Here is a 50,815-nt window from a genome sequence, read left to right as displayed (position 1 = left end):
CGCGACCGCCACCGGCCGGTGCGGCGGCGGGGGCCGGAGCCTCGGCGGCGGGAGCGGGCGCCTCGGGGGCGGCCTCGGCCGGAGCAGGGGCGGGCTCCGCGGGAGCGGCGGCCTCGGGGGCCGGTGCGGCGGCGGGCGCCTCGCCTGCCTCACCGATGCGGGCCAGGACCGCGCCCACCTCGGCCTCCTCGTCCTCCTGGATGAGGATCTCGAGGAGGGTGCCGGCGAACGGCGACGGGATCTCGGTGTCGACCTTGTCGGTGGACACCTCGAGCAGGGGCTCGTCGGCGGCGACGGTGTCGCCCACCTGCTTGAGCCAGCGGGTGACGGTGCCCTCGGTGACGGACTCGCCGAGCGCGGGAAGGGTGACGTCGTTGCTCATGGGTTCTTCTTCCTCAGTCGAGACGGATCAGTCGTGCGCGTGGAGGGGCTTGCCGGCGAGCGCGAGGTGCGCCTCGCCGAGCGCCTCGTTCTGCGTCGGGTGCGCGTGGATGAGGGGCGCGACGTCCTCGGGGTGCGCCTCCCAGTTGACGATGAGCGACGCCTCGCCGATCTGCTCGCCGACGCGGGCGCCGATCATGTGGATGCCGACCACGGGGCCGTCGACCACGCGGACCAGCTTGACGAAGCCGGTGGTGCCGAGGATCTGGCTCTTGCCGTTGCCGCCCAGGTTGTACTCGAGCGCCTGGACCTTGTCCGCGCCGTACTGCTCCTCGGCCTTCGCCTGCGTGAGGCCCACGGACGCGAGCTCGGGCTCGCAGTAGGTGACCTTGGGGATGTTGACGTCGGCGATGACCTGCGGGGCGAGGCCCGCGATCTCCTCGGCGACGAAGATGCCCTGCTGGAAGCCGCGGTGCGCGAGCTGGAGGCCGGGAACGATGTCGCCGACCGCGTAGATGTTCGCGACGCCGGTGTGGAGGCGCTCGTCGGTGAGCACGAAGCCGCGGTCGACGCGGATGCCCTGCTCCTCGTAGCCGAGGTCCGCCGTGCGGGGGCCACGACCCACGGCCACCAGGAGGATGTCGGCCTCGAGCGTGGTGCCGTCCTCGAGCGTCACGGTGACGCCCGCGTCGGACTGGGTCACGCCCTGGAAGCGGACGCCCACCTTGAAGTTGATGCCGCGCTTGCGGAACGCGCGCTCGAGACCCTTGGACAGCGCCTCGTCCTCGTTCGGGGCGAGGTGGGGGAGCGCCTCGACCACGGTGACGTCCGCCCCGAAGGACTTCCACACCGAGGCGAACTCGACGCCGATCACGCCGCCGCCGAGCACGATCGCGCGCTGCGGCACCCACTCCATGCCGAGCGCCTGGTCGGACGTGATCACACGGCCGCCGATCTCGAGGCCGGGGAGCGAGCGGGCGTACGAGCCCGTGCCGAGGATGATGTTCGTGCCGGTGTAGCGCTCGCCGTTCACCTCGATGGTGTCGGGGCCCACCAGGCGGCCGTGGCCCTCGATGACGGTCACCTTGCGCGACTTCACCAGGCCCTGGAGCCCGCGGTAGAGGCGGTCGATCACGCCCTGCTTGTAGGAGTTCACCTTGAGCATGTCGATGCCCTCGAGCGTGGTGTTGACGCCGTACTTCTCGCCCTCGCGGGCGTTGTCCGCGAGCTCGGCGGCGTGCAGCAGCGCCTTCGTCGGGATGCACCCGTTGTGAAGGCAGGTACCCCCCACCTTCGCCTCCTCGACCAGGCCGACCGTGAAGCCGAGCTGGGAGGCGCGCAGGGCGGCGGCATAGCCGCCCGACCCGCCGCCGAGGATGAGAACATCAAACGAGCGTGGGGTGGACTCGGACACTATGGGATCTCCTTGTAAGGGATGTCTGTACGGCCCATCTTGCCACGCGGCGGGTGACGCGCGAACCGCGCGACATGCCCGCCACCAGCCCACCCGGTGACTACGCTGGGGCCATGGGTCTGTTCTCCAGGAAGCCGAGGTCCAAGCAGGGTCCGGCCGCGCAGTCCGGCGGCCGCGACGCGAAGGCCGAGACCATCTCGCACCTCAGAGCGTTCGTGTCCTCCCACACCGGTTGCGAGGCCTTCGTGGAGCCGCCGACGCGCGTCACCCAGACCACCATGGTGATCGTCGCGGACACGGGGGAGTGGACCCGTCGTCGCGTCCCCGATGAGGCGACCGCGCGCAAGCTCGCGCAGCAGTTCTCCATCCCGGCCTTCGACGTCAACCTGTCGGGCTACCCGTCGCGCATGCGCGAGTGGAACGAGAAGCAGCGCAAGAACCACGGCTGACGCTCGCGCCAGCCAGCGCTGCAGGATCGGAACCACATCGATCCTGCATGCGGGTGGAGTCGACCCGTATGCAGGACTGTGCGCCGTGCGCGCCTGCATGCAGGACTCCCGGAAGGGGTCGCGGCACGCATGGGGACGATGCGGCACGCGCCCGGGCATGAGGAAGGCCCGGCCCCCGTGTGGGGACCGGGCCCCGCCCAGCGGTCAGCAGCGGATCACGCCGAGGCGCGCTCCTCGAGGAAGCGGAACAGCGTGCGCAGCGAGTGGCCGGTGGAGCCGGCGACGTTCTCGGCCCACGGCTTGCCCTCGTTGTAGGACGGGCGCGCGATGTCGAGGTGCGCCCACGGGGTGTCGCCCACGAACTCGCGCAGGAAGATGCCGGCCGAGAGCATGCCGCCGCCCTGCGGGTCGCCGATGTTCTGCAGATCCGCGATCTTCGAGTCGACCGACTCGCGCAGGTGCTCGGGCAGGGGCATCGCCCACATCGCCTCGTCGACCTCGTTCGCGCGGGCCACGACCTCGTCGCGGATCTCCGGGGTGCCCATGACGCCCGACGTGCGGGTGCCGAGCGCCACGCCCTGCGCGCCGGTGAGGGTCGCGACGTCGAGCAGCACGTCGGGGTTCTCCTCGCGCGCCTTCACCAGGCCGTCCGCCATGACCAGGCGGCCCTCGGCGTCGGTGTTGAGCACCTCGACGGTCTGGCCACCGTAGATGCGGATGACGTCGGACGGGCGCTGGGCGGTGCCGGACGGCATGTTCTCGGCGATGCACAGCCACGCGGTGACCGCGATGGGGAGCTCGGCGCGGGCCGCGGCGATGACGGCGTGCAGCACCGTGGCGGCGCCGGTCATGTCCGACTTCATGGTCTCCATCGACTTGGACGGCTTGAGCGAGATGCCGCCGGTGTCGAACGTGATGCCCTTGCCCACCAGCGCGACGTGCTGGGTCGCGTCGGACGGCTTGTACGCCACCTTCACGAGGCGCGGCAGGCGCGACGAGCCCATGCCGACGGCGAGGATGCCGCCGAAGCCCTCGTCGGCGAGGCGCTGCGCCTCCCACACCTCGACCTCGACGCCCGCCTGGGCGCCCAGCTGCTCGGCGACCTCGGCGAAGGACCCGGGATAGAGGTCGAGCGGCGGCGTGTTGACGAGGTCGCGGATGCCGGCGGCGGCCTGGACCAGGATCTCGGCGCGCGTGATCGCGGCGTCCGAGGCGCCGGCGACGATCCACGCGGTGTCGACCGCGGCGGAGACGTCGGACTTGTAGTCGGTGAACGTGTACGCGCCCAGCAGGGCGCCCTGCGCGACGGCGACCGCAGCATCGTCCCCCTCGACGGGAAGGGCCACGACGACGGTGGTGGGCTTCTTGCCCACCTGGCGCGAGGCCTCGCCGGCCGCGACGCGGAGGTCCGCGGGCGTGCCCGCTCCGATGCCGACGACCACGACGCGGCGCGCCTCGGTGCCGGCGCCCGGCACGACGGTGACCTTGCCGGCCTTCGACGACGCGTCGAGGAGCGAGGCGCCGGCGGCGATGGTCTCGCGGGCCTCGTCGGAGAGGAGCGGGTGGGCTGCGACGGTGTTGTCCGCGGTCCAGCCGACGATGATGGCGTCGGCCTCGAGGGACGCGACCTGGTCCTGGGTGGTGGTGAGTGAGGTCATGCCGTCGAGCCTAGCCCCGGTAACTTGGGTCCCGTGTACGCCCCGTTCTACCGCCACGTCCTGTCCCGCACCGACGCCGAATGGGCGCACCGGTTCGGCGTCGTCTCGATCGGCAGGGGCGCCTGGGCGTTCCGGGCGATGCGCCCGCTGGGCCTGGTGCCGAGGCCCGATCCGCGCGGCGCGGTGCGGGCGCTGGGCCTGACGTTCCCCGCTCCCGTCGGTCTCGCCGCCGGCATGGACAAGGACGCCGAGGCGGTCGCGGGTCTCGCGGCCGCGGGCTTCGGGTTCGTCGAGGTCGGCACCGTCACCCCGAAGGGGCAGCCGGGCAACGAGAAGCCCCGCTCGTGGCGCGAGAAGGACGTCCGGGGACTGCGCAACCGGATGGGCTTCAACAACTCGGGCGCGGACGCGATGGCGGAGAGGCTCGCGGCGCTCCGTTCCACCCAGGCCGGCCGGCGCATCGTGCTGGGCGTGAACCTGGGCAAGAACAAGGCGACCCCGCCGGAGGGCGCTGCCGACGACTACGCCTACTCGGCGCGCCTGCTCGCGCGCTACGCGGACTACCTGGTGGTCAACGTGTCCTCGCCCAACACGCCGGGCCTTCGCGACCTGCAGTCCGTCGAGACGCTGCGGCCGATCCTCGCCGCGACCCGTGCCGCCGCCGACGAGGCGGTGACCGACCGCCGCGTGCCGCTCCTCGTGAAGATCGCCCCGGACCTCGCCGACGCCGACGTCGACGCGGTCGCGGACCTCGCGCTCGAGCTGGGACTCGACGGGATCGTCGCGTCCAACACGACCATCTCCCACGACCGCGGCCCCGGCGGGCTGTCCGGCCCCGTGCTGCTGCCGCGCCTGGTCGAGGTGATGGCGCGCCTGCGCGGGCGGGTGGGCCCCGACATGTGCCTCATCGGCGTCGGCGGGATCTCCTCGGAGGAGGACGCTCGCGAGGTGCTCGCCGCGGGCGCGACCCTGCTGCAGGTCTACACGGCCTTCGTGTACCAGGGTCCCTGGTGGGTCGCGCGGCTCAACCGCGCGTTGACCGCGCGCTGAACCCGCCACCCCTGCCGTTCGGGACGCTCAGTCCTCAGGATCCGGCCATCGCGGGGCGGTTCGGGACGTCGAGCCCTCGGACGCGCCGGGCACGCATGTCGCGCACCGTGCCGGTCGCGGCGACCGCCCACCCGCCGAGCAGCAGCGCGAACATCCCGACGGCCAGCGCGGCCAGCGCCGCGGCGCCCGTGTGGGTCGCGAGGGACGATGCGCCGGTCACCAGGGTGCCGACCGGGAACGTGAACGCCCAGAAGGCCAGGGAGAAGGGCAGCCCCTCGCGCGCGGTGGTCGCCGTGACGGAACCCGCGATCGCGAGCCACAGCAGCGCGAAGCCCATGAGGGGCAGGCCGACGGCGACGGCGACGACGGTCAGGACGCCGCGATCGACGCCCAACGCGGGGCCGGCGTGGTCGGCCAGCAAGCCGGCGGCGGTCGCGCCCTGACCCAGCGGGCCGAGCACCATCCACAGCGTGGGCACCGCGACCGCCGCCCCGCGCCCGTGGTGGGCCAGCCGCGACCAGATCTGCGGCAGCAGCGCAAGCGTCGCGACGCCCGCGGCGCCGGCCATGAGGATGCATGCGTAGGCGAGAGCCTGGGCCGCACCGCCGTCCAGATAGGGAAGCAGGAGCGCGCCGCCCGCGGCGGAGACCATCGGCGGCACCACGGGCATGAGCCAGGCGCCGGACGCGGCGTCGGCGGCGACCGAGTGGCGCGTGAACGCGAGCACGGGGATGCCCACCGCGGTCGCGAGGCCCAGCGCGGTGCCGGTCACCCACAGCGCACCCGCGGTCGCCACCGCCGCGTCGCCCAGCAGCGGCGTCGCGACCACCAGGGTGGCGGTGCCGAAGGCGAGCAGCCCCATGGCGGTGGCGCCGTAGAACGGCGCGACCTGGGGGTCGAGCAGGTAGCCGCGCAGCGCGTCCCGATCCGTTGCCAGGTGGACCGCGGTCGCCGCGACCACCGCGACCAGGATGGCCCCCGCCGCCGCCCACGCGAGCCACGCGACCGCCTCCAACCCCGGCAGGCGCACCGGCAGCGCGTGCGCCGCGGTGGCGACGATCGACGTGCCCATGACGGCGGCGAACCAGTTCGGCGGGACGGGACGGACGCGTGCGCTGCTCATGGCATCACCCTTCCAAGCATCGCGGTGGTCCGGTAGTGCAAGAATCATGGGGAACCACAAGCAGAGATTGTGACGGAGGGTGCATGGCGGGGACATCGGTCGAGGAGCTGCGGATGCTGGTCGAGGTGGAGCGCAGCGGCAGCCTCACGGGCGCCGCGCGCGCGCTCGGCGTGAGCCAGCAGGCCGTCTCTCAGCGGATGCGCATCCTCGAGAGACGCTGGGGCGTGGCACTGTTCACCCGTGGCGCACGAGGCACCTCGCTCACGGATCGCGGCGTCATGGTGGCGGGCTGGGCAGCCGCGGTCCTCACCCAGGTGGACGGCTTCGAGACCGCCGTCGCCGCCCTCCGCGCGGACACCGCCGCGCACCTGCGCATCGCCGCGAGCCTCACGGTGGCGGAGCATCTGCTCCCCGGCTGGTTGGTCGCGTACTCGCGCACAGCGGACGCCGCGCAGGTCGAGCTCACGGCGGTGAACAGCGCGAGCGTCGCGGCGCGAGTACGGGACGGGGTCGACGACCTCGGCTTCGTGGAGACCCCCGACCCGCCGCCGGGGCTGGCGTCGCTGGTGGTCGCGCACGACGACGTGGTGATCGTGGTCGCCCCCGGCCACCCGTGGGCGCGGCGCACCTCGGTGAGCGCCGCGGAGGTCGCGCGAACCCCCCTCCTGAGCCGTGAGCCGGGGTCCGGTACCCGGCTCACGCTCGAGCGGGCGCTCGAGGCCGCTCTCGGTCCGGGCACGGTCGCGGCTCCAGCGGCGGAGCTGTCGACCACCGCGTCGATCCGAGCGACGGTGCTCGCGGGCGGGGGAGTGGCGGCCCTCAGCGAGCGCGCCGTCGACGACGACGTCTCGACCGGACGGCTCGTCCGGGTCCCGGTGCAAGGGCCGTCCCTGAGGCGCCCGCTCGCCGCCGTGTGGGACCCGCGGCGGCGCCTGTCACCCGCCGCCACTCGGGTCCTCGACATCGCCTCCGCGCACGCCGGCCGCGCCTGACGGGACGTCACCGCGCGGCGGCCTCCTCGAGCAGGCGCATCACCTCCGCCTCGGGAGTCTGGGAGAAGTTCAGGTACCACTGGCCCACCGCAGCCAGGCGGGTGGGGATGAGCGCCGCGAGCGCGAGGTCCGCGGACGCGTCCCTCATCAGCGCATGGAGCGACTCGGGCGCGGCGACCCCCGCGGCGATGATGACGCGCGACGCGCCCGCCGATCGCGCCACGTGCGCCGCCGCCCGCGCGGTGCCGCCGGTCGCGATGCCGTCGTCCACCACGATCGCGGTGCGGCCCGCGATCGGCACGCGCGTTCTCACGGCCCGGTACGCCGCGAGCCGCTCCTCGAGCACCGCCCGTTCGCGCGCCTCGATCCGCTCGACGTCCTCGTCGGTGATGCCCAGCACCGCCATCGCCTCGCGGTCGAGCACCCTCACCCCACCCTCGCCGACGGCCCCGAACCCGTACTCGGGGTTGCCGGGCGCCCCGAGCTTGCGCACCACGACCACGTCCAGCGGCAGGCCCAGGCCGCGAGCGATCGCCGCGCCGACGGGCACGCCGCCGCGCGGCAGGCCCAGGACCACGGCGCCGGTCGCGTCGCCCTGCGTCACCAGGGGTGACAGCAGCCACGTCAGCCGGGCCCCCGCATCGTCGCGATCCCGAAGGAGCTCCATCGCTCCAGTCTGCGCCCGCGGGAACACCACCGCCCACCCGCGCGTTCACCCCATGTACGCACCTGCCAGGCGTACGAGCATTGTTTTCTCCTTTGATGCAGCGAAGGCCCCGGGATGATCCCGGGGCCTTCGTGTGTCTGCGGCGTGCGCGGCGGTCGGTCAGCGCGAGGCCGGGCCCGCCTCCGTGGTGCGTGCGGGGTCCCGCTCGACGATGTCGCCCAGCACGTCGTCGATCCGCGTCATCAGCTCGGCGGGGATCTCGACGCCGGACGCCTTCGCGTTGTCGACGATCTGCTCGGGACGGGACGCGCCGATGATCGCCGCGGAGACGTTGTCGTTCTGCAGCACCCATGCGATCGCGAGCTGTGCCATGGTGAGGCCCAGCTCGTCGGCGATCGGCTGCAGCCCGGCGACGCGCGTGAGGATATCGTCCTTCATGAAGCGCTCGATGAAGCGCGCACCGGACTTCTCATCCGTGGCGCGCGAGCCCGCGGGGGCCGACTGTCCCGGCTTGTACTTGCCGGTGAGGATGCCCTGCGCGACCGGCGACCACACGATCTGCCCGACGCCCACCTCCTTCGACGCCGGCACCACTTCGTCCTCGATCACGCGCCACAGCATCGAGTACTGGGGCTGCGAGGACACGAACGGGATCCGGAGCTCCTTCGCGAGCGCCGCGCCCGCGCGGATCTGGTCGGCCGTCCACTCGCTCACGCCGATGTAGTGGGCCTTGCCCGCGTGCACGATGTCCGCGAACGCGCTCATGGTCTCCTCGAGCGGCGTGTCGTAGTCGAAGCGGTGTGCCTGGTAGAGATCGACATAGTCGGTCTGGAGGCGCGTGAGGGAGCCGTTGATCGACTCCATGATGTGCTTGCGCGACAGGCCCATGTCGTTCGCGCCGCCGGGCCCGGTGGGCCAGAACACCTTGGTGAAGATCTCGAGGCCCTCGCGGCGCTCGCCCTTGAGCGCGTCGCCGAGCACCGTCTCCGCAGCCGTGTTGGCGTAGACGTCCGCGGTGTCGAAGGACGTGATACCCACGTCGAGTGCGGCGCGCACGCAGGCCTTCGCCTGGTCGTTCTCGACCTGCGAGGCGTGGGTGATCCAGTTGCCGTAGGTGAGCTCGGTGATCTTGAGTCCGGAGTTGCCGAGGTAGCGATAGTTGACCATGCGTCGACCCTAGGGCGAGGGACGATGCCCCGCTCGCCATGGCAGGGCGGGTTCAGCGACGCGCGAACATGGGAATGCGGCAAGGACGACGAGAGTCCGGGCCGTGCGGCCCGGGCTCCCGTGAAGCGTGTTGCGGTCGGCTCAGACCGGGTACTCGCCGCGCTTGATGGCCGGCTTGGGGGCGCGGAAGCGACGGATGTTGAGGTGGCGCGCGATGACGTAGAACGTCCAGCCGCGGGGGATGCGCTTGACGCCGAACTTCTCGATGAAGCGCTTCTTGAGGCGGCGGATCATGAGCCAGGTGTCGATCGCCACGCCGAGGACGATCACGTAGAACAGCACGATCAGGCCGAGGCCGAACCACGACTCGGCGGGCACCATCAGCGACGCGATCACGAACACGATCGACAGGGGCAGCAGGAACTCGCCGGGCGAGGTGCGGGCGTCGACGGAGTCGCGCAGCCAGCGGCGCTCCGGGCCGCGGTGCTCGTACGGCATGTTGCGCTCGTCGCCCGCGCGCATCGCCTGGAACTCCTTCTCGCGCTGCACCCGCTGACGCTCGCGCTGCGCCTTCTTGTCCGCCTTGGTGTCGGCCACCACGGGACGGCGGCGCGCCGCCTCCTGATCCTTGCGCTTCGGGGTCGGGCGGCCCTTCTTGCCGGGAAGCTCGACGCCGGGGATCTCGGTCTCGGGGGTGTTGTTGTCGCTCATGAGTGGTGAGGGCCTGGGCCCGTGTCCGTCCTTCTGGTCAGTCCTTGGCGGGGTTGAGCGCGGGAAGCGCGAGCATGCGGTCGAGCGCGACCTTGGCGAGGCGCTGCGTCTCGTCGTCGACGACGATCCTGTTGGGCACCTCGCCCGCCACCAGCGTCTCGAGCGCCCACACGAGGTGCGGCAGGTCGATGCGGTTCATGGTGGAGCAGAAGCACACCGTGTCCTCGAGGAAATGGACCTCCTTGTCGGGGTGCGCGTTCGCGACCCGACGGACCAGGTTGAGCTCCGTGCCGATGACCCACCTCGAGCCGGGCTCGGCGGCGTTCAACGTGTTGATGATGTACTCGGTGGAGCCCACGTAGTCGGCGGCGGTCACGACCTCGTGCGCGCACTCCGGGTGCACCAGCACGTTGATGCCGGGCACCTGCTCGCGGAACTTGTCGACGTGGCTGCGGCGGAAGCGGCCGTGCACGGAGCAGTGGCCCTTCCACAGGATGACACGCGCGGCCTCGACCGCCTCGGGGGTGTTGCCGCCCAGAGGCTTGCGGGGGTCCCACACGATGCAGTCGTCGAGCGACAGACCCAGCTTGAGCACGGCGGTGTTCCGGCCCAGGTGCTGGTCGGGCAGGAACAGCACCTTGCCGTCGCCGTCGACGCCGCCCACCTGGTCGTACGCCCAGCGCATCGCGACCTCCGCATTGGAGGAGGTGCACACGACGCCGCCGTGCTCGCCGCAGAACGCCTTGATGGCGGCGGTCGAGTTCATGTACGTCACCGGCACCGTGCGCGAGGCGACGCCCGCCTCCTCCAGCTGCGCCCAGGCATCGTCCACCTGGTTGATGTTGGCCATGTCCGCCATCGAGCAGCCGGCCGCCATGTCGGGCAGCACCACGGCCTGCTGGTCGGATGTGAGGATGTCCGCGCTCTCGGCCATGAAGTGCACCCCGCAGAAGACGATGAACTCCGCCTCCGGGCGCGCGGCCGCGTCGCGAGCGAGCTTGAACGAGTCGCCCGTGACGTCCGCGAACTGGATGACCTCGTCGCGCTGGTAGTGGTGACCGAGGATGAACACGCGGTCGCCGAGCGCCTCCTTGGCCGCACGCGCGCGCTCGACCAGGTCGGGATCCGAGGGCGACGGCAGGGCGCCCGCGCAGTCGACCCCGCGCTCCGAGAGCGGGTCGCGACGCTCGCCCAGGAGCATCAGCGCAGACGGCGAGGGCTCATGGAAGGTCTGGGTCATCTGCTCATTGTCGCATGGCCGGCAGGGCACACTTGAGCCCATGCGTGCCGTCATCGCCGCCCAGAGCTGGCCCCGTCCCGAGGCCGGGGTCCTGCCCCTCGAGGCCACCGTCCGGATAGTCCGAGATGCCTGGTCAGCCGCCTCTTCGCGGGTCGCGCTGACGGTGATCGGGACGCCTGGCGGCGGCCCTCGCACGGCCGATGCGCTGGCTGGCGAGACGTGGCCCGTGGGCGGTGCGACGGCCCGTCGGGCCGGCGGCGTCGTGGTGCTCGCCCCTGTCGCGGGGCCCCGTTGGGAGCCGGGCGCCCTGAGCGCGGCGCTGCTGGGCCTCGCGGCAGCGGGGGAGACCGCCCGCGTCGTGGTGCCGCTGGGCGACGAGCCGCCCGCCGGCGACGCGGCCGACCTGTGGGGCGGCGGCCTCGAGGCGTCGCGCGCCGGAGTAGCGGCGCTCGACATCGTGGCGCTCGTCGGGTCCGACAGGCCCCTCCTCGGATTCACCGGGATGAGCGCGGCGGTGAGGGACGGGCGCGAGCACGATGCCGCGCTCGCCCAGGCGGCGCAGGCGCAGGAGGAGAGGTGGGCGGCGATCGCGCGCGAAGCCGACCCCGTCGCGTCGCGACGGGCGCTGCTCGGGCCCACGCGGCTGTCGGACGAGCCGGGCACCGGCGCCGCCGGCGGTCTCGCGTACACGCTCGCGGCGATGGGCGCGCGGCTCATGCCCGCCGCACCAGCGGTCGCCGAGCTCGTCGGGTTCGATGCGGCCGCCGTCGACGCGGACCTGGTGGTCGCGGTGGTGGACACGCTGGCCGCGCGCGACCTCGACCACGGCGTGACCTCGGCCGCCTCCGTGCTCGCCGCGCGGCGGGGCGTGCCCTGCGTGGTGGTCACCGCGCACCTCGCGGTCGGCAGGCGTGACCTCATGGTGGCGGGCGTCGCGGCGGCGCACGAGGCGGCGCCGGGGGAGGCCTCGCTCGCCGATCAGATCCGCCGGGTCGCCCAGACCTGGACCCCGGATCGCTGACGCGTCCACCAATATTCCGACGGGGGTTCGGAATACCGGGCGGGCGGCGTACGCTTGACAAGGAAACCCGAGAGAGAGGAGGCGTCAATGACTGATCTTGCTACCGAGACCACGTCGCACGGCGTCGTCATCACCGATGCTGCGGCGGCGAAGGTCAGGAGCCTTCTTGAGCAGGAGGGCCGCGATGACCTTCGACTGCGCCTCGCGGTGCAGCCGGGCGGTTGCTCGGGCCTGATCTACCAGCTCTACTTTGACGAGCGCTCGCTGGACGGAGACGCGGTTCGCGACTTCGACGGCGTGGAGGTCGTGGTCGACAAGATGTCGGTCCCGTACCTGGACGGCGCGACGATCGACTTCGCGGACACCATCGAGAAGCAGGGTTTCACCATCGACAACCCGAACGCTTCGAGCTCCTGCGCGTGCGGAGACTCCTTCAGCTGACCGGAAGCGGACTCAGCGGAGACGGACGGTGAGGGCTATGCCCGCACCGTCCGTCTTCTTTTCCCCCAGGTAATCGTGACCCGTCATGCGGGCCCACGCGGGCACGTCGACGCGCGCCGCGACGTCCGTGCACAGCACCGTGACCTCGGTGCCGGGCTCCAGTCCTCGCGCGGCCTTCGCGAGCTCGATGATCGGCAGCGGGCACACCAGGCCCGTCGCGTCGACGGTGACGCGCCCGTCGCCCGCGCCCGCCGCATCGTCCCCGGTCATGTCAGGCCACCTCGGGCGCGCCTGCCTCGGCGCGCAGGTCCGAGATCACGCGCGGCATGAGCGCGAGCAGTCGGTCGATGTCGGCGTCCGTGACTCCGGGGTGCAGGCCCAGGCGCACGTTGCCGTGGCTCAGGGCGCCCACCGCCGCCAGCACGCGGCTGGGCTCCAGGGTGCTGGTGGTGCATGCGGAGCCCGAGCCGACCGCGATGCCCTCCCGGTCGAGCCGCGTCAGCAGCGCCTCGCCGTCGACATAGAGGCAGGAGAACGTGACCACGTGGGGGAGGCGCTCGTCGGGGTCGCCGACCACGTCGACCCCGGGCCACGCCGCGGCGGCGTCCCGCACGCGCCCGACCATGCGGTGCAGGCGAAGGGACGTGGCGTCGAGCTGCTCGCGGCGCTCCTGGAGCGCCACGGCGGCGGCGAGGACTGCGGGCACCAGGACTCCGCCGGGCGCCCAGTCGTCGCCCTCGGGCCAGGCGGGCAGCCATCGGGTCTGGGGTCGGAGCGCCACGATGCCGAGGCCGGCGGGTCCGCCCCAGTCGGCGGGGTTCGCCACCAGCGCGTCCCAGTGCGCCGGGGAGGGGCCGTGGCCGATGCTCGCGGTCGCGTCCACCAGCAGCGGGACCTGGGCCGCGACGGTCAGCGCCGCGACGTCCGCGAGACGTTGCACCGTGCCGATCTCGTGGTTGGCGTGCTGGATCGCGGCGAGCGCGACATCGGGGACGGCGAGCTCCCGCGCGAGCGCCTCGAGGTCGACGTGGCCCCGAGGGTCGACGGGGACGCTTGAGACGTGGCCGGCCGCCACGTGGGTCGCGGCGTGCAGCGTCGCGTCGCGCTCCACCGCGGAGGCGACTATCCGGTCGCGGCCGCGGCGCGCCGTGAAGATGCCGGCGATCACCCGCTCGAGCGCCGCGTGAGGGGAGTGGGCGAGGTGCGTGTGCTCGGGTCGCGAGCCCAGCGCCTCGGCGAACGCCTCGCGTGACGCGTCCAGGAGCTGCCTGGCACGACGTGACTCGGTGTGCAGCCGGGTGGGATCGGCCCAACCATCGGCGAGGCCGGCCTGGAACGCCTCGAGCGTCCTGTTCGTCATAGGAGCGGAACCACTGGCGTCCAGGAACATGCGCGCGACCTGCATGGCATCACGGTACAGCGCGCTAGACTGCCAGCGTGTCCCACCTTTCACGTCCCCGCGTGCCCGGAAAAGCCCTGGCAGGCATCGCTGTCCTGGGACTGACGTCCCTCCTGGCAGGATGCGCCAACGGCATCGAGAACGGCGCACTTCCCAGCTCGCCCGAAGTCACCAACCAGACCGGTCGGATCATCACCCTCTGGAACGGTTCCTGGATCGCCGCGCTCACCGTCGGCGTCATCACCTGGGGCCTGATCCTGTGGGCGGTCGCCGTCTACCGCAAGCGCAAGGGGGACAACAAACTCCCCGTGCAGACGCGCGCGAACGTGCCGCTCGAGCTGATGTACACCATCGTCCCGCTGCTGATGATCGGCGTGCTCTTCAAGTACACCGCCGAGGACATCGCCGCCATCAAGGACACCTCCGAGACCCCCGACATCCACATCAACGTGGTGGGCAAGCAGTGGAGCTGGGACTTCAACTACGTCGACGACGACGTCTACGACCCGGGCGTGCAGGCCACCCTCACCGGCGAGGAGGGCGTCGAGGCGACGCTCCCGACCCTCTACCTGCCTGTCGACGAGCGCGTCGAGTTCACGCTCGACTCACGCGATGTCATCCACTCGTTCTGGGTTCCCGCGTTCCTCTACAAGGAGGACGTGATCCCGGGCAAGACCAACACCTTCCAGGTGATCCCCACGCAGGAGGGCCTGTACCAGGGCAAGTGCGCCGAGCTCTGCGGCGAGTACCACGCCTCGATGCTCTTCAACGTGGCCGTGGTGTCACGCGAGGAGTACGACGCCCACATGGAGGAGCTCCGCAACGAGGGCTACTCCGGTCAGATCGGCGTCGACGAGTACAGCCGCGACCAGGTGGTCCAGTTGACCGAGCAGCACGAGGAGTCTGAGTCCTGATGGCCACCGTCCCCTTCGAGGCCTCCGGCGACGACCGCCGGTCCGCCGTCATCCCCGCGGCTCCCACGCGTCGCGGCTCGCTGGTCATCAAGTGGATCACCTCCACCGACCACAAGACCATCGGGTACATGTACCTGATCACGTCGTTCTTCTTCTTCATCGTGGGCGGTCTGCTCGCGCTGCTGATCCGCGCCGAGCTGTTCGAGCCCGGCATCCAGGTGGTGCAGTCGGCCGAGCAGTACAACCAGCTGTTCACCATGCACGGCACGATCATGCTGCTGCTGTTCGCGACCCCGCTGTTCGCGGGCTTCGCCAACTTCATCATGCCGCTGCAGATCGGCGCGCCCGACGTGGCGTTCCCGCGCCTCAACATGCTCGCCTACTGGCTGTACCTGTTCGGCGGTGTCATCGCGATGGCGGGCTTCTTCACCCCGCAGGGCGCGGCCTCCTTCGGCTGGTTCGCGTACGCGCCGCTGTCGAACTCCGTGTACTCGCCCGGCGTCGGCGGCGACCTCTGGGTCTTCGGACTCGCGCTCGGCGGCTTCGGCACCATCCTCGGCTCGGTGAACTTCATCACCACCATCGTCACCATGCGTGCGCCGGGCATGACCATGTTCCGCATGCCGATCTTCACCTGGAACATCCTGGTGACCTCGATGCTCGTGCTGCTGGCGTTCCCGCCGCTCGCCTCGGCGCTGTTCGCGCTCGGCTCGGACCGCGTGCTCCACTCGCAGGTGTTCAACCCGGACAACGGCGGCGCCATCCTGTGGCAGCACCTGTTCTGGTTCTTCGGCCATCCCGAGGTGTACATCATCGCGCTGCCGTTCTTCGGCATCGTCTCCGAGATCTTCCCGGTGTTCTCGCGCAAGCCGATCTTCGGCTATCACGGCCTCATCTACGCGACCATCGCGATCGCGGCGCTGTCCGTCACCGTGTGGGCGCACCACATGTACGTCACCGGCGCGGTCCTGCTCCCGTTCTTCTCGTTCATGACGATGCTCATCGCGGTTCCGACCGGCGTGAAGTTCTTCAACTGGATCGGCACCATGTGGAGAGGCAAGCTCACGTTCGAGACGCCGATGCTGTGGTCGGTGGGCTTCCTCATCACCTTCCTCTTCGGCGGCCTCACCGGCATCATCCTGAGCTCGCCGGTGCTCGACTTCCCGCTGTCCGACTCGTACTTCGTCGTCGCGCACTTCCACTACGTCGTGTTCGGCACCGTGGTGTTCGCGATGTTCGCGGGCTTCTACTTCTGGTGGCCCAAGTTCACCGGCAAGATGCTCAACGAGACGCTCGGCAAGGTGCACTTCTGGCTGCTGTTCATCGGCTTCCATACCACCTTCCTGGTCCAGCACTGGCTGGGCGCCCACGGCATGGCGCGACGCTACGTCGACTACATGCCGGAGGACGGCTTCACCTGGATGAACCAGCTGTCGACCGTCGGCGCGGTGGTGCTCGCGCTGTCGACGCTGCCGTTCTTCTGGAACGTGTACATCACGTCGAAGCGCGCGCCCACGGTGACGGTCGACGACCCGTGGGGCTTCGGCAACTCGCTCGAATGGGCGACCTCCTGCCCGCCGCCCCGTCACAACTTCACGTCCATCCCGCGCATCCGTTCGGAGCGTCCCGCGTTCGACCTGCACCACCCGGGTGCCGCGGCGCGCGACCACTACCAGGCCGAGCGTGACGCCAGCGATCACGCGCCCGTCGCGTAAGGAGAACGACCGTTGCGTACCGAAGCCAACGTCTTCATCGTCCCCGCCCTGTTCTTCTTCCTGGCGGGCACGGCGTACGGCATCTTCACCCACTGGTCCGAGTGGGTCGGGTTCCTCGCGATCTACCTCACCGGCGGCATGTTCGGCATGGTCGCCATCTACTTCAAGATGCTCGAGCGGCGTCACGGCCAGCGCGCCGAGGACCGTCTTGACGCGGAGATCTCCGAGGACGCCGGCGAGCAGGGCGTGTTCGCCCCGTGGAGCTGGTGGCCGCTGGTGTGCGGCGCCGGCGCCGCCCTGGTGTTCGTCGCCGCGGCGGTCGACTGGTGGATCATGGCCCCGGCCGGCGTGCTCGCCGTGATCGGCCTGGTCGGCTGGGTCATGGAGTACTCGCGCGGCCAGCACGCGCACTGACCTCCGGGTTCTCGCAGCGGCCCGTCCCCGACAGGGGGCGGGCCGCTGCCGCGTTCCCGGCACGGCTCCCGGCGCCGTGTCGGTGCCATGCGCAACAATGACGCCATGGAGTCCCCCCACGCCGCGGACGCGCACGACCTCATCAGGGTCGAGGGAGCGCGCGAGAACAACCTCAAGGACATCAGCGTCACCCTCCCGAAGCGCCGGCTGACGGTCTTCACGGGCGTCTCGGGCTCGGGCAAGAGCTCGCTGGTGTTCGAGACCATCGCCGCGGAGTCGCGGCGCATGATCAACGAGACCTACAGCTCGTTCATCCAGGGCTTCATGCCCAGCCAGTCGCGCCCCGACGTGGACGTGCTCGAGGGGCTCACCACCGCGATCATCGTGGACCAGGAGCCCATGGGGGCCAACGTGCGCTCGACCGTCGGCACCGCCACCGACGTGCACGCGATGCTCCGCATCCTGTTCTCGCGGCTCGGCGACCCGTACGTGGGTCCGCCGCAGGCGTTCAGCTTCAACGTGGCCTCGTCGTCGGGCTCCGGCTCGGCGACCGTCACGCGCAAGGACGGGTCCACGGTGCGCGAGCACCGCGAGTACTCCGTGACCGGCGGCATGTGCGTGCGCTGCGAGGGGACGGGACGCATCAGCGAGCTCGACCTGAGCCAGATCGTCGACCAGTCGAGGTCGCTCGCGGAGGGCGCCATCACCATCCCCGGCTACACGGCGGACGGGTGGGCGGTGCGCATGTACACCGAGTCGGGCTTCCTCGACGGCGACAAGCCGGTCAAGGACTACTCCGCGAAGGAGCGCGACTCGCTCCTGTACAAGGAGCCGACCAAGGTCAAGATCGCGGGCATCAACATGACCTACGAGGGCCTCATCCCCAAGATCCAGAAGTCGATGCTCTCGAAGGACCCCGACGCGATGCAGCCGCACATCCGCGCCTTCGTGGACCGCGCCGTCACGTTCGCCGCGTGCCCCGACTGCGGCGGCACCCGCCTGAGCGAGCTCGCGCGCTCCTCGAAGGTTCGAGGGGCGTCCATCGCGGACCTCTCCGCGATGCAGATCTCCGACCTCGCGGCATGGATGGCGGAGCTGGACGAGCCGTCCGTCGGGCCCCTCGTCGCGGGGCTGCGGGACACCCTGGACTCGTTCGTGGAGATCGGGCTGGGCTATCTCTCGCTCGACCGTGCCGCGAGCACGCTGTCCGGTGGGGAGGCGCAGCGCACCAAGATGATCCGCCACCTCGGCTCCGCGCTCACGGACATCACGTACGTGTTCGACGAGCCCACGGTGGGCCTCCACCCGCACGACATCGCGCGCATGAACGTGCTGCTGCAGCGCCTGCGCGACAAGGGCAACACGGTGCTGGTGGTCGAGCACAAGCCCGAGGCCATCGCCATCGCGGACCATGTGGTGGACCTGGGTCCGGGCGCGGGAGGCGCCGGCGGCGAGATCTGCTTCGAGGGCACGGTCGAGGAGCTGCGCGCCTCGGACACCCTCACGGGACGCCACCTGGGCTACCGCGCCGCGCTCAAGGAGGCGGTGCGGGAGGCGACCGGGGCGATCGAGGTGCGGGGCGCATCGTCCCACAACCTCCAGGACGTGGACGTGGACATCCCGCTCGGCGTGCTCACCGTGGTGACGGGCGTCGCCGGGTCGGGCAAGAGCTCGCTCATCCACGGCGGCATCCCCGCCTCGGCGGGCGTGGTGACCGTGGACCAGCAGACCATCCGCGGCTCGCGGCGATCCAACCCCGCCACCTATACGGGAGTTCTCGAGCCCATCCGCAAGGCGTTCGCGAAGGCCAACGGCGTCAAGCCGGCGCTGTTCAGCGCCAATTCCGAGGGTGCGTGCCCCGTGTGCAAGGGCGCCGGCATGATCTACACGGAGCTCGGCGTGATGGAGACCGTCGCGAGCGTATGCGAGGCGTGCGAGGGACGCCGCTTCAGCGACGACGTCCTCAGGTACCACCTCGCCGGCAGCTCCATCGCGGACGTGCTCGAGATGCCCGTCGAGAGCGCGCACGCGTTCTTCGCCGACGGCGGGGCGAAGAACCCTGCCGCCGCGAAGACCCTGGGCCACCTGGTCGACGTGGGTCTGGGCTACCTGTCGCTCGGGCAGCCGCTCACCACGCTGTCCGGCGGCGAGCGTCAGCGGCTCAAGCTCGCGATGCACATGGGCGACAAGGGCGGCGTCTACGTGCTCGACGAGCCCACCACGGGTCTGCACCTCGCGGACGTCGCCCACCTGCTGTCGCTGCTCGACCGGCTGGTGGAGGCGGGCAAGACGGTGATCGTCATCGAGCACCATCAGGCCGTGATGGCGCACGCGGACTGGATCATCGACCTGGGGCCCGGAGCGGGCCACGCCGGTGGTCGCGTGGTGTTCGAGGGGACGCCCGCGGACCTGGTGGCGGCGCGCTCCACGCTCACGGGCGAGCACCTCGCCGCGTACGTGGGGGAGTGACGCGTCAGTCGTCGTCGCGGGGACGTGTGTCGCGCGCCGCGAGCCCCGCGACCCCGACCAGGCGTGAGATCACGACCGCCACGAACAGCGTCCCCACCACCGCTTCGAAGGACCAGAGGGACCGCGCCCACGGCGCGACCGGCACGATGTCCCCGAACCCCAGCGTCGCCAGCGTCACATAGCTGCCGTACAGGAGCGCCTGCCACGTGAGGGCGCCGCCGTTGGGGTCGAGGAAGCTTCCGGCATCCGCGTGCTCGAGCAGGGCGGACAGGGCGCCGAACACGCCTCCCAGGAGGAGGTAGGCGCAGATCGCGACCAGCAGCAGGTCGACGGTGCGGGCGCGTGCCGGAGGCCGCATGAGGGAGCCGAAGAGCGTCACGACGAGGCACAGCTGCAGCAGGCCGACCCCGGCGAGCATGGCGGCCGCCGCCCGCGCGTCGTCCTGCTGTGCGGCGAACCAGCTCGCGCCGCCCACGAGCGAGAGCGACGCGACGAACAGCGGCCACCTGCGCCGCCTGTCCTCGTTGGCGCGGCTGATGCTGAAGGCGACCACCCCGATGTAGATGAGCAGATAGATCAGCGTCCACCCGCGGCCGGCGAACGTGATGGGGTAGCCGAACTGCAGCGCCACGAGCGTCGCGAGGAGCATCCACAGCATGGGCCGGTGCCGCGCGGCGTCGGTAGACATGCTCTCACCGTAGCGTCGCGCCTGGTGTGGGCGCGAGAGCGGACCGGGCACGGCGAAGGGGCGGCCTCCCGGGAGGGAGGCCGCCCCTGAGGACGATGCGCGGGTCGCCTTAGAGGGTGATGAGACCCTGCGCGGCGGTCGCGTTGGCGAATCGCTGGCCGACGTTGCCCCAGTCGACCACGTTCCACCAGGCGCTGACGTAGTCCGCCTTGACGTTCTTGTACTGCAGGTAGAACGCGTGCTCCCACATGTCGAGCATGAGCAGCGGGACCAGGCCCACGGGCACGTTGCCCTGCTGGTCGTACAGCTGGACGATCACGAGCTTCTTGCCGAGCGCGTCCCACGCGAGGATCGACCAGCCGGAGCCCATGATGGTCATCGCGTTGTTGGTGAAGTGCGCGCGGAAGCCGTCGAACGAACCGAAGTGCTCGTCGATCGCCGCCGCGAGCTCGCCCTCGGGCTTGTCGCCGCCCTCGGGGGACAGGTTGGTCCAGAAGATCGAGTGGTTGATGTGGCCGCCGAGGTTGAAGGCCAGCGCCTTCTCGAGCCCCGCGATGGCGCCGAAGTCGCCGCTGTCGCGCGCGCCCGCCATCTTCTCGAGCGCGGTGTTCGCGCCGGCCACGTACGCGGCGTGGTGCTTGCTGTGGTGGAGCTCCATGATCTGGCCCGCGATGTGCGGGTCGAGGGCGCCGTAGTCGTACGAGAGGTCCGGCAGCGTGTAGTCGGCCATTCTTCCTCCAAGGTCGGGCCGCGGCGTGGATGCACGGCGCGGCCGGGTTTCCGGGAACGCTCCGAGCCTAGCGACAGGCGCGGGTCGGAGCGAGGTGGGACACGGGTGACAACCTCGGCGGCTGCCAGGGAATTCCGGCGTCCGGTGCGGAGGTTGCGCCGGGGGGAGATCCGGCGGCCGCATCGTCCCCCTGCCGGACCCCGGCAACGCCGAAGGGGCGCCCGGCGGATGCCGGACGCCCCTCGCGGACGGTGCTGCTAGTGGTGCTCGTGCTGCGCGGCCTCGAGCTCCTCGGGGGTGACCGGGGAGATGCGCTTCTCGAAGTACAGGTGCGACAGCCACTTCTTGAAGCGGTCCCACCGGTAGCCCTTGCGGCGCACTCCGCGGTCGTTGTACTCGTCCTCGATCTCGAGCGGGGCGATGTCGTCGTAGGAGACGAGCAGCCAGCGCTCCTGGTCGGTGAGCGGCTCGTGGACCTCGACGTACTCGCCGTGCTCGTGACGCACGATCCGGCCGGTCTCCTTGCCGTGGAGCACCAGCTCGCGGTCCTTGCGCTGGAGGCCGAAGCAGATGCGGCGGGTGATCCAGAACGCGATCACCGGGAGCACGAAGATGCCGATCCGGAAGAAGTAGGTGAGGTCGTTGAGCGACAGGTGGAACAGGTTCGCGATGATGTCGTTCGAACCCTCCATCACCAGCACCACGTAGAACGTGATGAGGGCGACGCCGATGCCGGTGCGGACCGGAGCGTTGCGCGGGCGGTCGAGCACGTGCTTCTCGCCGCGGTCGCCCGTGGCCCACGCCTCGATCCACGGGTACAGCGCCACGAACCCGAAGAACAGCCCCGGCATGATCAGCGCGGGGATGAGGAGGTTCAGCGACAGCGTGTAGCCCCAGAACTCCCACTCCATCGGGATGACGTCGAACAGCCAGCCCGGCATCAGGCGCAGGGCGCCGTCGACGAAGAGGATGTACCAGTCGGGCTGTGTGCCGGCCGAGACCGGGGACGGGTCGTAGGGGCCGTAGTTCCACACCGGGTTGATGGTGAAGAGGGCCGCGACGAGCGCGACGATGCCGAAGACGACGAAGAAGAAGCCGCCGGCCTTCGCGGTGTACACGGGGAAGAGGGGCAGGCCCACGACGTTGGTGTGCTTGCGGCCGCCGCCCGGGTACTGCGTGTGCTTGTGCAGGAACACCAGGAACAGGTGCAGCGCGATCAGCACGAGGATCAGGCCCGGCACGAGCAGGATGTGCATGGTGAACAGGCGGGGGATGAGGATCTCACCGGGGAACTCGCCGCCGAAGATCCAGTACGAGATGTACTCGCCGACGATCGGGATCGAGCGGGTGACGCCCTCGATGATGCGCAGGCCGTTGCCGGAGAGCACGTCGTCGGGGAGCGAGTAGCCCGAGAAGCCCGCCGCGAGCGACAGGATCATCAGCGTGAAGCCGACGAGCCAGTTGAGCTCGCGCGGCTTGCGGAACGCGCCGGTGAAGAACACGCGAGCCATGTGGGTGACGATCGCCGCGGTGAACAGCAGCGCCGACCAGTGGTGGATCTGGCGCATGAGTAGGCCGCCGGGGACCTCGAACGACATGTGCAGCGTCGAGGCGAAGGCCTCCGACATCTCCACGCCCTGCATGGTCGCGAGCGGGCCGTCGTAGGTGACGATCGTCATCGACGGGACGAAGAACGCCGTGAGGAACACGCCCGACAGCAGCAGGACGATGAACGAGTACAGCGCGATCTCGCCCAGCATGAACGACCAGTGGTCGGGGAAGAGCTTGCGGGCGAAGAACTTGACGAAGCCGCCGATCGAGGTGCGCTCGTCGACCCAGTTGGCCGTGCCGGAGGCGGCGGCGTTGACGCGAGCGCCCATCAGTGGCTGCTCCCCTCGGTCTCATCGGCGTGCAGGCCGTCGGAGGTGTCCTTGAGGCGCGTCCAGTAGGACGGGCCGATCGGCTCGTGGAAGTCGCTCTGCGCGATGATGTAGCCCTCGTCGTCGACCGTGATCGGCAGCTGCGGGAGCGGACGCTTCGCGGGACCGAAGACCACCTTCGCGCCGTTGGCAACGTCGAACGTCGACTGGTGGCACGGGCACAGCAGGTGGTGGGTCTGCTGCTCGTACAGCGCCACGGGGCAGCCGACGTGCGTGCAGATCTTCGAGAAGGCGATGATGCCGTCGAAGGACCAGTCCTCGCGGCCCGGCTGCAGGTTGAGGTCGCGCGGGTCGAGACGGAGCAGGAGGACGACGGCCTTGGCCTTCTCCTCGATCTTGCCGTGCTCGAGCTCGTTGAGGCCCTCGGGGATCACGTGGAACGCGGAGCCGATGGTGACGTCCGACGCCTTGATGGGTGTGCCGTCGGGGTCGCGCGTCAGCTTCATGCCCTTGCGCCACATGGTGTGGCCGAAGTTCGACGTGTTCCAGTCGGCGCCCATGTTGCCGATCTGCGGCCACAGGATCGCCAGGGGAGCGGCGAGGAGCGCGGTCAGCATCGAGCCGACCAGCACGGGGCGGCGCTTGACGCCGCCCAGGCCGGAGTCCTCGGCGCCGTCCTTGAGGTTCTGGATCGCACCCTCGCGGGACTCGTCGGACGAGCGGAGGGCGTGGCGCTCCTCGACCATCTCGTGGTCGCGCATGAGGGTCTTGGCCCAGTGGATCGCGCCGAGGCCGATGCCCATCATGGCGAGGAAGATGCCGAGGCCGATCGCCATGTTGACGAACCGGATCGAGTCGATCTCGTCCGTCATGTCGAGCGCCATGTACGAGCCGATGGCGACGACGGTGCCGATGATCGACACGCCGAAGAGCGCGGCCACCTGGCGCTCGGCCTTCTTGTCGGCCTTGGGGTCCACGTCCGCGCGGCGCGGACGGTGGTAGGGCATGCCCGGGTTCTCGAAGCCGTTGGTGGTCTCCGAGCCCTCGGGGCCGTGCCCGGTCGAGTTCTCAGTGGTGCTCATGAAGAACGGCTTCCAATCCACACGGTGCTGGCGATGATGAGTCCGAGGGCGACGAGCCACCCCCACATGCCCTCGGCGACGGGGCCGATGGTGCCGAGGCGGAGACCGCCCGGCGAGCCCTCGTCCTGCGCCTTGAGGTAGGCGATGATGTCGCGCTTGCCCTCCGGGTCGATGTTGGCGTCGTTGAACACCGGCATGGACTGCGGGCCGGTGAGCATCGCCTCGTAGATGTGGGTGGGCGTGGTCTCCCAGAGGTTCGGCGCGTACTTGCCCTGCGTGAGGGCGCCGCCGCCGCCGACCGAGCCGTGGCACATGGCGCAGTTGGTGCGGAACAGCTCCATGCCGTTCGCCGGGTCGCCGAGCGCGGGATCGACCTGCTCCTCGGTCGGGATGGCGGGGCCGGCGCCGAGCGACGCGACGTACGCGGCGAGCTGCGAGATCTCCTCCTGGGAGAACTGCGGGGCCTTGGCGCGGGCCTGCGGGCCGGACTGCTGCATGGGCATGCGGCCCGTGCCGACCTGGAAGTCGACGGCGGCGGCGCCCACGCCCACGAGCGAGGGGGCGACGCCGTCCGTGCCCTGGGCGTCCATGCCGTGGCAGGTCGCGCAGTTGGCGGCGAAGAGCTTCTGACCCTCGGTCACGTCGTCGGCGGTGGCCGTGGTGGCCTGGGCCGACGATGCGGTGGACACCGCGGCGGCGACGCCGGCGATGAGCGCGAGGAGAAGGAGGACGAGGACCACCGGCGCGGCGCGGTGGTAGCGGTGACGTGCGAGTGCGTTCACTGTGATCAGCCCTTACTGGATCAGGTAGATCACGGCGAACAGCGCGATCCACACCACGTCGACGAAGTGCCAGTAGTACGAGACCACGATGGTGGTGGTCGCCTCGTGCGTGCCGAACTTCTTCGCCGCGAACGAGCGCGCGAGGACGAACAGCATGGCGATGAGGCCGCCGAGCACGTGGAGGCCGTGGAAGCCGGTGGTCAGGTAGAACACGGAGCCGTAGGGGCTGGACGAGATCGTCAGGCCCTCCGAGATGAGCATCGCGTACTCGTACACCTGGCCGGCGATGAACACCGAGCCCATGATGTAGGTGAGCACGAACCACTCATGCATGCCCCAGCCCTTCACCTGGTACAGCTTGCCGGTGCGGCGGCGCTGGTAGCGCTCGGCCGCCCACACGCCCGCCTGGGCGGTGAAGGAGGACAGCACCAGGACGGTGGTGTTGGCGAGGGCGAAGGGGATGTTCAGCAGCTCGGTCTTGTCGGCCCAGACCTCGGGAACCTGAGCCCTGAGGGTGAAGTACATCGCGAAAAGACCCGCGAAGAACATCAGCTCGGAGCTCAGCCACACGATGGTGCCGACGGCTACCTGATTGGGCCGGGTCGCGTGGATGGGCGACGGCGCAGTCGTGGCGTGGGACATAGGTCCCATTAAAGCGTACGGAGCACCCGGGACTCACCATCCAACGGCCGAAGGTCGCCGTGTGTTCCCGTCGGCGAGCGGGGTCGGCAGGCACCGGGTGCCCGGGGCGCGTCCGGAGGGGCGACGCGGGGCGGACCGGGCCTGGTCTCGTGCCAGAATGGGCGCCATGAGCGACGTGGTCAAGCACGAGTCCGGGGACGTGGTCGTCCGCAAGGCTCGCATCCTCCTGTACAGCGACGATCGCAACGTGCGCGAGAAGGTGCGCTTCGCGGTGGGCCCCACCACCCATGGTCGACCGATCGAGTGGACGGAGACCGCGACGCACGCGGCCGTCATCGACGCCGTGGACTCCTCGGAGTTCGACCTGGTGATCCTCGACGGTGAGGCCGCGAAGGTCGGCGGCATGGCAATCGCGCGCCAGATGCGGCACGAGCTGTACGTGCTGCCGCCGATCCTGCTGCTCGTCGGGCGCCCCGGCGATGCGTGGCTCGCCACGTGGTCCGAGGCCGACGCCGCGGTGTCGCACCCGCTCGACCCGTTCGTGGTGCGCGACGCGGTCGACGCGTTCTTCGCGCCCGCAACCGCCTAGGAGCCCGGCGATGCCGACGCTGCAGGACCTGCTGGCGCGCCTCGTCGAGCACGAGGACCTCACGGCCGAGGAGACCGGCGCGGTGATGGACCTGGTCCTCACGGACTCGGCCTCGCCTGTGGTGATGGGTGCCTTCCTCGCCGCGCTCCGCGTCAAGCGCGAGACGCCCGAGGAGGTGGCCGGCCTTGCCGCCGCGATGCTTGCGCACGCGGTGCGCTTCGAGGTGCCCGGTCGCACGGTCGACATCGTCGGGACCGGCGGCGACGGCGCGCACACGGTCAACATCTCGACCATGGCGTCGATCGTGATCGCGGGTGCCGGCCCCACCGTGGTGAAGCACGGCAACCGCGCCGCCACGTCGAAGTCGGGCTCGGCGGACGTCCTGGGCGCGCTCGGCGTGCGTCTCGACCTCCCCGTCGAACGGGTGAAGGAGCTCGCGACCGAGGTGGGCATCACCTTCTGCTTCGCGCAGGTGTTCCACCCCGCGATGCGATTCGCGATGCCTATCCGTAAGGAGCTCGGCATTCCCACGACGCTCAACATCCTCGGGCCGCTCACGAACCCCGCCCAGCCCGAGGCGACGGCGATCGGGTCGTCGTCGCTGCGGGTCTCGCCCGTGCTCGCGGGCGTCATCGCCGCCCAGGGGCGCGAGGCGCTGGTGTTCCACGGTGACGACGGTCTCGACGAGCTCGCCCCGACGGGCGCCGCCACCGTCTGGGAGGTCCGCGGCGGTGGCGTCACGGAGCTCCGGCTCGATCCGGTCGCCGACCTGGGGCTCGATCGCATCACGATCGACGACCTGAGGGGTGGCGAGGCCGAGGAGAACGCCGCGGTGGTGCGCCACGTGCTGGCAGGGTCCACCGGGCCGGTGCGCGACACGGTGCTGCTCAACGCCGCGTCGGGCCTGGTCGCGGACGCGACGTTGCCCGGCACGTCGAGCGGCACGCTGGTCGAGCGCTTCGAGGCGGGCCTCGAGCACGCCGCACGGGCGGTCGACTCCGGCGCCGCGGCGAACGTGCTCGACCGATGGGTCGCGGCGACGCAGTCCTGACCCGCCGGGGGCTCCGGGACTAGTGGTCCTCGCGGCCTCGCGTGAGCGGTCGTGCCGTGCGGTCCGCGAGGCGGGCCTCCACCCACCGGGCGTGGCGTCCCGCGCCTGCGACCGGGTTGGACCACTCGCCGTCGACGTAGAGCAGTCGGGTGCCGGGCGTCTCGATCCAGCGGGACACGAGCTCCCGCTCCTCGATGAGCACCTCGCGGTCCATGCCGAGGTCGCCGGTGAGGGTGTGGAGGCGGTCGGCCGCGTCCCACACCCCGTCCTTGACGCGCTCCGAGCCCACCAGCGCGCCGCCGTGGAAGGCCGCCACGTCCCACCCGTCGCCGACGCGCCGGACGGCGACGATCGCGCATCGGGCGAGCGCCGCCAGCCGTTGCGCCCGCATCGCGCCGTCGATCACGGCGCTGACCCCGTCGCGCAACTCCGCCGCACGCTCGTAGTCGAGCGCCTCCGCGCGCTCCGAGATCTGGCGCGCGACGGACTCCACGACCGCGGTGGGGTCGCGGTGAAGGGCCGTGCGTGCTCCGTCCGCCGTAGCGTCGTAGCCGGACTCGGCGCCGCGCACGCAGGGCGCCGCGCACGCCCCCAGGTCTTTCAGCAGGCACGCGCGGGCGCCCGCCCGCGGCACGATGGGGAGGCGTGTGGTGCAGGTGCGGACGCCGAGCGCGCCCTGCAGCACCTCGATGGCGAGCCGCGCGTCGCCGCCCGACCGCATGGGCCCCAGCGCGCCCTCGGGGCCCGAGACCGCGCGCGACACCACGAGCCGGGGGTAGCGCTCGTCGGTGAGCCGCACCCAAGCCGTCCGCTCCGGACGTGCCGACCGGCGGTTGTAGCGGGGCTTGTACTGCGCGATCAGCCGCACCTCGCGGACGTTCGCCTCCAGCTCGGTGGCGCACACGATGGTGTCGACCCCGACCGCGAGCTCGAGCATGTCGCGTATCGAGCGGCGCTGCTCCGCCGTGGTGAAGTACGACTTCACGCGGGAGCGTAGGTTCTTCGACGTGCCGACATAGAGCCGCTCGCCGCGGGGTCCGCGGAAGATGTACACACCAGGCTTGGGCGGCACGCCCTCGGCCATGGCCGACTTCTTCCTGATCGACTCCGGCATGGGGTTGCGGAGCGCGTCGAGATCCTCGCGGTGCGTGATGCCGAACGCCGCGATGCGTTCCAGCATGCGATGGAGGATCTCCGAGGTCGCTCGAGCATCCTCGAGGGCACGGTGGTTCGGTTCCACGGTGGTGCCGAACACCCGTGCGAGCGTCGAGAGCTTCTTGTTCGGTGCCTCCTCCTTGGTGGTGGCGCGGCGCGCGAGCGTCACGGTGTCGACCACCTGGTTGCCCGGCCAGCGGTAGCCGTGCTCCTTGCAGGCCGCGCGCAGGAACCCCGTGTCGAACGGTGCGTTGTGCGCGACGAGCACCGCGTCCCCGAGGAACTCGAGGAACGCGGGGAGGACCGCCTCGATGCGCGGTGCGGCCACGAGCATCGCGTCGGTGATGCCGGTGAGCGCCACGATCATCGGCGGGATCGGCATGCCCGGGTCCACCAAGGTCTGGAACTCGCCGACCACCTCTCCGCCACGCGTCTTGACCGCGCCGATCTCGGTGATCCGCGCGGTGGTGGGGGACGTGCCGGTGGTCTCGAGGTCGACCACCACGAAGGTGGTGCGGTGGAGCGGCTCGCCGACGTCCTCGAACGAGCGCTGCTGATGGAGCAGCTGCTCGACGGTGGAGGAGGGGCCTGTCATGCGAACGACGGTACGTCAGGCCTCCGACAGTCCCGCCGGCCATGCGTCGAACCGCCCAGACACCAGGCATCACGTCGCAATGTCAGACCCCCTCTTTAGCGTGAGGAGCATGTTGATCGATTGCGATTCATGCGAGATGCGTGGCAGGAGCTGCGGCGACTGCGTGGTGTCGTTCCTCACCATCGAGGTGCGACCGTCCGACCGCTCGACGGTCGAGCTCGACGATGACCAGGCGAGCGCGGTCTCGGCACTGTCCGAGGCGGGCCTGGTGCCCCCGCTGCGCCTGGTGAGACCGCCGCGCGCGTCGTGACACGTCGCGACGCGCCGGTGGGAGCGATCTCCCACCGGCGCGTCGCGGTGGCGCGGTCAGTCCGTCGGGCCGTGACGTCGGACCACGGTGCCGTCGGGGTCGTACGTCATGCGCACCGTGTCGAGACGGTCGACGGCGACGCCCACCAGTGCGCGCTCCGAGGTGGGCCGCTCGACGAAGTTCGCGTACTGCTGGTCTCCGATCCACGGCCCGAGCGAGGCGAGCGCGACGTCGACCATCGCCGCGGCGGTGGCGAGGGAGGTCTCCGGCGTCGCGGGGGCGACCGCCACGGCCGCCACCGCGCCGTCGATGCCCGTGAGCGCCGCATCGTCCACCGAACCGGGCGCGAGTGCGCCGCCCAGGTGACGGAACTCCGCTGCGACCACGCCGGAGCAGTCGTCGCTGTCGAGGGCGGCGAGCCACGACTCGATCGCGGCGTCGTCGAGCGAGGACAGGATCACGCCCTCCGCGACGCCCGCGGACGGGTCCGGCGGGTCCATGGCCAGCTGGCCGAGAGCGTCGGGTGACACGGGCGCGACGTCGTCCATGGCCGGTCCGAGAGCCCGCAGGGGCGCGAGCAGCCGGTCCGCCAACCACGGGGACCCCGCCACCGCGGCCTGCACCAGGATGAACTCTCCTCCGCGGATGGCGGGCGGGAGCGCGTCGATGTCCGGGAAGCGCAGCACGCGCGCGGTCGAGGTGATCTCGCGGGGGAGGCTGGGCAGCAGGCGCGACCAGGCCTTGAGCACCTCGTCGGCGCGCTCGCGCGGCCACCAGAGGCTGCCCGCGGTGAGGCGAGGCACGTCGTAGAGGCGGACGGTGAGCTCGGTGACGACACCGGCGCCGCCGCCGCCCCGGAGCGCCCACCACAGGTCGGCGTGCTCGGAGGCGGAGGCGACCACCACCGCGCCGCCCGGGAGGGCGACGCGCGCGGACAGCACCGAGTGCGCGCCGAGCCCGTGGAGCCTGCCGAGCCAGCCGAGGCCGCCTCCGAGGCAGTACCCCACGACCCCGACCGTGCCGGAGGAGCCCGACAGGCCGGACAGGCCGTGCGGTGCCGCGGCCGCGAGCACGTCGCCCCAGGTGGCGCCGGCGCCCACGGTGGCGGTGCGCTGGACTGCGTCGACCACGACGTAGGACAGGGCAGCGGTGCGCAGCAGGATCGCATCGGAGAGGTCACCGACGGCTGCCGCCCCGTGACCGGTGCCCTGGGGTGCGACGCGGATTCCCATGCGGGCGGCAAGGCGCAGGGTGCGGGCGATGTCGGCCTCGGAGCGGGCGAGCACCACGGCGACGGGCCGCTGGTCGACGCCCAGCTGCCACGCGGCGCGGGCGGCGTCCCAGTCAGGGTCCGCGGGGCGGATCACCGCGCCGTCGAGCAGGGCTGCGAGGTCGTCGACAGCGGCGTCGAGGGTGACGCCGGAGAGGGTGGTGCGGGAGGGGTTGGAGACGGTGGAACGGGCGGTCGAGGCGGTTTCGAGCGCGGCGGTGGGCAGGGACATGGTGGGAACCTCCGGGTTGGATTCGCCACCATGGTGTGCAGGTCGGGCACGCCGGACCAGCCCCGACTTGCGGTGCCACCCGGATGGGTGCCCCCCGTGCGCGGGGCATCCGGCATGGCATGCCGCGGCAGCCCGAGAAGCCCCGATGAGGGGGCGGGAGGGTCACCGTGCCGCGGGAGCGTACAGCCTCTCGACGTCGTCAGCGAAGTCGCGCAGGACCTGCGCGCGCTTGAGCTTGAGCGAGGGGGTGAGGTAGCCGTTCTCGACCGTGAAGTCGTCGGTGAGGACGTCCCACTTGCGGATCGACTCCGCCCGTGACACCGCCCCGTTGGCGCGCTCGACCGCCTTGTCGAGGTGTGCGCGCACCTGCGGATCCGCCGCGGCCTCCGCAACGGTGAGCTCGGGGAGCCCGTGCGCCTTCAGCCAGCCGGGCAACGCCTCGGCGTCGAGCGTGAGCAGCGCTCCGATGAACGGCTTCGCGTCGCCCACGACCACGCACTGGCTCACGAGCGCGTAGCCGCGCAGCCTGTCCTCGAGCACCGCGGGCGCGACGTTCTTGCCGCCGGCGGTGACGATGATCTCCTTCTTGCGCCCGGTGATGTAGAGGTAGCCCTGGTCGTCCTCGTGGCCGATGTCGCCGGTGTGGAACCAACCGTCCGCCATCGCGGCGGCCGTGGCCTCCGCGTTGCGGTGGTAGCCCGCGAAGAGCATGTCGCCGCGCATGAGGATCTCGCCGTCGTCCGCGATGCGCACCTCGAACCCGGGCAGGGCCGTCCCGACGGAGCCGATCTTCGACAGCCGGGTCCGGTTGACGTGCGACGCGGCCGTCACCTCGGTGAGGCCGTAGCCCTCGAGCACCTGCAGGCCGAGGCCCTTGTAGAAGTGCCCGAGCCGCTCGCCGAGCGGCGCGGAACCGGAGATGGCGTGACGTGCACGCCCGCCGAGCACCTCGCGGATCTTCGACAGCACCAGCCGGTCGGCGATCGCGTGGCGGACCTTGAGGGGGAGCGACGCCCCGCCGGGCGAGGCGAGCGCACGCGAGTAGTCGATCGACTGCTTCGCCGCCCAACGGAAGATCTTCACCTTGCCGCCTGCCGCGGCCTTCTGCTCGGCGGAGTTGTAGACCTTCTCGAACACGCGGGGCACCGCGAGGATGAGAGTCGGCTGGAAGCTCGCGAAGTACGGCACCAGCTTGCGAGAGTCCGGGCAGTAGCCGATCACGGTGCCCGAGGCGAGGAGCACCACCTCGACCAGGCGCGCGAGCGAGTGCGCGAGCGTGAGGAACAGCACGGTGCTCGCGCCGTCGAACAGGAGCACGTCGTCGAGCTCCTCCTGGATCCCGTAGGTGTGGCGCACGAAGTTGAGGTGGGTGAGCACCGCGCCCTTGGGGCGACCCGTGGTGCCGGACGTGTACACGATGGTGGCGGGGGAGTCGAGGGTCGCGAGCGCGGCCCGCTCGGCGATCACGGAGTCGGGGATGCCCGCGCCCGCGGCGCGCAGATCGTCCATGCATCCCTCGTCGATCACGAGGATCTCCCGCAGCGGGCTCTCCGAGTCCTGCGCGACAGAGCGGGCGAGCTGGGCGTGCTCGGCCGTCTCCACCACCAGGAAGGCGATGTCGGCGTCGGAGGTGATCCAGTCGATCTGGGAGGCCGACGAGGTGTCGTAGATGGGGACCGGCAGCGCGCCGACGCTCCAGATGGCGACGTCGAGGATCGACCACTCGATGCGGGTGCGCGCCATGATCCCGACGCTCTGGCCCGGCTCCACGCCGCGCGCGACGAGCCCCTTGGCGGTGGCGTCGACCATGGCCTGCGCCTCGGCGCCGGTGACGTCGATCCAGCGGTCGTCCTCGTCGGCGTAGCGCATCACCACGGCGTCGGCGTGATCGCGCCATCGCGCAGAGATGAGCGCGACGATGTTGGGGGCGTAATCCTCGCGTGAGGGCTGGCTCGTCATTGGGACTCCCGTGGCAGTAGAGGCGACGTCACAGACGATAGCCTTGACGCAGTCCCCAGCGGAGTATTCGGAAGGCACCTCAGCATGCATGCAATCGGCGTGGACATCGGCGGCACGAAGATCGCGGTCGGTGTGGTCGACGAGCACGGCACCATCATCGCGAAGACCAAGCGCAAGACCCAGCCGCAGGACCCCGCCAGCATCGATGCGGCGATCGCCGATGCCGTGGCCGAGCTCGCGACGGATCACGAGTTCCACGCGGTGGGTCTCGCGGCGGCCGGTTTCGTGTCCTCGGACCAGGAGCACGTCCTTTTCGCCCCGAACATCGCGTGGCGCGACTACCCGCTCGCGGAGAACGTGGGCCGCCTTCTGGGCCGCGACGACGTCGCGGTGGTGGTGGAGAACGATGCCAACGCGGCCGGGTGGGCGGAGTTCGCCTTCGGCGCGGCGCGAGAGGTGCAGCACATGGTGCTGCTCACGATCGGCACCGGTCTGGGTGCCGCGATGGTGGTGGACGGCAAGCTGGTGCGCGGGGCCTACGGCTTCGCCGCGGAGCTCGGCCACCTGCGCGTGGTGCCCGGCGGGCACTCGTGCGGCTGCGGACTGCGGGGCTGCTGGGAGCAGTACGCGTCGGGCTCCGCGCTCACCCGCGAGGCCCGCCGCGCCGCGGTCGACCGTCCCGTGCGCGCCGCGCATCTGCTCGAGCTCGCCGGCGGCGACGCGGCGTCGATCAAGGGCCCGCACGTCACCGAGGCCGCGGTCGAGGGCGACGATCTCGGCGTGGAGCTGCTGGCCGAGCTGGGCCGGTGGATCGGCGAGGGCTCCGCGTCGCTCGCCGCCGCGCTCGACCCTGAGCTGTTCGTGATCGGCGGTGGCGTCGTCGCCGCCGGCGACCTCCTCCTCCACCCCGCCCGCAAGGCGTTCGAGGACAACCTGCCCGCGCGCGGCCACCGGCCCATCGTGCCGATCGTTCCCGCGCAGATGGGCAACGACGCGGGGATCGTCGGCGCGGCCGACCTCGCCCGCATCGCCGCAGCCGACCGCTAGGAAGCCATGAGCGATACCTACTACCGCCTCTTCAAGCATGTGCTCGTGGGCCCCGCGCTCAAGGGCGTCTACAAGCCCTCCGTCGAGGGCGAGGAGCACATCCCCGAGACCGGCGGCGCCATCCTCGCCTCGAATCACCTGTCCTTCTCGGACTCCGTGTTCCTGCCCGTGGTGATCAAGCGCAAGGTGGTGTTCCTCGGCAAGGAGGAGTACTTCACCGGCAAGGGCGTGAAGGGATACGCGACCAAGGCCTTCATGGAGGGCGTCGGCACCATCCCCGTGCACCGCGGCGGGGGGCGCGCGTCCGAGGCGGCGCTGCGCACCGGGCTCCAGGTGGTGCAGGGTGGAGAGCTGCTCGGCATCTATCCCGAGGGCACCCGCAGCCCCGACGGCCGACTGTACCGCGGCAAGACGGGCGTGGCGCGCCTCGCGATCGAGTCGGGTGCGCCCGTGATCCCTGTCGCGATGATCGACACCCACATCGCGCAGCCCATCGGCCAGAAGGTGCCCAAGCGGCACCCGATCGGTGTGCGGATCGGCCCGGCGATCGACCTGTCGGACTTCGACGGCCGCCAGGACGACCGCACCGCGCTGCGCGAGGCGACGGACCGCATCATGACCGCCATCGCGGCGCTGTCGGGCCAGGAGTACGTCGAGCGCGACGCCGCCTCGGTCAAGCGCGAGCTGGCCAAGGAGAAGGATTCCGGCGCGGGGGAGTAGGTCACCCGTCCCGCCCACCGGCGCATCGTCACGCGCCTAGAATGACCACGAAATCCGCAAGACACAGAACGAAAGGTCCGTCATGTCGGTTCGCCGCGTTGCACTCCTGACCGCCGGTGGGTTCGCCCCCTGCCTCTCCTCCGCGGTGGGAGGCCTGATCGAGCGCTACACCGAGATCGCCCCCGAGGTGGAGATCATCGCCTATGAGCACGGCTACTGGGGTCTGCTGCTCGGCAAGAAGATCGTGATCGATGACGAGGTGCGCAAGCACGCCGGCCTGCTGCACGAGTTCGGCGGCTCGCCCATCGGCAACTCGCGCGTCAAGCTCACCAACGTCGCGGACTGCGTCAAGCGCGGGCTGGTCCAGGAGGGTCAGGACCCGCTGGCCGTCGCGGCGGAGCAGCTCAAGGCCGACGGCGTGGACGTGCTCCACACGATCGGCGGCGACGACACCAACACCACGGCTGCCGACCTCGCCGCGTACCTCGCGGACAACGACTACGGCCTCACCGTCGTGGGCCTGCCCAAGACCATCGACAACGACGTGGTGCCCATCCGCCAGTCGCTCGGCGCCTGGACCGCGGCCGAGGAGGCGGCGAAGTTCGGCCGCAACATCATCGGCGAGCACCGTTCGGGCCCGCGCATGCTCATCATCCACGAGGTCATGGGCCGTGCCTGCGGCTGGCTCACCGCCGCCGCCGCGATGAAGTACCGCGAGGACCTGGAGACCCGCACGTTCCTGCCGGGCATCGGGCTCACCAAGGAGCGCTGGGACATCCACGCCGTCTACGTGCCCGAGCAGAAGCTCGACATCGACGCCGAGGCCGCGCGCCTGCGCACCGTCATGGACGAGGTCGGCAACGTCAACATCTTCCTCTCGGAGGGCGCCGGCGTGCCCGAGATCATCGCGGAGATGGAGGCCACCGGCCAGGAGGTCAAGCGCGACCCGTTCGGCCACGTGCGCCTCGACGAGATCAACCCCGGACAGTGGTTCGCGAAGCAGTTCGCGGAGAAGCTGGGCGCGGAGAAGGTCATGGTCCAGAAGTCGGGCTACTTCTCCCGCGCCGCGGCCGCGAACGCCGAGGACCTGCGCCTCATCAAGTCGATGACGGACTACGCGGTCGAGTGCGCGCTGCGCGGCGAGCCCGGCGTGATCGGCCACGACGAGGAGGACGGCGACCGGCTCAAGGCGATCCCGTTCCCGCGCATCGCGGGCCACAAGCCGTTCGACACCACGACCCCGTGGTACGTCGAGACCCTCGAGGCGATCGGGCAGGCGTAATCACATGACCGAGGCTGCCCTGGCGGCGGCGGGCGTCGACTCGTTCCTCTCCAAGGAGGCGAGGCAGCAGCCGCAGTGGCCCGATGCCGCTGCGCTGCGACGCGCGACCGACCGTCTCTCGCAGGTCCCCCCTCTGGTGTTCGCGGGCGAGGCGGACCGGCTGCGTGCGCAGCTGGCCGCCGCGTCACGCGGCGAGGCGTTCGTCCTCCAGGGCGGTGACTGCGCGGAGATCTTCGCGGAGGCCACCGCGGACCGCATCCGCAACAAGATCAAGACCATCCTCCAGATGGCCGTCATCCTCACGTACGGCGCGTCGACGCCGGTGGTGAAGATCGGCCGCATGGCGGGTCAGTACGCCAAGCCGCGCTCGTCCGACACGGAGACGCGTGACGGCGTGACGCTGCCCGTGTACCGCGGCGACATCGTCAACTCGTCGGGCTTCACGGCCGAGGAGCGCCTCCCCAACCCCGAGCGGCTGGTCGACGCGTACCACGTGTCGGCTGCGACGCTGAACCTCATCCGAGCGTTCACCCAGGGCGGCTTCGCGGACCTGCGCCGCGTGCACCAGTGGAACAAGGGCTTCGCGGCGAACCCCGCGTACGCGAAGTACGAGCAGTTCGCCGCGGAGATCGACCGCGCGGTGCGCTTCATGGGCGCCGCCGGCGGCGACTTCGAGGCCCTCAAGACGGTCGAGCTGTTCTCGAGCCACGAGGCGCTGCTGCTCGACTACGAGCGTGCGCTCACCCGCATCGACTCGCGGTCGGGCCTCGCGTACGACTGCTCCGCCCACTTCCTGTGGATCGGCGAGCGCACCCGTCAGCTCGACGGCGCGCACGTCGAGTTCCTGTCGAAGGTGCACAACCCGCTCGCGGTGAAGCTGGGGCCCACGGCCACGTCGCAGGACGCGGTGCGGCTCGCGGAGATCCTCAACCCCGAGAACGTGCCAGGCCGCCTGACCTTCGTGGCGCGCATGGGTGCGGACAAGGTGCGGGACGCGTTGCCGTCGATCGTCGAAGGCGTGCGGGACTCCGGCGTCGCGGTGACGTGGCTCACCGACCCGATGCACGGCAACACGTTCACGTCCGACTCGGGCTACAAGACCCGCAAGTTCGACACCATCCTCGACGAGGTCACCGGGTTCTTCGAGGTGCACGAGGCGCTCGGCACCATTCCCGGCGGCCTCCACGTCGAGCTCACGGGCGACGACGTCACCGAGGTGATGGGCGGCACCGAGAAGATCGATGACGAGGGCCTGGCACGCCGCTACGAGACCAAGGTCGACCCGCGCCTCAACCACCAGCAGTCGCTGGAGATGGCGTTCCTGGTCGCCGACCTCTTGGCCCGGCACAAGGCACGGCTGCCGCAGCCCGAGGAGATCGCCTAACCCGCGCATCGTCCCCACGCCCCGTCCCGGTCATCCGGGGCGGGGCGTTCGGCGTTCCGGCCCGGGACGGCGGGGGAGCGGCGGGGACGATGCCGCGGATCAGTTGTACTTGAACGTGATGGTGGTGCCGCGCTCGACCTGGTTGCCCGGGACGATCGACTGGTCGACCACGCCGCCTTTCGAGCTCCACGGCCAGAACGGGTAGAGCTGCACCTCGAGGCCGTCGGCCTCGGCTGCCTTCTCCGCCTGCTGCACCTTCATGCCGACGTAGTCGTCGACGGTCACCAGCGGTGGTCCGTCGGAGACGGTGATCGTGATCGAGTCGAGCCGGTGACCGGCGGCCCCGGCCTCGGGGCTCTGCAGGAACACCTCGCCCTTGGCTGCGTCCTCGGTGCGGGCGTGCTCGACGATGACGGTGAGCGCGTAGTCGCCCTCGAGCAGGGCGCGTGCCTCGTCCTCGGTCATGCCGGACACGTCCGGGAAGTCGATGGGGGCCGGTCCGTCGGACACCTTGAGGTCCACCGGGGTGTCGTGGCGGACGCTCTGGCCGGCCTTGGGTGAGATCGACATCACCTGTCCCGCGGGCACCGTGTCCGAATGCGCGGCGGTGACCTCTCCGAGGGGAAGCTCGAGCTCCGCGAGCTGCGACTCGGCCTCGTCCTGCGAGGTGCCCACGAGCTTGGGCACCGTGGTCATGCGGGGGCCCTTCGACACGGTGACCCCGACGGTGCCGCCCTCGAGGATGCGCGCCTGCGCCGTCGGATCGGTGCCGATCACGATGCCCTCGGCGATGTCGTCGTCGAACACCTTCGTGATGTCGGGGACCAGGCCGGCGCCCTCGAGCAGCCGGACGGCATCCGCCTGCGTCTCCGCGGTCACGGACGGCACGGTCGTGTACGCGCCGGGGCCGATCGAGTTGTACCACCACAGCCCGCCGCCGCCGAGCACGACCACCGCGACCACGATCGCGGCGATCCACCAGCCGGCGCGCCGGTCGGTGCGCACGGGGGACTTCGCCTCCGGGTCGTCGTCGGGCAGCGCCGCGAGCTCGGTGCCGACCGCGGGGAACGGGTGGCCGAGCCCGATCGGCAGCGCCACGGTGGCGCCAGCCGGCGTGGCCGCGAGCACCGTGGTGGCGTCGGAGTCGCGCACCGCGACGGTCGACCCCGACGGCGGGTCGGCGCGGCGGTCGAGCGTCGGATCGTCGAGCAGGCCCGCGGTGCGGCGCACCGCCTGCAGCGCATCGCCGGCGTCGGCGGGCCGGGCGTCGGGTTCGCGTGCGGTGAGCGAGGCGACGAGCTCGTCGATCTCGGGCGGCAGCCACGCGACCACGGTCGACGGCGCCGGGATGTCCTCGTGGACGTGCTTGGTGGCGACCTGGATGGCGGTGGTGCCGGTGTGGGGCTGGCGGCCGGTGATCATCTCGTACAGCAGCACGCCGCTGGCGTACACGTCGGTGCGCGCGTCGGAGACGCCGCTCGTGATGAGCTCGGGGCCCAGGTATGCGACGGTGCCCAGGATGGTGCCCGACGTGGACGACGTGACCTCGGTGACGGCGCGCGCGAGCCCGAAGTCCGCGACGCGTGGACGACCGTCCTCGCCGATCAGCACGTTCTCCGGCTTCACGTCCTGGTGGACCAGGCCCAGGCGGTGCGCCGACGCGAGCGCGTCGAGGACGTGCTCGACCGTGGTGAGGGACTCGCGCAGCGACAGCGGTCCGGTGTGGGCCATGCGTTCGCGCAGGTTCTCGCCCTCGACGTACTCCATGGTGAGGTACGAGACGTCCTCGTCGATGCCCTGGTCGTAGACGCGGACCACGCCGGGGTGCGTGAGCCGTGCCGCGGCCTTCGCCTCGCGGCGGAACCGGGCGACGAACTCGCGCGAGTTGGGGTCCACCTCGAGGTGGCGGTGCATCACCTTGAGGGCGACGTCGCGCTCGAGGCGCCGGTCGAAAGCGAGGTAGACGGTCGCCATGCCACCCGCCGCGACCCGCTCGCGCACCTCGTAGCGGCCGTCGATGACGCGGCCGAGGAGCGGGTCGGTGAGGGTGTCTGACACGGTGAACATTCTAGGCTGACCGCGGAACCGGTCCCGCGGCGCCCCGACGGCGCGCCGCGACCAGGGGGGACGATGCTGCGGGTGCGCGGGGCGGTCGGGTCACCGGAACCGGGTCATGAGGGCCTTCACGCTGGCCACGTAGCCGACCGTGTCCGCGTGGTAGCCGTGATCCCGCACCGCGGCGGCGCCCTGGTAGTAGCCGGCGATCGCATCGTCCACCTTGCTGAACGAGCGGGTGAGGTATCGCAGGATCAGCACGCCCGCCGTGACGTTGTCCTCGGCGTCGAGCAGGTCCAGGCGGCGCCCCGCCATGTCGGAGGCCCAGTCGCCGGACGTGGGGATGACCTGCATGACGCCCACGGCGTTGGCGGGGGAGACGGCACGCATGTCGAAGCCCGACTCCTGGTAGGAGATGGCCTGCGCGAGCGCGGGGTCGACCCCGTGGCGGCGGGCGGTGGCGATCACCAGCGCCTGCATGCTCTCGCGCGATGGCACCGAGCGCGCGAGGAGGGTCGCCTTGTTGACGTTCGCGGCCGACACGATGTCGCGCGCGTAGGTGCGTCCCGCGAACGTGTCGCCCACCAGGCCGGAGGTGGGCTTCGCGCCGCTGATGCGCAGGCGCTGGCCCACGTAGATGGTCGACGCGTTCGCGAGCGTGTTGGTGCGCGCGAGGGCGGCGACGGTGGTTCCGTGGCGTTGCGCGATCGCGGACAGGGTGTCGCCGGAGCGGACGGTGTAGACCGTGGCGGCGCTGGTGGTCGCGGAGGTCGACGGCTTCGACGAGGTCGCCGACGACGAGGTGCCCGAGCCGGGGATGGTGAGCCGCTGCCCGACCGCGATGTACGACGCGTTCGGCAGGTGGTTGGCGCGGGCGATGGCGGCCACCGTGGTGCCGTGGCGCTGCGCGAGCTCCGAGAGCGTGTCGCCCGGCTCGACCGTGTGCGTCGCGCCGGTGGGACGGGAGGGCGCCTTCGACACCGTGGACCGCGCGCCCGAGCCGCCGATCGTGAGGCGCTGCCCGGGGTAGATGAGCGCCGCGTTCGCGAGCGAGTTGTCGCGCGCGAGGGCGGCGACGGTGGTGCCGTGGCGCTGCGCGATCGCGGACAGCGTGTCGCCCGCCTTCACCGTGTAGGTGGCGGAGAGCGTCGTGGTGGTCCGGGAGGCGGTGCCGCCCTTGGTCGGCACCGTGACGGTGGTCCCCACGTAGATGGTGGCGCGCGCGTCCAGGTCGTTGGCCGCGACGATCGCAGGGATGGTGCTGCCGTAGCGCTGCGCGAGGTCGGAGACCGTGTCACCCTCCCTGACGCGGTGGCGCTCGTCCGCGACCGCCGGTGCGGCGGTGGTGAACCCGAGCGCGGTGACGATCGCGGCCGTGGTGAGGGCCCGGCCCGCGGGGATCGAGGTGCTCGACGCTGCCATGGGTGCCTCCGATGTGAGGGATGGGGATGATGTGACACATGTGACAAATGTGACCGTAACCCGCGGTCCGCCCCGGTCGCAAGGGTGGTCGCGGTTCTCAGTACCCTGGAGCCATGACCGACGACGCCGCCTGGCTCACCGTGCCCGACTTCGCCGACCGCCTCGCCACCACGGCGAGCAAGGTGAGGGAGATGCTCCGCGAGGGGCAGCTCCTCGCCGTGCGCCGCGGCGAGCGGCAGACCCTGCAGATCCCGGCCGGCGTGATCGTCGACGGCGAGCGGGGACCCGAGATCGTCCACACCCTTCACGGCACGCTCACGCTGCTGCGGGACGCGGGCATGGACGACGCGGAGTGCGCCGACTGGCTGATGACCGACGAGCCCGAGCTGGGCATGAGCCCGCTCGACGCGTTGCGCGAGGGCCGTCGGGCGCACGTGCGCCGGATCGCGCAGACCCTGCTGTAGCCGCGCGGGCGGTCCCGGCGGCGGTCAGGCGCTGCGGTGCACGGCCGCGTCGATCAGGCCGAGCACCGGATCCGCGTCCGCCAGCGCCTCGGTGAGGGCGCTGCGCGCGGTGGCCGCGTGGGCCGTGATCTGCCGCTCGACCGCCTCGAGCGAGCCGGAAGCGGCGATCGCCTCGACCGCGACGTCGATCTGCGCCGCGGTGGCGTCCGCCCTGCCGAGCACCGCGAGCACCGCGTCGCGCTGCGCGGCGGAACCGTGCGCCACGGCGTGCCAGACGAGCAGCGTGCGCTTCCCCTCGCGCAGGTCGTCGCCCACGGGCTTGCCGGTGACCTCCGACGCGCCCGTGAGGCCCAGGACGTCGTCGCGGAGCTGGAACGCGAGTCCCAGAGGGATGCCCGCGGCGCGCAGCCTGGCCACGGTGGCGGGGCTCGCCCCCGCCGCAGCGGCGCCGAGCGCGAGCGGGAACTCGGCGGTGTAGGAGGCGGTCTTGGCGCGCATGATCGTGCGGATGTCCGACTCGAGCGCCCCGAGATCGTCCATCGGCGACACCGCGACCCGCATGTCGAGATGCTGGCCCGCGGTCACCAGGGCCGCCATCTCGTCGAAGAGGTCGGAGACGAGGTCGCCGACGCGCCGCGCGGCCAGCGTCGCGCCGCGCTGCGCCGCGATGAGCGCGACGTCCCCGGAAAGGATCGCGCCCGCTCGCCCGTACGCCTCCGGGTCGCCGTGCCAGCCCGCGGCACGGTGCTGGTGCTCGAACACGCGGTGCGCGGCGGGCCGCCCGCGACGGGTGTCCGAGCCGTCGAGCACGTCGTCGTGCAGGAGCGCCGCGGTCTGGAACAGCTCGAGCGAGGCGGCGAGGCCCAGGGCGGCGTCGCTGTCGGTCCCGGAGCATGCGTCGAACGTCGCGAGCAGCAGGCGCCCACGGAAGGCCTTCCCGCCCTCCGACGAGACGGCGAGCCGTTCGGCGATATCACGCGCCGCCTCCCGCGCGGGCGCCATCGATGCGGCGGCCCACGCGAGCAGGCGGGCGGTGTGATCGGCGATCGCGGCGCGGGGATCCTCGACGGTCGGGTGCATGCGATCAGCGTAGGGGTCGGGGCGGATGTCCCCAGTGCCCTCCCGTGCGCGGGTCGTCCACAGATGTGGGGCCGGCCGGTGCCGCGCCGGCACCGCGCGCTGACGCTGGAGCCATGACAGTGATCACCGGACCCGGCGAGCTCGCCTCCCTGCTGCCCACCCTGCTCGGCTTCGAACCGCGCGAGAGCGTGGTGACGGTGCTGCTCCGCGAACGCGGGGAGGTGGGTGCGATCCTCCGCCTCGACGTGTGGGACCTGGTCAACGACGAGGCTTCGCTGGCCGCTCACGACCTCGGATGGGCCGCCATGCGCGAGGGTGCCCGCCGCGCGGTCGTGCTCGCGTACACGGAGGACGAGGACCGGGGGTGCCTCGCGCTCGCGACCGCGGTCGACGCGCTGGAGGACACCGTCGCGGCCGTCGAGGCATGGATGGTGAGCGGCGGCCGCTACTACAACCCGGGCTGCGAGGACCCGCGGTGCTGCCCGCCCGGCGGCCGCGCCGTGCCCGCCGCGACCTCGGGGCCGCCGCGGGCGTCCGGCGACGCCGTGGACCCGGGTGCCTCACGCGCGCCGGCCGCGGAGCGCCGGCTCGTCGGTCGAGCCGCGCGACGGTGGGAGGCTCGCCGCGATCAGGGAGAGGCGGCGTGGCGCGAGGCGAGCGCCGCGCACTGGCGTGACGCGCTCGCGCACGGGGCGGACGGGCCCGCTCCGCTCGGCCGGCTGGCGGCCGCGCTCGGCGACGTGCGCGTCCGGGACGCGCTGCTGCTCGCCCTCCTTCCGCGCTCCGGCCGCGCGGTGCGTGATGCGCTCGCGGGACGGGACTCCGCCGCCATCGCGGCGGCGCTCGGGGACGGGCTGCGACCGTCGCACAGTCCCGTGGCGTCCCGAGTGGAGGCCGCGCGACGCCTGCTCGAGGCGATCCTCGAGCACGCGCCAAGGCGCCTGTGCGCGCCCGCCGCTGCCACGCTCGCGGTCATGGCATGGTGGGACGAGTCGCCGGGAGTCGCCCGCGCGTGGTGCGCGGTCGCGCTCGATCACGATCCCGGGTATCGTCTCGCGCTGCTCGTGCTCGCTCTCATCGGCGCTGCCGGCCGGGACCCGCAGGGTGAGGCCGCGTGAGTGTCGCGGAACGATTCGCTTGCGGTGGGCGTTACAATTTAATGGATTTGCGCGAGGCGATCAGCGGGGCCTCACCATCCACTCCGTGACAGGTCGAGAGGGTAGCCGTGTCGCCGAAGCAGCCGGGTCGCGCCGACGGTCGTTCCGTCGTCGTACCGACGGGTGGTGCCCGTCGTCCGGCTTCCGCAACCCCCGCATCGTCCCACGCTTCACTGCCGCCCGTCGGCAGCTCAACCGAGAAGGAGAAGGCCACGACTACCGCAGCCGCTTCCAAGTCCACCGGGGCCTCCACCACGACCGCACCCAAGCGCGCCGCCAAGGCCGCCGACGAGGCTGTCGAGGAGACCACCGAGGCGACCGCCAAGCCCGCACGCAAGGCCGCACCCAAGCGCGCGACCAAGGCCACCGCGAAGGCCGCTCCCGCCAAGGCGAAGGCCTCCGAGGACGAGGACGCCGAGGAGGTCGAGCTCGAGGACGCCGACCTCGACACCGACGACTCCACCGACGAGGGCGCCAAGCCCGCCGAGAAGGAGGAGGAGTCCGACAGCCGCGGATTCGTCCTCGGCACCGGCGACGACGACGCCCCCGTCCAGCAGGTCATGACCGCCGGCGCGACCGCCGACCCGGTGAAGGACTACCTCAAGCAGATCGGCAAGGTCGCTCTTCTCAACGCCGAGCAGGAGGTCGACCTCGCCAAGCGCATCGAGGCGGGCCTGTTCGCGGAGGAGAAGCTGGGCTCGGGCGAGAAGCTGGCCCCCAAGCTGCGCCGCGAGCTCGAGTGGATCGCCAACGACGGCCGTCACGCCAAGAACCACCTGCTCGAGGCCAACCTGCGCCTCGTCGTCTCGCTCGCCAAGCGCTACACGGGCCGCGGCATGCTGTTCCTGGACCTGATCCAGGAGGGCAACCTCGGTCTCATCCGCGCGGTCGAGAAGTTCGACTACACCAAGGGCTACAAGTTCTCGACCTACGCGACGTGGTGGATCCGTCAGGCCATCACCCGCGCGATGGCGGACCAGGCGCGCACCATCCGCATCCCGGTCCACATGGTCGAGGTCATCAACAAGCTCGCCCGCGTGCAGCGTCAGATGCTCCAGGACCTGGGCCGCGAGCCCACCCCGGAGGAGCTCGCCAAGGAGCTCGACATGACCCCTGAGAAGGTGGTCGAGGTCCAGAAGTACGGCCGCGAGCCCATCTCGCTCCACACCCCGCTGGGCGAGGACGGCGACTCCGAGTTCGGCGACCTCATCGAGGACTCCGAGGCCGTCGTGCCCGCGGACGCCGTGGGCTTCACGCTGCTCCAGGAGGAGCTGAGCAAGGTCATGGACACGCTCAGCGAGCGCGAGGCCGGCGTGGTCGGCATGCGCTTCGGCCTCACGGACGGCCAGCCCAAGACGCTCGACGAGATCGGACGCGTCTTCGGTGTCACGCGCGAGCGCATCCGCCAGATCGAGTCCAAGACCATGTCGAAGCTGCGTCACCCGTCGCGCTCGCAGGTCCTGAGGGACTACCTCGACTGAGCATCGGTCCCTGTCGGACGCGAGAGGCGCCCTTCCCCGCCGCGGGGGAGGGCGCCTCTCTCCGTTCAGGCGCGCGCTGACGACGCGGTGAAGAGGGCCGCGGCCTCCGTCCGGTTGGCCGCACCCAGCTTGGCGAGGATCGCGGAGACATGCACGCTCGCCGTCTTGCGTGAGATGAACAGCCGCTCGCCGATCTCGGGATTGGTGAGCCCCTCGGCCACGAGCGCGAGCACCTCAGCCTCCCTCCCGGTGAGGTCCGCGAGAGGGCCATCGCCCTCGCCCGCCGTCATCTGGGGCCCGCGCGCCCGTGCGGACCAGCGTGCGAGCAGCGCGGCACCATCCGCGGGTGCCCGCGCGACCACCCCGCCGAACTCGGCATCCGCCTCGCGCCGCCGTCCCGACCGCTTGAGCGCGCACGCAAGGCGGTAGTGCGCCTCGTGGACGCGCCTCAGCGGCGCGAGCCCGGCGTCGGCCGCCGCGACGGCGGCCCGCCACCGGTCCACCTCGTCCCGGTCCGCGATCAACGCCGCGGTCAGCGCTGCCGCGTGCGCGGTGGCCGGGTGTGCGCTCATGGCGTCCGCGATCTCGCGCGTGCGGGCCACGAGCCCCGCCGGGATCGTCATGCGGCGGCGCCGTGCGGCATCGATCGCGCGGGCGGTCGCGAGAAGCAGGTCGTGCTCCATGCGTGCCTGCGCGAGCGCGTCGGGATGGCGGATCGCGCCCACGACCGCGAGCGCCTCCGCCACGAGCGGACGAGCGCCGGCCGGGGCCGTGTCCTCGGCACGCGCGAGCGCGGCATCCGCGAGCGCGGCGGCGGTCCCGAACGCGCCCTCCGGGTCCGCGTCGACAGTCGACGCGGCGCGCCGCACCGGCGCCAGCACCGCGTCCGCCTCGTCGAGGCGATCCGCCCATACCAGCGCCTCGGCCTCGAGGTCGGCCAGGAACACCTCCCACCGTGGCGACTCGCCGCGCAGCAGCGCGGCCGCGCGCCGCAGGTGGGGCAGCGCGTCATCGACCTTGCCCGCGAGCAGCAGCGCCTCGGCGATGTTCGCGATGATCGGCGCACCGATGCGCCGCTCGAGCCCGGACTCGATCGCGTCCCGCAGCGCGACCTCGCCCTCGCTCACCGCCTCGCCGTAGCGCCCGAGGCGGGTCAGGACGTCGATGACGGAGGTGGCGGCGCAACGGCCCCACAGGATGCCACCCCGATCGATCTCGGCCGCCCGGCGTGCCTCGCGCAGCGCGTCATCGAAGTCACCGGCGAGCGAGCGGACCCACGCGCGACGCGTGAGGGCCGTGGCGATCAGCGCGGGATCGCCCGTCCCCTCGGCGAGCGCGACGCACGCGTCCGTGGTCGCCGATGCGGCGGGCCCCGACTCCCCGAGGGCCCTCATCGCGAGGGCGCGCACCCGCATCGGGGCGGCGGCGTCGGCAGGGCATCGCGCCAGCGCCTCCTCCAGCGCCTCGAGGTGCGCCGCGCCGCTGCCGAGCCCCTCGTGCTCGGTCGCGAGCACCACCGCAAGGCTGTGCAGTCGCGCACGCTCCTCCACCCGGTCCTGCGGAGCGTCGGCCAGGCCGGCCTCGACGGCGCGCATGGCCAGGCGAGCCGCCCCGGAGTCGTACAGGTCCTCCGCGATCTCGCATCGCAGCGCGAGCGCGGTGCCGCCGAGCCGGTCCTCAGGGTCGTCGACGTCGGGCCAGAGCCGCAGCAGCTCCTCGCCCAGCTGGGCCGCCGCGCCGACCGCGTACGCGCGCCTGGCCGCCTCCCGCGCGGCGATCACGGCGTCGAAGGCGCGCTCACGGTCGCCCGCCGCGAGCCGGTGGTGGGCGACGGACGCATCGTCCCCACGCGATCCGCGCCCGAGGGCGTCCGCGAGCGCGCGGTGCGCCGCGATCCGCTCGTGGGGGAGCATCTCGGCGTACACCGCTTCGCGCAGCAGCGCGTGGTGGAACGTGAACGCGTCGCCGTGCCGGAGGAGGACGCCGTGGTCGACGGCGTCGCGAAGGCCGGCCGTGAGGGTGGAGCGATCACCGTCCCACACCGCATCGATCACGTCCTCGCGCACCGTCATGCCCGCGACGGCGGCGAGGCGCGCGACCGCCTGTCCGGGGCCGCCGAGACGGTCGTAGCGCGCCAGGACGATGTCGCGGAGGCTGCCGCTCAGCTCGGGCCCAGGTGCCGCCAGCAGCTCCTCGACGAAGAACGGCACCCCCTCGGACCGGGTGAGCAGCGCCTCGACGTCGTCGCCATCCAAGTCGTGTCCCGTGAGCTCCCGCGCGAGCGCCGCGACCCCGGCGCGTGACAGGCGCGCGGGCTCGATCACCTCCACGCTGCGGTGACGTTCGAGCTCCGTCACGACCTCCCTGAGCGGGTGACCCCGGCCTACCTCGTCGCTGTCGTAGGTGAGGAGGAGCGTGAGCCGCGAGGCACGGAGCGTCGCCGCCAAGGTGCGGACCAGCGCCCGTGTCGCGGCATCGGCCCAATGGGCGTCCTCGAGCACCACCACCACATGCGCGCGGGCGGAGAGTCCGTCGAGGAGCCTCTCGACGGCCTCCGCGACGAAGTCGACCCCGTTTGCGGGAGGGGCGGCGTGCGGGTCGCTCACGTCCTCGAGCTCGGGGATGATGCGCGCGAGGGTCGAGACCGCCGTGGGGCTCCGCACGGCCGCCGCCGCCTGAGGGGGTCCGACGGCCGAGACGAGCTCCTGCAGGGGCCGTCGGACCGCGCTGAACGGCGAGCCGACCGTGCCGAGGTCGATGCACACTCCGGTCACGACCAGCGCGTCCGGCCTGGCGCGGGCGCGGGCCGCGGCCTCGCGAACGAGCCGCGACTTGCCGATGCCCGCCTCGCCCCGCACGATCACCACCGAGGGCTCGCCGCGGGCACCCGCGTCAAGCGCTCGCCCGAGCGCCGCGAGCTCCACGTCGCGTCCCACCAGGCCGGCGGGCCGCGATACTGCGGTCACCCTGACATCGTTGCCGATCGTCGGGCCCGCGTCGAGGCGAACGGGGTCGACTACGCCGCGTGCGGCCGGTGGCGGGGCGCGAGGTGCGCCGTGCGAAGGGGGTGCGTGAACCATTCCTTGATCGGGGCGAGGTGCCGCCGCGGCGACGGGGCGTCGTCGCCGAGGCGCTCAAGCTGGGCGCGACGCATCTCGACCCGCTGGTCGAGGCTGCTGGACACACGGACGCCGCGTGCGGCGATGCTGAGGTCTTCCATGGCGTCTCCCGTGAGTGGTGGCGCCCTCGGAGCCGGGCGCCGACACCTTCGAGTCTCCGCTCGAGCGCGCCGCTCGTGCATCGGGCAGGTGCCCTATCTTTCGCGGGGCAGGCCCGTGACGGACTGCTCGTCCTCCCACGCCTCGATGCCGGCGACCCCAGGCAGCGCGTCCCTGGTGAAGACGGGGTCCCTGCCTGACCGCACCTGGCCGGAGTAGTGCCTCAGCAGGCGGAACACGTGCCGGGACAGGGGGGCGATCGCGAGCAGGTTGAGCAGCGCGAGCACCCCGAGCAGCAGGTCCGCGAGCGACCACACCAGGGTGGCGGACACGAGGCCGCCGACCAGCACCACGACGACCACGACGGCGCGATAGGCGAGCAGCACGGGCCGCCGCTCGGTGATGTACTCGATGTTCGACTCGCCGTAGAAGTTGAGGCCGAGGATGGTGCTGAAGGCGAGGAGGAACACGATCACGGACAGCAGCACGCCCGCCCAGCTCCCGAGGGACCCGACCACCGCGTCGTGCGTCATCGCCACGCCCGGCTCCGCGCTCGCGAGGTCCGGGCGGGTCACCAGGATGATGAACGCGGTGATCGAGCACACGAACAACGTGTCGAAGTAGACGCCGAGCGACTGCACCAGGCCCTGCTTGACGGGGTGTGTCGTGGCGGCGCTCGCGGCCGCGTTCGGCGCCGTGCCGAATCCGGCCTCGTTGGAGAACATGCCCCGCTGGACGCCGGTGAGGATCACGGTGCCGAGCGCCCCGCCCGCGACCGCCTGGCCGGACACGGCGTCCTCGAGGATCGCCCGGAGCACCGGGCCGATGGCGTCGACGTGAAGGATCACGATGACGACGCCCAGGCCGAGGTACAGCAGCGCCATCGCGGGCACGACCGCCTCGGTGACCCGTGCGATGCGGTGTGCGCCGCCGAAGATGACGGCCGCGGTGAGCAGCGCGACGACGGTGGCGACGGCGGGCCCCACCCAGCCGGGCGCGCCGTCCTCGAACGATCCGGTCACCGTCTCCGCGATCGTGAACGACTGCAGCATCGTCACCGCGAACGGCGCGGCGAGGATGAGCACGATCGCGAGCACCACGCCGAGCCCGCGCGACCCGAGGCCACGCTGCACGTAGTACGCGGGGCCGCCGCGGAAGCCCTCGGCGTCGCGGTGCTTGTACAGCTGCGCGAGCGTCGACTCCACGAAGCTGGTGGCGGCGCCGAAGATCGCCATCAACCACATCCACGCGACGGCCCCCGGCCCGCCGACCGCGATGGCGGTGCCGACGCCGGCGATGTTGCCGATCCCCACCCGCGACGCCGCCGACACGGTGAACGCCTGGAACGCCGAGAGCGACTGGGGGCGTCCCTCGGCGTCTGTGGGCGTGCGATCCGTGAGCACTTTGAGCATTCGCGGCAGCAGCCGGACCTGCACCACGCCGGACCGGACCGTGAAGTACACGGCGAGCACCACGACGAGCGGCAGCACCAGCCAGGTCCACAGCGTGTCGGTGGCGGACACCACCCACTCCTCGAGCGCGTTCATAGGACTCTTACGGTAGGCCGAAGCGGCGGGTCACGCCTGGTCGATGCACGATGCGCGGGTTCCGTGGCGCTCCGGCGGCATCCGGGTGAGGCAGTAGCATCGTGCCGACCGTCCCGATCTCCTTGGAGCCCCCCATGAGCGTCCTGCGCACCGTCCTGCTGGTCCTTCACCTCGTCGGCGTCGCGGCGCTGCTGGGGCCGGCGCTCGAGCAGCTGACGGCGCAGACCAAGCGCATCACGATGCTGATGGTGTGGGGTGCCCGCGCGCAGATCCTCACGGGGCTCGCGCTCACCGGCGTCGCGTACGCGAGCGACCACGAGCCGGACCACGTGAAGATCGCCGTCAAGCTGCTCATCGCGCTTGCGATCGCCGGCGTGGCGGAGGCGACGCGCAAGCGCGAGAACCCCGTCACCCCGTTCTGGGTCGTCACCGGCCTGACGCTCGTCAACGTCGTCGTCGCCGTCGCGTGGCACTGAGGTGACCGACGTCCGGCCCGCGGTCACGGCGGACGCGGCCGAGATCGTCCACCTCGGCGCGCTCATGTACAAGGCGGTGGGTGCGAAGCCCACGCCCACGTGGGCGGTCGAGTCGACGCGGATGGTGCGGGACCGCCTGGGCCAGGACCTGTTCGGCATGGTGATCGACGCGCCCGAGGGCGGTCTCGCCGCGTGCGGCCTGGTCAACGTCGCGCCCCGGCTGGCGCGCCCCGGTGCCGACGCCCACCAGATGGGTTACATCCAGTGGGTGTCGACCGCGCCCCAGCATCAGCGCAAGGGATACGCGCGCGCCATCATGGAGGCGCTGCTCGAGGAGACCGACCGGCGAGGCATCGAGGTGGTCGAGCTGCACGCCAGTCCCGCCGGCCTGCACCTCTACCAGGACCTGGGCTTCTTCATCAAGCACGACAACGTCGCGATGAGCTCCGTGCGCCGTCGCCCGCGACGCTAGCGCGACCCGAGGGCGCTCAGCCCCGAGGGCGGTGGCGGTGCGCCCACCGGAGGGCGCGGACCTGGGTCGCGACCGTGGTGATCGCCGTGGTGAGGACCACCGCGGCCGCCGCGCCGATCGCCGCCCACCCGACCGCCGCATCGTCCGGCTGCCCGAACAGCCGCTCCTCGCCGATCCACGCGAGGCCCCACGCGAGCGTCGCCGTCGCGGTCCAGGCGAGCACCGGGGACGGGGAGAGGTCGCGCGCCATCGCGATGCCGACGAACGCGGTGGCGACGAGCACGCCGACCGCGGCCCACGTGCCGTCCCCGGGGTCGCTGCCCACCCACCAGGCGCCCACCGCGGTGACGTTCGCGACGGTGGCGACCGTCGCCCACCCGAGGTAGAGGCCCACAGGGGCGTCTGCCGCGGCCGCCTCCACCGCCGTGGCGGGACGCGAGCGGGACAGCCGGGCGGCGGCCACGCCGAGCGCCACCAGGATGACGGCGAGCACGCCGACCGAGGCCGCGAGCCATTCGCGCTGCACCACCCAGATCCAGCCGGCGTTGAGCACCATCGCCGCCAGCAGCGGCCACGCGACGGCCCGGATGCGAGGGCTCGCGCCCGGACCCGGCAGCGCCTGGACCACGGCGAACACCGCGAGCGCGACGTAGATGACGGCCCACACGCCGAACGCCGCGGAGCCCGGGGCGAGGAGCGTCGCGTCGGAGGCGAGGACCCCACCCGCGGCGTCCTCGACGGGTACCCCGCCGAAGGCTCCCGAGCCCCACGCCGCACCCGTGATCGCGAGGACCGCGCCCGTCGCGACGAGCGCGCGCTC

General features: G+C 71.7%; 47 protein-coding genes (1 of these 47 cut by a window edge). 21 read left to right on the top strand and 26 right to left on the bottom strand.

Features of this window, described 5'->3' with window-relative positions:
• A partial coding sequence (locus AOM01_RS11795) for a biotin/lipoyl-containing protein (protein ID WP_304524052.1) occupies positions 1–382 on the bottom strand: 382 nt, incomplete at its 3' end.
• Between the two features lie 27 nt (positions 383–409).
• Positions 410–1,795, bottom strand: coding sequence for a dihydrolipoyl dehydrogenase (gene lpdA / locus AOM01_RS11790; RefSeq protein WP_062293700.1), 1,386 nt, complete (start codon positions 1,793–1,795; stop codon positions 410–412).
• Positions 1,796–1,908: 113 nt separating this feature from the next.
• On the opposite strand from lpdA, the gene AOM01_RS11785 reads away from it, so the two are divergent.
• Entirely contained in the window at positions 1,909–2,244 is a 336-nt protein-coding gene (locus AOM01_RS11785) for a hypothetical protein (protein WP_062293697.1), read from the top strand.
• Between the two features lie 215 nt (positions 2,245–2,459).
• Here the strand turns inward: AOM01_RS11785 and AOM01_RS11780 are convergent, their stop codons facing one another.
• Positions 2,460–3,902 (bottom strand): leucyl aminopeptidase, encoded by a 1,443-nt coding sequence (locus AOM01_RS11780; protein ID WP_062293694.1) that lies wholly within the window; start codon positions 3,900–3,902, stop codon positions 2,460–2,462.
• A gap of 33 nt (positions 3,903–3,935) precedes the next feature.
• On the opposite strand from AOM01_RS11780, the gene AOM01_RS11775 reads away from it, so the two are divergent.
• The gene (locus AOM01_RS11775) at positions 3,936–4,952 is read left to right on the top strand and encodes a quinone-dependent dihydroorotate dehydrogenase (RefSeq protein ID WP_062293750.1); all 1,017 of its coding nucleotides are present in this window, start codon (positions 3,936–3,938) and stop codon (positions 4,950–4,952) included.
• A 34-nt stretch (positions 4,953–4,986) separates the two neighbouring features.
• Here the strand turns inward: AOM01_RS11775 and AOM01_RS11770 are convergent, their stop codons facing one another.
• Positions 4,987–6,075, bottom strand: coding sequence for an SLAC1 family transporter (locus AOM01_RS11770; protein ID WP_062293691.1), 1,089 nt, complete (start codon positions 6,073–6,075; stop codon positions 4,987–4,989).
• 83 nt (positions 6,076–6,158) lie between these two features.
• On the opposite strand from AOM01_RS11770, the gene AOM01_RS11765 reads away from it, so the two are divergent.
• Complete coding sequence (locus AOM01_RS11765; RefSeq protein WP_082110225.1) at positions 6,159–7,067, top strand: LysR family transcriptional regulator; 909 nt, start codon at positions 6,159–6,161, stop codon at positions 7,065–7,067.
• A 7-nt stretch (positions 7,068–7,074) separates the two neighbouring features.
• On the opposite strand, the gene AOM01_RS11760 is transcribed toward AOM01_RS11765, so the two are convergent.
• The 4 genes from AOM01_RS11760 to nadA all read right to left on the bottom strand — a co-directional run bounded on the left by AOM01_RS11760 (position 7,075) and on the right by nadA (position 10,852).
• On the bottom strand, positions 7,075–7,734 hold the full coding sequence (locus tag AOM01_RS11760; RefSeq protein WP_062293689.1) for a phosphoribosyltransferase: 660 nt from the start codon (positions 7,732–7,734) through the stop codon (positions 7,075–7,077).
• 159 nt (positions 7,735–7,893) lie between these two features.
• A complete protein-coding gene (locus AOM01_RS11755) occupies positions 7,894–8,901 on the bottom strand; it encodes an aldo/keto reductase family protein (protein ID WP_062293686.1) in 1,008 nt (335 codons plus the stop codon).
• A 141-nt stretch (positions 8,902–9,042) separates the two neighbouring features.
• Positions 9,043–9,612 carry a DUF3043 domain-containing protein gene (locus tag AOM01_RS11750; protein ID WP_062293683.1) on the bottom strand — a complete coding sequence of 190 codons (570 nt, stop codon included), beginning with the start codon at positions 9,610–9,612 and terminating at the stop codon, positions 9,043–9,045.
• 37 nt (positions 9,613–9,649) lie between these two features.
• Positions 9,650–10,852 (bottom strand): quinolinate synthase NadA, encoded by a 1,203-nt coding sequence (gene nadA / locus AOM01_RS11745; RefSeq protein WP_062293680.1) that lies wholly within the window; start codon positions 10,850–10,852, stop codon positions 9,650–9,652.
• 40 nt (positions 10,853–10,892) lie between these two features.
• Here nadA and AOM01_RS11740 point away from each other — a divergent pair, with 40 nt between their 5' ends.
• On the top strand, positions 10,893–11,873 hold the full coding sequence (locus AOM01_RS11740; RefSeq protein WP_062293677.1) for a glycerate kinase: 981 nt from the start codon (positions 10,893–10,895) through the stop codon (positions 11,871–11,873).
• An 87-nt stretch (positions 11,874–11,960) separates the two neighbouring features.
• Entirely contained in the window at positions 11,961–12,314 is a 354-nt protein-coding gene (erpA, locus tag AOM01_RS11735) for an iron-sulfur cluster insertion protein ErpA (protein WP_062293675.1), read from the top strand.
• A gap of 12 nt (positions 12,315–12,326) precedes the next feature.
• On the opposite strand, the gene AOM01_RS11730 is transcribed toward erpA, so the two are convergent.
• The gene (locus tag AOM01_RS11730; protein ID WP_062293672.1) at positions 12,327–12,584 is read right to left on the bottom strand and encodes a sulfurtransferase TusA family protein; all 258 of its coding nucleotides are present in this window, start codon (positions 12,582–12,584) and stop codon (positions 12,327–12,329) included.
• A gap of 1 nt (position 12,585) precedes the next feature.
• A complete protein-coding gene (locus tag AOM01_RS11725) occupies positions 12,586–13,704 on the bottom strand; it encodes a cysteine desulfurase family protein (protein ID WP_228374297.1) in 1,119 nt (372 codons plus the stop codon).
• A gap of 47 nt (positions 13,705–13,751) precedes the next feature.
• On the opposite strand from AOM01_RS11725, the gene ctaC reads away from it, so the two are divergent.
• The 4 genes from ctaC (at position 13,752) to AOM01_RS11705 (ending at position 19,225) form a co-directional block, all read left to right on the top strand.
• The gene (gene ctaC / locus AOM01_RS11720; protein WP_062293665.1) at positions 13,752–14,627 is read left to right on the top strand and encodes an aa3-type cytochrome oxidase subunit II; all 876 of its coding nucleotides are present in this window, start codon (positions 13,752–13,754) and stop codon (positions 14,625–14,627) included.
• A complete protein-coding gene (gene ctaD / locus AOM01_RS11715; protein WP_062293662.1) occupies positions 14,627–16,342 on the top strand; it encodes an aa3-type cytochrome oxidase subunit I in 1,716 nt (571 codons plus the stop codon). The genes ctaC and ctaD overlap by 1 nt, the downstream gene beginning before the upstream one ends.
• 12 nt (positions 16,343–16,354) lie before the next feature.
• Entirely contained in the window at positions 16,355–16,756 is a 402-nt protein-coding gene (locus AOM01_RS11710; RefSeq protein WP_062293659.1) for a cytochrome c oxidase subunit 4, read from the top strand.
• Between the two features lie 105 nt (positions 16,757–16,861).
• Entirely contained in the window at positions 16,862–19,225 is a 2,364-nt protein-coding gene (locus AOM01_RS11705; RefSeq protein WP_062293656.1) for an ATP-binding cassette domain-containing protein, read from the top strand.
• A 4-nt stretch (positions 19,226–19,229) separates the two neighbouring features.
• On the opposite strand, the gene AOM01_RS11700 is transcribed toward AOM01_RS11705, so the two are convergent.
• From AOM01_RS11700 to ctaE, 6 genes are all read right to left on the bottom strand, one after another.
• Positions 19,230–19,913 carry a potassium channel family protein gene (locus AOM01_RS11700; protein ID WP_082110219.1) on the bottom strand — a complete coding sequence of 228 codons (684 nt, stop codon included), beginning with the start codon at positions 19,911–19,913 and terminating at the stop codon, positions 19,230–19,232.
• A gap of 109 nt (positions 19,914–20,022) precedes the next feature.
• On the bottom strand, positions 20,023–20,643 hold the full coding sequence (locus AOM01_RS11695) for a superoxide dismutase (RefSeq protein WP_062293650.1): 621 nt from the start codon (positions 20,641–20,643) through the stop codon (positions 20,023–20,025).
• A 257-nt stretch (positions 20,644–20,900) separates the two neighbouring features.
• Positions 20,901–22,523, bottom strand: a complete 1,623-nt coding sequence (gene qcrB / locus AOM01_RS11690) for a cytochrome bc1 complex cytochrome b subunit (protein ID WP_062293645.1) — start codon at positions 22,521–22,523, stop codon at positions 20,901–20,903.
• Positions 22,523–23,605 carry a cytochrome bc1 complex Rieske iron-sulfur subunit gene (gene qcrA / locus AOM01_RS11685; RefSeq protein WP_062293642.1) on the bottom strand — a complete coding sequence of 361 codons (1,083 nt, stop codon included), beginning with the start codon at positions 23,603–23,605 and terminating at the stop codon, positions 22,523–22,525. Before qcrA ends, qcrB begins: the two co-directional genes overlap by 1 nt.
• On the bottom strand, positions 23,602–24,387 hold the full coding sequence (qcrC, locus tag AOM01_RS11680; RefSeq protein WP_062293639.1) for a cytochrome bc1 complex diheme cytochrome c subunit: 786 nt from the start codon (positions 24,385–24,387) through the stop codon (positions 23,602–23,604). Before qcrC ends, qcrA begins: the two co-directional genes overlap by 4 nt.
• 12 nt (positions 24,388–24,399) lie before the next feature.
• Complete coding sequence (gene ctaE / locus AOM01_RS11675) at positions 24,400–25,029, bottom strand: aa3-type cytochrome oxidase subunit III (protein WP_062293636.1); 630 nt, start codon at positions 25,027–25,029, stop codon at positions 24,400–24,402.
• A gap of 166 nt (positions 25,030–25,195) precedes the next feature.
• Between ctaE and AOM01_RS11670 the strand changes: the two genes are divergently transcribed.
• Positions 25,196–25,618, top strand: coding sequence for a response regulator (locus AOM01_RS11670; protein ID WP_062293746.1), 423 nt, complete (start codon positions 25,196–25,198; stop codon positions 25,616–25,618).
• Between the two features lie 10 nt (positions 25,619–25,628).
• Positions 25,629–26,669 carry an anthranilate phosphoribosyltransferase gene (gene trpD, locus AOM01_RS11665; protein WP_062293633.1) on the top strand — a complete coding sequence of 347 codons (1,041 nt, stop codon included), beginning with the start codon at positions 25,629–25,631 and terminating at the stop codon, positions 26,667–26,669.
• 19 nt (positions 26,670–26,688) lie between these two features.
• On the opposite strand, the gene AOM01_RS11660 is transcribed toward trpD, so the two are convergent.
• Positions 26,689–28,419, bottom strand: coding sequence for a DEDD exonuclease domain-containing protein (locus tag AOM01_RS11660; RefSeq protein WP_082110218.1), 1,731 nt, complete (start codon positions 28,417–28,419; stop codon positions 26,689–26,691).
• A gap of 136 nt (positions 28,420–28,555) precedes the next feature.
• Here AOM01_RS11660 and AOM01_RS14245 point away from each other — a divergent pair, with 136 nt between their 5' ends.
• A complete protein-coding gene (locus tag AOM01_RS14245; RefSeq protein ID WP_228374294.1) occupies positions 28,556–28,729 on the top strand; it encodes a hypothetical protein in 174 nt (57 codons plus the stop codon).
• 56 nt (positions 28,730–28,785) lie between these two features.
• Here the strand turns inward: AOM01_RS14245 and AOM01_RS11655 are convergent, their stop codons facing one another.
• Together AOM01_RS11655 and AOM01_RS11650 are read right to left on the bottom strand one after the other, a co-directional pair.
• The gene (locus AOM01_RS11655) at positions 28,786–30,231 is read right to left on the bottom strand and encodes an FAD-binding oxidoreductase (RefSeq protein WP_062293629.1); all 1,446 of its coding nucleotides are present in this window, start codon (positions 30,229–30,231) and stop codon (positions 28,786–28,788) included.
• A gap of 162 nt (positions 30,232–30,393) precedes the next feature.
• Positions 30,394–32,190: an AMP-dependent synthetase/ligase gene (locus tag AOM01_RS11650; protein WP_062293626.1), complete on the bottom strand. Its 1,797-nt coding sequence runs from the start codon at positions 32,188–32,190 to the stop codon at positions 30,394–30,396.
• Between the two features lie 84 nt (positions 32,191–32,274).
• Between AOM01_RS11650 and AOM01_RS11645 the strand changes: the two genes are divergently transcribed.
• From AOM01_RS11645 to AOM01_RS11630, 4 genes are all read left to right on the top strand, one after another.
• Positions 32,275–33,237: an ROK family glucokinase gene (locus tag AOM01_RS11645; RefSeq protein WP_062293623.1), complete on the top strand. Its 963-nt coding sequence runs from the start codon at positions 32,275–32,277 to the stop codon at positions 33,235–33,237.
• Positions 33,238–33,243: 6 nt separating this feature from the next.
• A complete protein-coding gene (locus AOM01_RS11640) occupies positions 33,244–33,957 on the top strand; it encodes a lysophospholipid acyltransferase family protein (protein ID WP_062293620.1) in 714 nt (237 codons plus the stop codon).
• An 82-nt stretch (positions 33,958–34,039) separates the two neighbouring features.
• A complete protein-coding gene (locus AOM01_RS11635; protein ID WP_062293616.1) occupies positions 34,040–35,239 on the top strand; it encodes a pyrophosphate--fructose-6-phosphate 1-phosphotransferase in 1,200 nt (399 codons plus the stop codon).
• Between the two features lie 4 nt (positions 35,240–35,243).
• Positions 35,244–36,623 (top strand): class II 3-deoxy-7-phosphoheptulonate synthase, encoded by a 1,380-nt coding sequence (locus AOM01_RS11630; RefSeq protein WP_062293613.1) that lies wholly within the window; start codon positions 35,244–35,246, stop codon positions 36,621–36,623.
• 99 nt (positions 36,624–36,722) lie between these two features.
• Here the strand turns inward: AOM01_RS11630 and pknB are convergent, their stop codons facing one another.
• The gene (pknB, locus tag AOM01_RS11625) at positions 36,723–38,681 is read right to left on the bottom strand and encodes a Stk1 family PASTA domain-containing Ser/Thr kinase (RefSeq protein ID WP_156155958.1); all 1,959 of its coding nucleotides are present in this window, start codon (positions 38,679–38,681) and stop codon (positions 36,723–36,725) included.
• Between the two features lie 99 nt (positions 38,682–38,780).
• A complete protein-coding gene (locus tag AOM01_RS11620) occupies positions 38,781–40,100 on the bottom strand; it encodes a lytic transglycosylase domain-containing protein (protein WP_062293606.1) in 1,320 nt (439 codons plus the stop codon).
• Between the two features lie 113 nt (positions 40,101–40,213).
• Between AOM01_RS11620 and AOM01_RS11615 the strand changes: the two genes are divergently transcribed.
• Positions 40,214–40,564 (top strand): Rv2175c family DNA-binding protein, encoded by a 351-nt coding sequence (locus tag AOM01_RS11615; RefSeq protein WP_062293604.1) that lies wholly within the window; start codon positions 40,214–40,216, stop codon positions 40,562–40,564.
• A 24-nt stretch (positions 40,565–40,588) separates the two neighbouring features.
• Here the strand turns inward: AOM01_RS11615 and AOM01_RS11610 are convergent, their stop codons facing one another.
• Positions 40,589–41,644, bottom strand: a complete 1,056-nt coding sequence (locus tag AOM01_RS11610; RefSeq protein ID WP_062293601.1) for a polyprenyl synthetase family protein — start codon at positions 41,642–41,644, stop codon at positions 40,589–40,591.
• A gap of 113 nt (positions 41,645–41,757) precedes the next feature.
• On the opposite strand from AOM01_RS11610, the gene AOM01_RS11605 reads away from it, so the two are divergent.
• Complete coding sequence (locus AOM01_RS11605) at positions 41,758–42,762, top strand: DUF4192 family protein (protein ID WP_169746558.1); 1,005 nt, start codon at positions 41,758–41,760, stop codon at positions 42,760–42,762.
• A 107-nt stretch (positions 42,763–42,869) separates the two neighbouring features.
• Positions 42,870–44,282, top strand: coding sequence for an RNA polymerase sigma factor (locus tag AOM01_RS11600; protein ID WP_082110216.1), 1,413 nt, complete (start codon positions 42,870–42,872; stop codon positions 44,280–44,282).
• A 65-nt stretch (positions 44,283–44,347) separates the two neighbouring features.
• Here the strand turns inward: AOM01_RS11600 and AOM01_RS11595 are convergent, their stop codons facing one another.
• The 3 genes from AOM01_RS11595 to AOM01_RS11585 all read right to left on the bottom strand — a co-directional run bounded on the left by AOM01_RS11595 (position 44,348) and on the right by AOM01_RS11585 (position 49,047).
• Entirely contained in the window at positions 44,348–47,248 is a 2,901-nt protein-coding gene (locus tag AOM01_RS11595; RefSeq protein ID WP_169746557.1) for a helix-turn-helix transcriptional regulator, read from the bottom strand.
• Between the two features lie 50 nt (positions 47,249–47,298).
• Entirely contained in the window at positions 47,299–47,502 is a 204-nt protein-coding gene (locus tag AOM01_RS11590) for a hypothetical protein (RefSeq protein WP_062293591.1), read from the bottom strand.
• 93 nt (positions 47,503–47,595) lie between these two features.
• Complete coding sequence (locus AOM01_RS11585; protein ID WP_062293588.1) at positions 47,596–49,047, bottom strand: alanine/glycine:cation symporter family protein; 1,452 nt, start codon at positions 49,045–49,047, stop codon at positions 47,596–47,598.
• 134 nt (positions 49,048–49,181) lie between these two features.
• On the opposite strand from AOM01_RS11585, the gene AOM01_RS11580 reads away from it, so the two are divergent.
• The gene (locus tag AOM01_RS11580) at positions 49,182–49,523 is read left to right on the top strand and encodes a hypothetical protein (protein WP_062293585.1); all 342 of its coding nucleotides are present in this window, start codon (positions 49,182–49,184) and stop codon (positions 49,521–49,523) included.
• Between the two features lies 1 nt (position 49,524).
• Positions 49,525–49,995, top strand: a complete 471-nt coding sequence (locus AOM01_RS11575) for a GNAT family N-acetyltransferase (RefSeq protein ID WP_062293582.1) — start codon at positions 49,525–49,527, stop codon at positions 49,993–49,995.
• 16 nt (positions 49,996–50,011) lie between these two features.
• On the opposite strand, the gene AOM01_RS11570 is transcribed toward AOM01_RS11575, so the two are convergent.
• Positions 50,012–50,815, bottom strand: partial view of a TspO-related membrane protein gene (locus AOM01_RS11570; RefSeq protein ID WP_156155957.1) — the 3' portion only. It continues 45 nt past the right edge of the window; 804 of the gene's 849 nt are visible here — the last part of the coding sequence; the start codon falls outside the window, past its right edge; the stop codon is at positions 50,012–50,014.

The sequence above is a fragment of the Demequina phytophila genome, from assembly GCF_000971135.1.
Classification (GTDB): domain Bacteria; phylum Actinomycetota; class Actinomycetes; order Actinomycetales; family Demequinaceae; genus Demequina; species Demequina phytophila.
Note: the sequence above shows the minus strand (reverse complement) of the source record. Positions and strands in the feature narration are given on the sequence as shown.

Coding starts and splice junctions, on each gene's coding strand:
- AOM01_RS11785 (WP_062293697.1), top strand. CDS start 1,909: ATGGGTCTGTTCTCCAGGAAGCCGAGGTCCAAGCAGGGTCCGGCCGCG.
- AOM01_RS11780 (WP_062293694.1), bottom strand. CDS start 3,902: ATGACCTCACTCACCACCACCCAGGACCAGGTCGCGTCCCTCGAGGCC.
- AOM01_RS11770 (WP_062293691.1), bottom strand. CDS start 6,075: ATGAGCAGCGCACGCGTCCGTCCCGTCCCGCCGAACTGGTTCGCCGCC.
- AOM01_RS11765 (WP_082110225.1), top strand. CDS start 6,159: ATGGCGGGGACATCGGTCGAGGAGCTGCGGATGCTGGTCGAGGTGGAG.
- AOM01_RS11760 (WP_062293689.1), bottom strand. CDS start 7,734: ATGGAGCTCCTTCGGGATCGCGACGATGCGGGGGCCCGGCTGACGTGG.
- AOM01_RS11755 (WP_062293686.1), bottom strand. CDS start 8,901: ATGGTCAACTATCGCTACCTCGGCAACTCCGGACTCAAGATCACCGAG.
- AOM01_RS11750 (WP_062293683.1), bottom strand. CDS start 9,612: ATGAGCGACAACAACACCCCCGAGACCGAGATCCCCGGCGTCGAGCTT.
- nadA (WP_062293680.1), bottom strand. CDS start 10,852: ATGACCCAGACCTTCCATGAGCCCTCGCCGTCTGCGCTGATGCTCCTG.
- AOM01_RS11740 (WP_062293677.1), top strand. CDS start 10,893: ATGCGTGCCGTCATCGCCGCCCAGAGCTGGCCCCGTCCCGAGGCCGGG.
- erpA (WP_062293675.1), top strand. CDS start 11,961: ATGACTGATCTTGCTACCGAGACCACGTCGCACGGCGTCGTCATCACC.
- AOM01_RS11730 (WP_062293672.1), bottom strand. CDS start 12,584: ATGACCGGGGACGATGCGGCGGGCGCGGGCGACGGGCGCGTCACCGTC.
- AOM01_RS11725 (WP_228374297.1), bottom strand. CDS start 13,704: ATGTTCCTGGACGCCAGTGGTTCCGCTCCTATGACGAACAGGACGCTC.
- ctaD (WP_062293662.1), top strand. CDS start 14,627: ATGGCCACCGTCCCCTTCGAGGCCTCCGGCGACGACCGCCGGTCCGCC.
- AOM01_RS11705 (WP_062293656.1), top strand. CDS start 16,862: ATGGAGTCCCCCCACGCCGCGGACGCGCACGACCTCATCAGGGTCGAG.
- AOM01_RS11700 (WP_082110219.1), bottom strand. CDS start 19,913: ATGTCTACCGACGCCGCGCGGCACCGGCCCATGCTGTGGATGCTCCTC.
- AOM01_RS11695 (WP_062293650.1), bottom strand. CDS start 20,643: ATGGCCGACTACACGCTGCCGGACCTCTCGTACGACTACGGCGCCCTC.
- qcrB (WP_062293645.1), bottom strand. CDS start 22,523: ATGGGCGCTCGCGTCAACGCCGCCGCCTCCGGCACGGCCAACTGGGTC.
- qcrA (WP_062293642.1), bottom strand. CDS start 23,605: ATGAGCACCACTGAGAACTCGACCGGGCACGGCCCCGAGGGCTCGGAG.
- ctaE (WP_062293636.1), bottom strand. CDS start 25,029: ATGTCCCACGCCACGACTGCGCCGTCGCCCATCCACGCGACCCGGCCC.
- AOM01_RS11670 (WP_062293746.1), top strand. CDS start 25,196: ATGAGCGACGTGGTCAAGCACGAGTCCGGGGACGTGGTCGTCCGCAAG.
- trpD (WP_062293633.1), top strand. CDS start 25,629: ATGCCGACGCTGCAGGACCTGCTGGCGCGCCTCGTCGAGCACGAGGAC.
- AOM01_RS11660 (WP_082110218.1), bottom strand. CDS start 28,419: ATGACAGGCCCCTCCTCCACCGTCGAGCAGCTGCTCCATCAGCAGCGC.
- AOM01_RS14245 (WP_228374294.1), top strand. CDS start 28,556: ATGCGTGGCAGGAGCTGCGGCGACTGCGTGGTGTCGTTCCTCACCATC.
- AOM01_RS11655 (WP_062293629.1), bottom strand. CDS start 30,231: ATGTCCCTGCCCACCGCCGCGCTCGAAACCGCCTCGACCGCCCGTTCC.
- AOM01_RS11650 (WP_062293626.1), bottom strand. CDS start 32,190: ATGACGAGCCAGCCCTCACGCGAGGATTACGCCCCCAACATCGTCGCG.
- AOM01_RS11645 (WP_062293623.1), top strand. CDS start 32,275: ATGCATGCAATCGGCGTGGACATCGGCGGCACGAAGATCGCGGTCGGT.
- AOM01_RS11640 (WP_062293620.1), top strand. CDS start 33,244: ATGAGCGATACCTACTACCGCCTCTTCAAGCATGTGCTCGTGGGCCCC.
- AOM01_RS11635 (WP_062293616.1), top strand. CDS start 34,040: ATGTCGGTTCGCCGCGTTGCACTCCTGACCGCCGGTGGGTTCGCCCCC.
- AOM01_RS11630 (WP_062293613.1), top strand. CDS start 35,244: ATGACCGAGGCTGCCCTGGCGGCGGCGGGCGTCGACTCGTTCCTCTCC.
- AOM01_RS11620 (WP_062293606.1), bottom strand. CDS start 40,100: ATGGCAGCGTCGAGCACCTCGATCCCCGCGGGCCGGGCCCTCACCACG.
- AOM01_RS11615 (WP_062293604.1), top strand. CDS start 40,214: ATGACCGACGACGCCGCCTGGCTCACCGTGCCCGACTTCGCCGACCGC.
- AOM01_RS11610 (WP_062293601.1), bottom strand. CDS start 41,644: ATGCACCCGACCGTCGAGGATCCCCGCGCCGCGATCGCCGATCACACC.
- AOM01_RS11605 (WP_169746558.1), top strand. CDS start 41,758: ATGACAGTGATCACCGGACCCGGCGAGCTCGCCTCCCTGCTGCCCACC.
- AOM01_RS11590 (WP_062293591.1), bottom strand. CDS start 47,502: ATGGAAGACCTCAGCATCGCCGCACGCGGCGTCCGTGTGTCCAGCAGC.
- AOM01_RS11585 (WP_062293588.1), bottom strand. CDS start 49,047: ATGAACGCGCTCGAGGAGTGGGTGGTGTCCGCCACCGACACGCTGTGG.
- AOM01_RS11580 (WP_062293585.1), top strand. CDS start 49,182: ATGAGCGTCCTGCGCACCGTCCTGCTGGTCCTTCACCTCGTCGGCGTC.